Source organism: Rhizobium sp. TBD182, from assembly GCF_001950375.1.
GTDB classification, from domain to species: domain Bacteria; phylum Pseudomonadota; class Alphaproteobacteria; order Rhizobiales; family Rhizobiaceae; genus Agrobacterium; species Agrobacterium tumefaciens.
This window is the reverse complement of record NZ_BDLN01000014.1, coordinates 2,040-58,698: the sequence shown is the minus strand read 5'-3', so window position 1 is coordinate 58,698 and position 56,659 is coordinate 2,040. Positions and strand designations below refer to the sequence as shown.

At 57.3% G+C, this 56,659-nt stretch carries 58 protein-coding genes and 3 pseudogenes (1 of these 61 running past the window's edge); 42 read left to right on the top strand and 19 right to left on the bottom strand.

From position 1 onward, the window contains the following. A protein-coding gene (locus tag T18_RS25125; RefSeq protein ID WP_003518695.1) for an RNA polymerase sigma factor crosses the window boundary here: on the bottom strand, positions 1-217 show its 5' portion. It extends 299 nt beyond the left edge of the window; 217 of the gene's 516 nt are visible here — the first part of the coding sequence; the start codon lies at positions 215-217; its stop codon lies beyond the left edge, outside the window. A gap of 236 nt (positions 218-453) precedes the next feature. Then, positions 454-657, bottom strand: coding sequence for a hypothetical protein (locus T18_RS25120; RefSeq protein ID WP_139322534.1), 204 nt, complete (start codon positions 655-657; stop codon positions 454-456). 189 nt (positions 658-846) lie between these two features. Here T18_RS25120 and T18_RS25115 point away from each other — a divergent pair, with 189 nt between their 5' ends. Further along, entirely contained in the window at positions 847-2,100 is a 1,254-nt protein-coding gene (locus T18_RS25115) for an ATP-binding protein (protein ID WP_038497444.1), read from the top strand. A gap of 61 nt (positions 2,101-2,161) precedes the next feature. Here the strand turns inward: T18_RS25115 and T18_RS28110 are convergent, their stop codons facing one another. The 4 genes from T18_RS28110 to T18_RS25095 form a co-directional block, all read right to left on the bottom strand. Further along, on the bottom strand, positions 2,162-2,410 hold the full coding sequence (locus tag T18_RS28110) for a hypothetical protein (protein WP_038496529.1): 249 nt from the start codon (positions 2,408-2,410) through the stop codon (positions 2,162-2,164). 57 nt (positions 2,411-2,467) lie between these two features. Continuing rightward, entirely contained in the window at positions 2,468-3,223 is a 756-nt protein-coding gene (locus T18_RS25105; RefSeq protein ID WP_038496532.1) for an SDR family NAD(P)-dependent oxidoreductase, read from the bottom strand. 167 nt (positions 3,224-3,390) lie between these two features. Beyond that, positions 3,391-4,332 carry a LysR family transcriptional regulator gene (locus tag T18_RS25100; RefSeq protein WP_038496535.1) on the bottom strand — a complete coding sequence of 314 codons (942 nt, stop codon included), beginning with the start codon at positions 4,330-4,332 and terminating at the stop codon, positions 3,391-3,393. 232 nt (positions 4,333-4,564) lie between these two features. Continuing rightward, complete coding sequence (locus T18_RS25095; RefSeq protein ID WP_038496538.1) at positions 4,565-5,545, bottom strand: LysR family transcriptional regulator; 981 nt, start codon at positions 5,543-5,545, stop codon at positions 4,565-4,567. 232 nt (positions 5,546-5,777) lie between these two features. Between T18_RS25095 and T18_RS25090 the strand changes: the two genes are divergently transcribed. The 8 genes from T18_RS25090 to T18_RS25055 all read left to right on the top strand — a co-directional run bounded on the left by T18_RS25090 (position 5,778) and on the right by T18_RS25055 (position 14,890). After that, positions 5,778-6,869: an ABC transporter ATP-binding protein gene (locus T18_RS25090; protein WP_038496541.1), complete on the top strand. Its 1,092-nt coding sequence runs from the start codon at positions 5,778-5,780 to the stop codon at positions 6,867-6,869. A 32-nt stretch (positions 6,870-6,901) separates the two neighbouring features. Further along, complete coding sequence (locus T18_RS25085) at positions 6,902-7,633, top strand: HAD-IA family hydrolase (protein ID WP_038496544.1); 732 nt, start codon at positions 6,902-6,904, stop codon at positions 7,631-7,633. 19 nt (positions 7,634-7,652) lie between these two features. Further along, positions 7,653-8,957: an NAD(P)/FAD-dependent oxidoreductase gene (locus tag T18_RS25080; RefSeq protein WP_038496547.1), complete on the top strand. Its 1,305-nt coding sequence runs from the start codon at positions 7,653-7,655 to the stop codon at positions 8,955-8,957. 61 nt (positions 8,958-9,018) lie between these two features. Beyond that, on the top strand, positions 9,019-10,059 hold the full coding sequence (locus T18_RS25075; protein ID WP_038496550.1) for an ABC transporter substrate-binding protein: 1,041 nt from the start codon (positions 9,019-9,021) through the stop codon (positions 10,057-10,059). A 24-nt stretch (positions 10,060-10,083) separates the two neighbouring features. Beyond that, on the top strand, positions 10,084-10,956 hold the full coding sequence (locus T18_RS25070) for an ABC transporter permease (protein WP_038496560.1): 873 nt from the start codon (positions 10,084-10,086) through the stop codon (positions 10,954-10,956). A gap of 3 nt (positions 10,957-10,959) precedes the next feature. Then, positions 10,960-11,757 (top strand): ABC transporter permease, encoded by a 798-nt coding sequence (locus T18_RS25065; RefSeq protein WP_038496563.1) that lies wholly within the window; start codon positions 10,960-10,962, stop codon positions 11,755-11,757. Next, entirely contained in the window at positions 11,754-13,448 is a 1,695-nt protein-coding gene (locus T18_RS25060; protein WP_038496566.1) for a GMC family oxidoreductase, read from the top strand. Before T18_RS25065 ends, T18_RS25060 begins: the two co-directional genes overlap by 4 nt. Positions 13,449-13,465: 17 nt before the next feature. Continuing rightward, on the top strand, positions 13,466-14,890 hold the full coding sequence (locus tag T18_RS25055; protein ID WP_038496569.1) for an aldehyde dehydrogenase family protein: 1,425 nt from the start codon (positions 13,466-13,468) through the stop codon (positions 14,888-14,890). Positions 14,891-14,993: 103 nt separating this feature from the next. On the opposite strand, the gene T18_RS25050 is transcribed toward T18_RS25055, so the two are convergent. Beyond that, the gene (locus T18_RS25050) at positions 14,994-15,740 is read right to left on the bottom strand and encodes an SDR family oxidoreductase (RefSeq protein ID WP_038496572.1); all 747 of its coding nucleotides are present in this window, start codon (positions 15,738-15,740) and stop codon (positions 14,994-14,996) included. A 96-nt stretch (positions 15,741-15,836) separates the two neighbouring features. On the opposite strand from T18_RS25050, the gene T18_RS25045 reads away from it, so the two are divergent. The 3 genes and pseudogenes from T18_RS25045 to T18_RS28105 all read left to right on the top strand — a co-directional run bounded on the left by T18_RS25045 (position 15,837) and on the right by T18_RS28105 (position 17,880). Further along, positions 15,837-16,769, top strand: coding sequence for an AraC family transcriptional regulator (locus T18_RS25045; protein ID WP_038496575.1), 933 nt, complete (start codon positions 15,837-15,839; stop codon positions 16,767-16,769). A 702-nt stretch (positions 16,770-17,471) separates the two neighbouring features. Further along, positions 17,472-17,726 (top strand): annotated as a pseudogene (locus T18_RS25040) (OsmC family protein); the annotation flags it as partial. Between the two features lie 28 nt (positions 17,727-17,754). Then, a complete protein-coding gene (locus T18_RS28105) occupies positions 17,755-17,880 on the top strand; it encodes a hypothetical protein (protein WP_038496577.1) in 126 nt (41 codons plus the stop codon). A 55-nt stretch (positions 17,881-17,935) separates the two neighbouring features. Here the strand turns inward: T18_RS28105 and T18_RS25035 are convergent, their stop codons facing one another. From T18_RS25035 to T18_RS25020, 4 genes are all read right to left on the bottom strand, one after another. Then, positions 17,936-18,295, bottom strand: coding sequence for an EF-hand domain-containing protein (locus T18_RS25035; protein ID WP_038496580.1), 360 nt, complete (start codon positions 18,293-18,295; stop codon positions 17,936-17,938). An 89-nt stretch (positions 18,296-18,384) separates the two neighbouring features. Further along, entirely contained in the window at positions 18,385-19,245 is an 861-nt protein-coding gene (locus T18_RS25030) for a quinone oxidoreductase family protein (RefSeq protein WP_236760467.1), read from the bottom strand. Between the two features lie 68 nt (positions 19,246-19,313). Beyond that, positions 19,314-20,213, bottom strand: a complete 900-nt coding sequence (locus T18_RS25025; protein WP_038496586.1) for a transglutaminase family protein — start codon at positions 20,211-20,213, stop codon at positions 19,314-19,316. 521 nt (positions 20,214-20,734) lie between these two features. Beyond that, positions 20,735-21,160: a GntR family transcriptional regulator gene (locus tag T18_RS25020; protein WP_080863792.1), complete on the bottom strand. Its 426-nt coding sequence runs from the start codon at positions 21,158-21,160 to the stop codon at positions 20,735-20,737. Between T18_RS25020 and T18_RS25015 the strand changes: the two genes are divergently transcribed. From T18_RS25015 to T18_RS28315, 5 genes are all read left to right on the top strand, one after another. Further along, positions 21,088-21,879 (top strand): PfkB family carbohydrate kinase, encoded by a 792-nt coding sequence (locus tag T18_RS25015; RefSeq protein ID WP_080863983.1) that lies wholly within the window; start codon positions 21,088-21,090, stop codon positions 21,877-21,879. The two genes, T18_RS25020 and T18_RS25015, sit on opposite strands and share 73 nt — an antisense overlap. Before the next feature lie 75 nt (positions 21,880-21,954). Further along, a complete protein-coding gene (locus T18_RS25010; RefSeq protein WP_038496589.1) occupies positions 21,955-22,542 on the top strand; it encodes a LysE family translocator in 588 nt (195 codons plus the stop codon). A 203-nt stretch (positions 22,543-22,745) separates the two neighbouring features. Next, on the top strand, positions 22,746-23,657 hold the full coding sequence (locus T18_RS25005; protein WP_038496592.1) for an ABC transporter substrate-binding protein: 912 nt from the start codon (positions 22,746-22,748) through the stop codon (positions 23,655-23,657). 126 nt (positions 23,658-23,783) lie between these two features. Beyond that, the gene (locus tag T18_RS25000) at positions 23,784-25,112 is read left to right on the top strand and encodes an LLM class flavin-dependent oxidoreductase (protein ID WP_075807869.1); all 1,329 of its coding nucleotides are present in this window, start codon (positions 23,784-23,786) and stop codon (positions 25,110-25,112) included. 53 nt (positions 25,113-25,165) lie between these two features. Continuing rightward, positions 25,166-25,291, top strand: a complete 126-nt coding sequence (locus T18_RS28315; RefSeq protein ID WP_373694508.1) for a hypothetical protein — start codon at positions 25,166-25,168, stop codon at positions 25,289-25,291. Here the strand turns inward: T18_RS28315 and T18_RS24990 are convergent. After that, entirely contained in the window at positions 25,283-25,852 is a 570-nt protein-coding gene (locus T18_RS24990; RefSeq protein WP_051489744.1) for a TetR/AcrR family transcriptional regulator, read from the bottom strand. The genes T18_RS28315 and T18_RS24990 overlap by 9 nt on opposite strands. 136 nt (positions 25,853-25,988) lie before the next feature. On the opposite strand from T18_RS24990, the gene T18_RS24985 reads away from it, so the two are divergent. The 7 genes and pseudogenes from T18_RS24985 to T18_RS24955 form a co-directional block, all read left to right on the top strand. Continuing rightward, positions 25,989-26,858, top strand: a complete 870-nt coding sequence (locus T18_RS24985; RefSeq protein WP_038496598.1) for a metallophosphoesterase — start codon at positions 25,989-25,991, stop codon at positions 26,856-26,858. An 11-nt stretch (positions 26,859-26,869) separates the two neighbouring features. Next, the gene (locus T18_RS24980) at positions 26,870-28,186 is read left to right on the top strand and encodes an ABC transporter substrate-binding protein (RefSeq protein WP_046205653.1); all 1,317 of its coding nucleotides are present in this window, start codon (positions 26,870-26,872) and stop codon (positions 28,184-28,186) included. A 55-nt stretch (positions 28,187-28,241) separates the two neighbouring features. Next, entirely contained in the window at positions 28,242-29,174 is a 933-nt protein-coding gene (locus tag T18_RS24975) for a carbohydrate ABC transporter permease (RefSeq protein ID WP_038496601.1), read from the top strand. A gap of 91 nt (positions 29,175-29,265) precedes the next feature. Beyond that, positions 29,266-30,039 carry a carbohydrate ABC transporter permease gene (locus tag T18_RS24970; RefSeq protein ID WP_046205654.1) on the top strand — a complete coding sequence of 258 codons (774 nt, stop codon included), beginning with the start codon at positions 29,266-29,268 and terminating at the stop codon, positions 30,037-30,039. Then, positions 30,039-30,794 (top strand): tyrosine-protein phosphatase, encoded by a 756-nt coding sequence (locus T18_RS24965; protein ID WP_038496604.1) that lies wholly within the window; start codon positions 30,039-30,041, stop codon positions 30,792-30,794. The genes T18_RS24970 and T18_RS24965 overlap by 1 nt, the downstream gene beginning before the upstream one ends. Further along, entirely contained in the window at positions 30,794-31,900 is a 1,107-nt protein-coding gene (locus T18_RS24960) for an ABC transporter ATP-binding protein (RefSeq protein ID WP_038496607.1), read from the top strand. The genes T18_RS24965 and T18_RS24960 overlap by 1 nt, the downstream gene beginning before the upstream one ends. 89 nt (positions 31,901-31,989) lie before the next feature. Next, positions 31,990-32,568: pseudogene (locus tag T18_RS24955) on the top strand (LLM class flavin-dependent oxidoreductase); the annotation flags it as partial. 124 nt (positions 32,569-32,692) lie between these two features. On the opposite strand, the gene T18_RS24950 reads toward T18_RS24955, so the two are convergent. Beyond that, positions 32,693-33,601, bottom strand: a complete 909-nt coding sequence (locus T18_RS24950; RefSeq protein ID WP_038497462.1) for a LysR family transcriptional regulator — start codon at positions 33,599-33,601, stop codon at positions 32,693-32,695. Between the two features lie 285 nt (positions 33,602-33,886). Between T18_RS24950 and T18_RS24945 the strand changes: the two genes are divergently transcribed. The 3 genes from T18_RS24945 to T18_RS24935 are packed head-to-tail and all read left to right on the top strand — an operon-like array spanning position 33,887 to position 37,529. Continuing rightward, on the top strand, positions 33,887-35,302 hold the full coding sequence (locus tag T18_RS24945) for a c-type cytochrome (protein ID WP_046205655.1): 1,416 nt from the start codon (positions 33,887-33,889) through the stop codon (positions 35,300-35,302). Between the two features lie 51 nt (positions 35,303-35,353). Next, a complete protein-coding gene (locus T18_RS24940) occupies positions 35,354-35,902 on the top strand; it encodes a sugar dehydrogenase complex small subunit (RefSeq protein WP_051489746.1) in 549 nt (182 codons plus the stop codon). Continuing rightward, positions 35,895-37,529, top strand: coding sequence for a GMC family oxidoreductase (locus T18_RS24935; RefSeq protein WP_038496610.1), 1,635 nt, complete (start codon positions 35,895-35,897; stop codon positions 37,527-37,529). Before T18_RS24940 ends, T18_RS24935 begins: the two co-directional genes overlap by 8 nt. Before the next feature lie 331 nt (positions 37,530-37,860). Here the strand turns inward: T18_RS24935 and T18_RS24930 are convergent, their stop codons facing one another. From T18_RS24930 to T18_RS24905, 6 genes are all read right to left on the bottom strand, one after another. Continuing rightward, positions 37,861-38,457: a nucleotidyltransferase domain-containing protein gene (locus T18_RS24930; RefSeq protein ID WP_051489747.1), complete on the bottom strand. Its 597-nt coding sequence runs from the start codon at positions 38,455-38,457 to the stop codon at positions 37,861-37,863. A gap of 115 nt (positions 38,458-38,572) precedes the next feature. Then, on the bottom strand, positions 38,573-39,091 hold the full coding sequence (locus tag T18_RS24925; RefSeq protein WP_038497470.1) for a MarR family winged helix-turn-helix transcriptional regulator: 519 nt from the start codon (positions 39,089-39,091) through the stop codon (positions 38,573-38,575). A gap of 16 nt (positions 39,092-39,107) precedes the next feature. After that, on the bottom strand, positions 39,108-39,533 hold the full coding sequence (locus T18_RS24920; RefSeq protein WP_233285009.1) for an antibiotic biosynthesis monooxygenase family protein: 426 nt from the start codon (positions 39,531-39,533) through the stop codon (positions 39,108-39,110). Positions 39,534-39,599: 66 nt separating this feature from the next. Continuing rightward, positions 39,600-40,196: an isochorismatase family cysteine hydrolase gene (locus tag T18_RS24915; RefSeq protein WP_038496616.1), complete on the bottom strand. Its 597-nt coding sequence runs from the start codon at positions 40,194-40,196 to the stop codon at positions 39,600-39,602. A gap of 26 nt (positions 40,197-40,222) precedes the next feature. Then, positions 40,223-40,897 carry a glutathione S-transferase family protein gene (locus T18_RS24910; protein WP_038496618.1) on the bottom strand — a complete coding sequence of 225 codons (675 nt, stop codon included), beginning with the start codon at positions 40,895-40,897 and terminating at the stop codon, positions 40,223-40,225. 29 nt (positions 40,898-40,926) lie between these two features. Then, on the bottom strand, positions 40,927-41,685 hold the full coding sequence (locus T18_RS24905) for an SDR family NAD(P)-dependent oxidoreductase (RefSeq protein ID WP_038496623.1): 759 nt from the start codon (positions 41,683-41,685) through the stop codon (positions 40,927-40,929). 172 nt (positions 41,686-41,857) lie between these two features. Between T18_RS24905 and T18_RS24900 the strand changes: the two genes are divergently transcribed. From T18_RS24900 to T18_RS26865, 15 genes and pseudogenes are all read left to right on the top strand, one after another. Next, the gene (locus tag T18_RS24900; protein WP_038496626.1) at positions 41,858-42,754 is read left to right on the top strand and encodes an AraC family transcriptional regulator; all 897 of its coding nucleotides are present in this window, start codon (positions 41,858-41,860) and stop codon (positions 42,752-42,754) included. A gap of 485 nt (positions 42,755-43,239) precedes the next feature. Beyond that, entirely contained in the window at positions 43,240-43,851 is a 612-nt protein-coding gene (locus T18_RS24890; protein WP_080863795.1) for a TetR/AcrR family transcriptional regulator, read from the top strand. Between the two features lie 547 nt (positions 43,852-44,398). Further along, positions 44,399-45,631, top strand: a complete 1,233-nt coding sequence (locus tag T18_RS24885; RefSeq protein WP_038496635.1) for a metal-dependent hydrolase family protein — start codon at positions 44,399-44,401, stop codon at positions 45,629-45,631. A gap of 5 nt (positions 45,632-45,636) precedes the next feature. Further along, positions 45,637-46,461, top strand: a complete 825-nt coding sequence (locus tag T18_RS24880) for an ABC transporter permease (protein WP_038497473.1) — start codon at positions 45,637-45,639, stop codon at positions 46,459-46,461. Continuing rightward, positions 46,461-47,516 (top strand): ABC transporter ATP-binding protein, encoded by a 1,056-nt coding sequence (locus T18_RS24875; RefSeq protein ID WP_038496638.1) that lies wholly within the window; start codon positions 46,461-46,463, stop codon positions 47,514-47,516. Before T18_RS24880 ends, T18_RS24875 begins: the two co-directional genes overlap by 1 nt. Before the next feature lie 67 nt (positions 47,517-47,583). Continuing rightward, positions 47,584-48,612 carry an ABC transporter substrate-binding protein gene (locus T18_RS24870; protein WP_038496641.1) on the top strand — a complete coding sequence of 343 codons (1,029 nt, stop codon included), beginning with the start codon at positions 47,584-47,586 and terminating at the stop codon, positions 48,610-48,612. A gap of 80 nt (positions 48,613-48,692) precedes the next feature. Further along, on the top strand, positions 48,693-49,535 hold the full coding sequence (locus tag T18_RS24865) for an ABC transporter permease (RefSeq protein ID WP_038496644.1): 843 nt from the start codon (positions 48,693-48,695) through the stop codon (positions 49,533-49,535). Between the two features lie 38 nt (positions 49,536-49,573). After that, a complete protein-coding gene (locus T18_RS24860) occupies positions 49,574-50,329 on the top strand; it encodes an ABC transporter ATP-binding protein (protein ID WP_038496648.1) in 756 nt (251 codons plus the stop codon). After that, positions 50,326-51,033, top strand: coding sequence for an ABC transporter ATP-binding protein (locus T18_RS24855; RefSeq protein ID WP_038496652.1), 708 nt, complete (start codon positions 50,326-50,328; stop codon positions 51,031-51,033). The genes T18_RS24860 and T18_RS24855 overlap by 4 nt, the downstream gene beginning before the upstream one ends. Positions 51,034-51,070: 37 nt before the next feature. Beyond that, on the top strand, positions 51,071-52,258 hold the full coding sequence (locus T18_RS24850) for an ABC transporter substrate-binding protein (RefSeq protein ID WP_038496655.1): 1,188 nt from the start codon (positions 51,071-51,073) through the stop codon (positions 52,256-52,258). 13 nt (positions 52,259-52,271) lie between these two features. Next, positions 52,272-53,132, top strand: coding sequence for a branched-chain amino acid ABC transporter permease (locus tag T18_RS24845; RefSeq protein WP_038496658.1), 861 nt, complete (start codon positions 52,272-52,274; stop codon positions 53,130-53,132). A gap of 2 nt (positions 53,133-53,134) precedes the next feature. Continuing rightward, positions 53,135-54,079, top strand: coding sequence for a branched-chain amino acid ABC transporter permease (locus T18_RS24840; RefSeq protein ID WP_038496661.1), 945 nt, complete (start codon positions 53,135-53,137; stop codon positions 54,077-54,079). Positions 54,080-54,094: 15 nt separating this feature from the next. After that, positions 54,095-54,595 (top strand): GAF domain-containing protein, encoded by a 501-nt coding sequence (locus T18_RS24835; protein ID WP_051489749.1) that lies wholly within the window; start codon positions 54,095-54,097, stop codon positions 54,593-54,595. Between the two features lie 168 nt (positions 54,596-54,763). Next, positions 54,764-55,993, top strand: a complete 1,230-nt coding sequence (locus tag T18_RS24830; RefSeq protein ID WP_038496664.1) for a metal-dependent hydrolase family protein — start codon at positions 54,764-54,766, stop codon at positions 55,991-55,993. A gap of 122 nt (positions 55,994-56,115) precedes the next feature. After that, positions 56,116-56,259 (top strand): annotated as a pseudogene (locus T18_RS26865) (IS6 family transposase); the annotation flags it as partial. Between the last annotated feature and the right edge of the window lie 400 nt (positions 56,260-56,659).

Genomic DNA, 56,659 nt, shown 5'->3' with positions numbered 1-56,659 from the left:
CCTGGTGCCGCTTGTGGTTGATAGCGAGATTGCGGGCCGTTTGATAGAGGAACGCCTCGATGTGCTCGATCGGACCGTTTTCGATCGCCTTTCTGGCGCGGACATATGTCTCCTGCGCTACATCCTCTGCCGTTTGTGGATCGCGAACGATCCGCATGACGCTCCAGATAAGCGATCTGCGTTTGCTCAGAAAGATGTCGGTCAGCCTTGCAGTCACTTCACTGGCCCGTGAACACGAGCCAACGGCAGGATGTCCGCAACTGCAACCACGTAGCCCGGAGAATACGTCGGCGCATCTATTTTGGATGTCTTGCGGCGGTCGTTTCCCAAAGAAGCGCGTCCATTCGGTTGCGGATTAACAATGCTGACAAAAGATCGAATTTGTATAACAGACGAGATTTTAGATGAAACTGCAAGGAATTATAACGAATACGCCGTGCGGACGCCTAATTCTCATGCCGGAACAGATCCTATTAAATCCGGGACATATCCGACAACCTTCTGCGGCCAGATGGCGCCACTCTGCGGTGCGTGATGTGGATTGATGACGCTGATCTTCGACCATTTCATTGCAGAAGCTAAATTCTGACTTTGGCGACCGCCGCTTTGGATTTTTCTGTCACCGGAAATATGGAATGGCGGTTCGATTCCCATCAAGGCGAATACCGCCGCAAATTGTTTCCATTTTCAAGTTGCGGACGTAGCTTGTCGGGAAGTTTCTCGGTTACTGATTTCGGAAAATGAATCGGAAACCTCAGTCTTGAGTTTTGAACTAGACGAACGGTTTATTTAAATCAGACGGAAAAGTCCTTTAAATTGGACGGCAATTGGTTTATGCATTGCCGTATGAAAACTGATGGTGTCACCCGCTTGTATATTGACCGTAAAGCGAAGCCAATCGTTGATACGGCTCTGGCCGATACGCGTGTTGTTTTGATCTCTGGGCCGCGACAAGCAGGTAAAACAACACTTGCGCGACAATTCTCAGACGCAGATCGGCCCTACCTGACGCTAGATGACGCAGGCACATTAAGCGCTGCGCGAGCCGATCCAATAGGGTTCATTCGAGGCATCGACAGGGCTGTCATCGACGAGATACAGCGCGCACCTGAACTGATGCTTGCCATCAAGGAAAGTGTGGATCGGGATGAACGGCCTGGCCGGTTCCTTTTGACTGGGTCAGCCAATCTAGCGACGGTTCCAGCTATAGCTGATTCACTTGCCGGCCGGATGGCGGTCGTACCGCTGCTGCCATTTGCTCAAGCCGAAATCCAATCAACCTCTGGGCAGTTACTCGATCAAATTTTCAATGGCGACGAACCCGCGATCGGAGAGAGGGTCGTGTTCGGCGACGATCTTATGGAGATTGTTCTGAAGGGAGGATATCCGGAGGCATTGCGTCGCCCGACGGCTGCCCGCCGGGCAGCATGGCTTGAAGACTATGTCGCTCTCATTCTTGATCGAGACGTCCGTGATATCGCAAATATCGACCAACTCGATCGGTTGCCAAAATTGCTGAATGTGCTTGGTGAGCATGCAGGCCAGCTCGTGAATCATAGCAGCTTTGGGTCGGCATTGGGATTGTCGAGCGTCACCGCAGGCAAATACGTAGCTATACTGGAGCGCCTTTTCTTGGTGCGCACACTTCCGCCTTGGTCGAACAATCGATTAAGCCGGCTCGTGAAAACACCGAAGCTGCATTTTGTCGACACGGGCCTTCTCGCAAGCTTGCGAGAGGACAGTCTAGATAGTCTTCGACGCGACAAGACACGGTTTGGTGCGCTACTGGAGAGTTTCGTTGTATCTGAACTGTTGAAGCTTGCATCCTGGTCGGGGCGTCGTCTGGCGTTTTCACATTATCGAACAAAAGATCAGGACGAGGTCGATATCGTGATCGAAGACCGCCGTGGTCGCGTGGTTGGGATTGAAGTCAAAGCATCCGCTACGGTCAAATCAGATGATTTTAGAGGTCTTCGCCAACTCGAGCAGGCGGTGGGTGATCGTTTTGTGCGGGGACTGGTTTTACATGACCATGATCGTGTAACGCCGTTTGGGGAGAAGCTGCGCGCTGCGCCGCTTTCTATCCTTTGGACAATGTAGCTGCTGCACTGCAGAACCACCATGTGTTTGGTAGGAGGATCATCCATGGGCCTTGACATCGTCAATACGCGCGATCCTTGGTCGCGCCCTTTTCGCTGAGATAGCGGGGGCCATTCTGACCTGCCGTAATCATACTTCGTCGGCGCGCAATGCTGCGTCCTGCTATGTCGAGAAGGTCGCCGTGGTGGACCGGCCGGAGAAGCACCCGGATCAGCACTTTGTTGTGTTCGGGATGTTTGGGATCTTCGACGTCGACTGCCTGAAGAACGTCCTCAGGCTTGCCATGCTTGAAATAGACTGCGGCACGCATCGCGGGCTCTCCTTGAGAACGAAAGTGGAGCGGCTGTCAGCCGCTCCTGCTGTGGTGTCAAACCTGGGCCTGGCCGCCGTCGGCGAAGAGCTCGGCGCCGTTGACGAAGCTCGCATCGTCGGAGGCGAGGAACAGGGTTGCCTTGGCGATTTCCTCGGATTCGCCGACACGGCCGAGCGGGATCCGCGAGGCGAGATAGTCGAGCAGGCCCTGCTGCTGTTCCTTGTCATCACCGGCAAGCTCAACGAGGCCGGGAGTGCGTGTGGCGCCGGGCGAGACGACGTTGACGCGGATGCCGGTGCCCTTCAGGTCAAGCGCCCAGGAGCGTGCCAGGTTGCGAACGGCGGCCTTGGAGGCAGAGTAGACGGAGAAGGCGGCCGTGCCTTCAGTGCCTGCGGTCGAGCCGGTCAGCACGACCGACGAGCCCTTGGTGAGCAGCGGAAGCGCTTTCTGCACCGTGAAGATGACGGCCTTCACGTTGCGGCCGAAGGTCTCATCTATCTGTTCCTCGGTGATCTGACCGAGCGCAAGCATGCTGCCGCCACCGGCGTTGACGACGAGGGCGTCAAGACGACCCTGTTCAGCTTTAACCTGAGCGAACAGCTTGTCGAGGTCGTCGTTGCTCGAGGAGTCGGCTTGTACGCCTACCGCGCCATGGCCGATCTCAGCCACTGCCTTGTCGAGCGCATCCTTGCGGCGGCCGGTGATGTAAACGCGTGCGCCTTCGGCGGCGAAAAGCTTGGCAGTTGCTAGGCCGATGCCGCTCGTTGCTCCGGTCACGACAGCGATCTTGTTTTCAAGTCTGTTGGTCATTTTACTCTCCTGATGCCGGGCGCGGGAAAGGGTTCAGCCCGAATGCGCGGCCTGTTGAAATCTTGAAACTGTTCGGGAAGTGGCGTTGGCCATTGGCCCTGTCGCCATCCGATGAGGAGAAGTTAGTTCATCAGTTTGTCGGCCAGAAGCCGCTCAGGGTGGAGACATTATCCATGGGGATGGATGGTCTCCGCAGGCACATTGCGTCTGACATCGACGGCTTCGAATATCTTCGCTGCCCATTCCGTAAAGGCACGCAGCCGCGGGTTTGGAAATCGGTCGGCCGGGTAGACGAGGTGCAGTGGATGATTGTCCGGCTTCCACTCAGGCAACAGTTCGACCAGCGCTCCGCTATTGAAATGGGGCCGCGCGAGAAATCCGAAGCTTTGGCCAATTCCCAGTCCCGACAGCAGCGCGTTCAGATGCGCGGTACTCTCGTTGACGGAAACGCCGCCAGAGGCCGGGAGATACTCGCTTCGCTCTTCGCCGTGCTGAAAGCGCAATGGAAATCTCTTGCCAGATGATGCGGAGAAATAACTGACGATCCGATGCTGCTCGATATCCTCCGGTCGCTCCGGCAACTCCAGGCCATTCAGATAAGCGGGTGATGCACAAATCACGTAGTCCAACTCGCACAGCTTGCGCGCCTTCATCGAGGAGTCACTCAGCGCCCCGCCGCGAATGACGCAATCGATCCCTTCACTGATGAGGTCGGCGGGGCGATCGCTGACGCCAAGCATGAGGTCGATATCGGGATACAGGTGCTGAAAATCGGAGAGCGCGGGGATGAGGATCTGATTTGCCAGCACTGACCCGATGTCCACGCGCAGCTTTCCTTTGGGCGCGCTGCGGGAGCCGGCGACAGTGCCATCCATGTCATCGAGATCGGCGAGGAGCTTGAGCGCACGCTCGTGATAGGCGACGCCTTCGGTGGTCATCGTGACGGACCGCGTGGTGCGCTCCACGAGCTTTGTCCCGAGATGTGCCTCAAGATCCTGCACAAGTTTACTGACAGAGGACCGGGGCAGGTTCATCGTATCCGCCGCCTTGGCGAAAGAGCCGGCTTCGGCGACGCGGACAAACGTTCGAATGGCGAGTATCTGATCCACGGTAAGCCTGCAAGATTGGGTTCGTTGAGATGAAATCTATACCCGACGGATGACACCGGCCATGCAAGTTATTGCTCCAGCTGGATGATTTTGCGACATTTATAGGCTAAGCTGGGTTTGAGATCGTATACTGCTTTCGGCTCGGCATGACCGATCCGACGCTTTGCTTATGCGGCAAACCTCAATTTTTAAGACGCTTAGGTTTATGTCGGTGTCGTCGGTTCGGATCCCTTTAAGAGCCTTGTTTTTGATTGATGGTTACGTCGGAACCCACTGAATCGATATTCAAATTCGGATAAAGCGCGCTCACCGCTTCGACGTCTGCCTTTAATTCACCGATCATCCATTCCTTGACCTGCGTGACGATCGGTCGGGCAGGCTTGGTACGCAGCCGGATAAGATGGCAGCGCCGGCCGGTGACCATCAATTGTTCTCTCGCTGGAACCAGTGTCCGTGTCCGCAGCCAATGGGCGACGACGTTAAGCCAGCCAAGCGCCACGCCCTGGCCCAGAAGAGCAGCTTGCACGACGATGGCGTAATCGGAGAAGATCATCGAATTCTGCGGGTCGCTGCCGCTGGCCGGTGTGAACAGCGTCGACCAGTTGGGTTGCGCATCGCTTAGGTTGATCGTCGTATCCGGCACGCGATCAATATCGTTGCCGGAAATGGCATGGCTTTCCCTGTAGCCCGGACTGCATATCGGCAGCAGGATTTCGGGCATGACGAAAGCTGCCTCGTGATGCCTGTCCGGTCCGTCTACGAAGCGCATCCCAAGATCGACGTCGTTGACCGGCCCCGCCAGGGCGCCCATCATGAGCTGAAAACGAAGATCGACATTGGGAAATTCCCTTTTGAATTCGGCCATTCTCGGCATCATCCAGTGCGTGGTGAAGCCGGTCGAGACGGAAAGGGACACGGTTTCGATACCGGTTCGGCGATCCTCGATTTCCCGCAAGGCGCTTTCTATTCCGGCGAAGCCTCTGGCAATCGCATCGAAAAGCAGCTGGCCGGGTTCGGTCAGCATCACGCCACCGGGCTGCCGAAGAAACAATGTCGTATCAAGATGTTCCTCCAGTCGGGACATCATGCGGCTAACAGCCGCCGGCGTTACGTTCAATTCGTCAGCTGCCCTTGAAAAACTGCCGCAGCGCGCAGCGGCCTCGAAAGTGAAGAGGCCGTTCATGGAGGGCAGGGAGCGACGGAGAAATTTCATTACACTATGTAACATCGTATAGATTTTTTTTCAATTGCCTATCCGCCTTTTGTTTGGTCTCTTTGATGTCAACGAAGGCGAGAGACCTTCCGTGAATTGAGGGGAACGCGACAGATTGGTTTCAGGTCGACGCCGGGCGTCACAGGCTGCAAATCTGCTCTTCGTTCTGTAAACACGCGCTGCCATACGTCGGATTACCACCGGATGTACCGGGATTTTTTAGTGGAATCATATGATTGAGCAGCCAAATACAGAGCGGGTAGGCGTTTCCCTCAAAGAGGCGGTCAAGTGCTACGGAACGTTTCGTGCGCTGGACAATGTCAATCTCGATGTCTCTCCCGGCGAATTCGTTTCCATTCTCGGGCCTTCGGGATCAGGCAAGACCACGTTGCTGGGAATTCTCGGTGGCTTTGTCCAGCCGACATCGGGGTCAATTTGGTTAGGCGATCGGGATATTACATTTGAGCCACCGCATAAGCGGGATATCGGTATCGTCTTTCAGAACTATGCGCTCTTTCCGCATATGAGCGTCGGCGAAAACATCACCTTTCCGCTAAGGGCGCGGCGGCTGCCGAAGGCGAGCTGGCCGGTGAAACTCAAGGCCGCGCTCGAGATGGTCGAACTCACCGGTTATGAGAGCAGGCGTATCCACGAATTGTCGGGGGGCCAACGTCAGCGCGTGGCGCTGGCGCGCGCCATGATCTTCGAGCCGGGCCTCATTCTCATGGACGAGCCGCTTTCGGCGCTCGACAAGCAGCTGCGCGAGACCATGCAGATCGAACTCAAACGCCTGCATAAGCGGCTCGGCGCCACGATCGTCTATGTCACGCATGATCAGCGCGAGGCGCTGACGATGAGCGACCGCGTGGCGATCATGCACAGGGGACGTCTGGTGCAGGTCGATACGCCGGAGCGCCTGCATGATCGTCCCGTCAACGCCTTCGTCGCCCGTTTCATTGGCGAGGCGACCCTGCTTGCGGTTCGGCGCGAAAGCGAAACCGCGGTGCGGCTGGGAGACCGGCTGCTGCACACGGCGCATCGCGTGCCGGAAGGCGAAAACCTGCATCTCGTGGTTCATTCGGAAAAACTCGTGGTGGCGGATGGCGCTCAAGCCGATGGCGGCAACAGCCTGACAGGCACTGTCACGGATACGCTTTATCAGGGCGAAAGCATTCGGGTTTTCGTGCGGCTGGACAGTGGCGACGATCTGAGTTTTCGGCTTCCCAGCAACCACACAGGCCGCGCGCTCATGAAATCGCCGGGCGAAGTGATCGCGCTTTCACTCCACCCCGAAGACACGGTGATCGTTCCCGAAGCGGGTTGATACATTCCATGCAGTAAACAAGGATGAAGACTATGCAGCTTACGCAATTCAAGGTCATGACCTTCGATGTGGTCGGCACTTTGATCGATTTCGAAACGGGTGTGCTTAATGCGGTGCGTGCGCTCGGCGGCGAAAAGGCGGCCAGGGCCACCGACGACGAGATTTTCGAACCCTACAAGCGCGGCCGCGACAAGTTCTATGGACGGTCTTCCTTCGCCATGAAAGACGTCTATCTTTCTCTCGCCAACGAACTCGGTTTCAACAATGATGACGCCACAGCGGAAGCCTTCCAGCTTGCCGTGCTGCGCTGGCCTGCTTTCGCGGATTCCGTGGAAGCGCTCGCCCGCCTGCGCAAGAACTTTCGTCTTGTCGCCATGACGAATGCCGACCGTACGGCGTTTTCCGCCTATTCCGATACGCTTGGTAATCCGTTTCACGACAGCGTCACCTGTGATGAGGCCGGATGCGCCAAGCCCAATCCGCAGTTTTTTGCCTTTAACAAGGGGCGTCAGTCGGTTTTCGGTTTCAAGCAGTCAGAAATCCTGCATGTCGCCCAGAGCCAGCATCACGATATCGGCGTGGCCCGCGAACTTGGCTACACGACCTGCTGGATCGAGCGTCGCCAGGGCCAGCAGGGGTTCGGTGGAACCCCGGCTCCGAAGGTGGTGACCAGGCCCGATTTCCACTTCTCCTCGCTCAAGCAACTGGCCGATGCGGTGGACGCGGAGCTTGCTGCCGGCGTCAAGACGGCAACGGCAGCCTGAACGCGAGAGAGCCGTACCGATGGCCGCACACCCCCCTTTTCCTGATATCAACTCCCTCTGGCAGGAGACGGCTTCAAGCCGTCCTGCCTTAGACCGGCTCTCGGGTGATCGTCGGTTTGATGTCGCTATCATCGGCGGTGGCTATACGGGCCTTTCCGCGGCGCGCTATCTGGCCCGCCGCGGCCTGTCTCCGGTGGTGCTGGAGGCAAGCCGGATCGGATGGGGCGCGAGCGGCCGCAATGGTGGCGTGGTGTCGGGGAAGTTCCGGCTTTCCTTCTCCGACATCGCCGCCCGCTACGGGATAGAGACGGCGCGGCGCATGCATGATCTCGGTATCGAGGCCATCGATCATGTCGGCGAACTGGTAGACGATTATGCAATCGCCGCTGCCGATTATCGCCCAACCGGTTCGCTGCGCTGTGCCCACAATCAGCTGTCGCTCGATGGCCTGAAAAAAGAAGTCGAGTGGCTACGTGGATCGCTTGGCGACCACTCCTGCACCATTCTCTCACCGGAGGAAATGGAGGCGGAGACAGGCTCACGCGATTTCGTCGGCGGCATGCTCAATACCCATGGCGGCGTCATTCACCCCTTGAATTTCGTTTTGGGCATGGCGGCCGGATTGAGTGCCGCAGGCATCGCGATCCACGAGAACACGCCGGTGGCGGCATTCGGGCGAGATGGCGCCGGCATCGTTCTTGAAACGCCTGACGGTGTCGTTTCGGCCCGACAGGTGGTGATCGCCAGCAATTCCTATTCCGATCTGACGCCGGCCACGTCGGCGGTCCGCAAATCCATCATTCCCTTCCGCTCCGCAATGATTGCGACCGAGCCGCTGACCGGCAGACGGGATGCTTCCCTCCTGTCGCAGGGACGCAGCTATACCGAGACGCGGCGCATGATGCGCTGGTTCCGCAAGGCCGGAGACCGTGTGATTTATGGCGGGCGCGGCGCCTTCGGCAAGGCGGATTCCCAAAGCGCGTTTGCGGCGCTGCACAAAGCCATGGTGCGGCAGTTTCCAGAACTCGCAGCGGTATCGGTCACCCATCGCTGGTCCGGCCTCGTGGCGATGACGATGGACAGCATTCCGCATCTGGGCCGGCTGGACGACCGGGTCGTCTATGCAGTCGGTTATAATGGAACCGGGGTGGCCATGGCCTCCAACATGGGCCGCTACGTTGCGGCCATGGTTGCCGGGCAAAGTCCCGATCTCGGACTCTTGACCGCGGAGCCGCTCAAACCAGTGCCTTTTTATCCCATCAGGGAGCCAGCCGTCCGGCTCGTCGCCGGCTGGTATCAGTTCCTCGATGCAATCGGGCGCTAAGACCCGACAGTCGCATGCCAACAGGGGCGACAGCGCCTCGCCATAAAGAGGAGAACAACAAATGAAATACAGATTTTCCATGCTCGTGCTTTCCGCATCCGCCGCCGTCTTTTCGGCTGACTTGGCCTCGGCGGAACAGGTCACCTTCGTCTCGCAGGGCGGCGCCTACCAGGAGGCGCAGACCAAGGCGATCCTCGATCCCGTCGCCAAGCTGCTTGGCATCACTGTCAATCAGGACAGCGCGCCGGATGCCTGGCCGGTGATCAAGACGCAGTCCGCATCCGGCAAGATCGTCTGGGACGTCATCGACACGCCGGCGAAGGATTGCATACGCGGCGGGGAACAGGGAATGATCGAGAAACTCGATTTTTCCAAGATACCCAATGCGGAAAAGATGCCGGCCGAATACAAAAGCCCCTATTCGGTCGCCTATGAATTCTACTCGAGCGTGCTTGCCTACAACAAGGACAAGTTCGGCGGCAACCCGCCCAAGAGCTGGTCGGATTTCTGGGATGTAAAGAAATTTCCGGGTACGCGGGCGCTGCGTAACCATCCCCTGGCGACACTTGAGGCCGCTTTGCTCGCCGATGGCGTGCCAGTGGACAAGCTTTATCCGCTCGATGTCGACCGGGCTTTCAAGAAGCTCGAGGAGATCAAACCCTATGTCACGGTGTGGTGGACCTCCGGCGCCCAGTCAGCGCAGCTTCTAGCCGATGGTGAAGTCGACATGGAGATGGCGTGGAACGGCCGCGTTGCTGCGGTGGTGAAGGAAGGCGCGCCGATCGGTTATTCGTTCAACGAAGGTTTCCTTCAGTATACGTCGCTCTGCATTCTCAAGGGCGCGCCGAACCTCGAAACGGCGGTCAAGTTCGTCAACGCGGCGCTGACCCCTGAAATCCAGGCGAATTTCCCGGCCTATATCGATTACGGTCCAGGCAATCCTGAAGCGTACAAGACCGGCAAGATTTCGCCGGAACGCGCTGCCGAAATGCCGAGTTCGCCGAACAATGCCGCACTTCAGGTTCTGGTGTCGGATGAGTGGTGGAGTTCACCAGCCGGTGAGGAGGCGCAAAAACGCTGGGCGCAGTTCATCCAGAAATGATGGTCGGCCTGTGGAGGGTCACTGATGGCACAGTCGAAACGAAATCCGTCGGCGCTGCATGAGCAGCGTGAGCAAAGGCTCATGCTGATGCTACTGGCGCCAGCGCTTGCGGTCGTCGTCGTTCTGCTGGTCCTGCCGCTTCTGTGGCTGGGCTGGCAGTCGATCCGCCAGGATGGCGGCTTTACGCTCGTTCACTATCAGCGGTTCCTGACGGATTCCGTCTACTGGATGACCTTCCTTCAGACCTTCCGCATTGCGGCGGTCGTAACGTTGATGACCGTGCTCCTCGGCTATCCCGTCGCCTATGTGGCGGCGGGCCTGCCTCAGCGCCGGAGCGTGCTCGTTCTCGCCATGGTGCTGCTGCCTTTCTGGACATCCGTTCTGGTGCGCGCCTATGCTTGGCTCATCCTGCTGCAGCGCAACGGCATCATCAATTCAGCGTTGACGGGATCTGGCCTGATCGATGCGCCGCTCCGGCTGGTCAACAACGAATTCGGCACGGTCATGGCGACGATCCACATCCTGCTGCCCTTCATGGTGCTGCCGCTTTATGCAACGATGAAGAAAATACCCGCGGAACTGACCATGGCCGGTGCCAGCCTCGGCGGCTCACCCATGCATGTCTTTTGGCGGGTTTTCCTGCCGCTGTCGCTGCCGGGCATGATCGCCGGCATGGTGCTGGTCTTCGTGCTCACCCTTGGTTTTTATATCACGCCGGAACTGCTGGGCGGCGGGCGCACCTACATGGTCTCCATGCTCGTTTCACGCAACATCGAGGTGTATAACGAATGGGGCGCGGCTTCGTCGATCAGCGTCGTCCTGCTTGTCTGCGTTTTTCTGGTTTTCCGGCTGGCGAGCCTCATCATTCCGTTCGAACGCATCATGGGAACGAGGTGACACATGAGCCTGTCGAAAATCCTTCTCTACGGCTTTGTAGCGCTCGTTCTCGCCTGGCTGATGATCCCCATCCTGATCATCCTGCCAATGTCCTTTTCCGGCGCGCGCTTCCTCGCTTTTCCGCCGCCGTCCTGGTCGCTGCGCTGGTACGAGGCCTATCTCGGCAGCGCCGCCTGGATGCAGGCAACGCGTGTAAGCTTGATCGTCGCTGTCTTCAGCGCCGTCATTGCTACCATTTTAGGGACTGCAGCGGCCTATGCTCTCAACCTCACGCAATCGCGGCTGGTACGCAGCCTGCAGGCGCTGCTGCTTCTGCCTCTGATCGTGCCGATCGTCATCACCGCTGTCGGTGTCTTTCTGGTTTACGCGCAGATCGGGCTTCTCGCCTCGCTGACCGGGCTGGTTCTCGCCAACGTCATGCTTGGTCTGCCCTATGTCGTTACCTCCGTCCTCGTTGGGCTGCGCAAGTTCGACCACACGCAGGAGATGGTGTCGCGAAGTCTCGGCATGAACCGCTGGCGGACCTTCTTCATCGTCACCCTGCCGCAAATCCGCCCGAGCGTCATTTCCGGCCTGCTCTTTGCATTCATCTCTGCCATCGATGAAACGGTGGTTTCGCTTTTCATTTCCGGCGGCGAATACCAGACGCTCACCAAGCGCATGTTCACCGCGCTGCGCGACGAGATCGATCCGACCATTGCCTCGATCAGCTCCCTGCTGACGGCGATCTCGTTCATCCTGCTGATGCTGGCAGCGATCAATGCCCGCAACATCGAATATTCGCAGGGGCGAGCGACATGATCGTCGATCACCTGATCCTCGGCGGCGGATCGGCGGGCTGTGTACTGGCCGCACGCCTTTCCGCAGATCCGCGGCGGACGGTCGTTCTGGTTGAGGCCGGGCGTAATATTTCGGCGGACGATATCCCGGATGAGGTGCGCGGCCGTTATCCCGGTCGGGCCTATCTCGATGCGCGCAATATCTGGTCGCACCTCACGGCGTTGATGGGCCATCCCCGTTCCAACACGGCGCCCCGTCCACCGCGTCGCTACGAGCAGGCGCGGCTTTTGGGCGGAGGCTCGGCGATCAATGCGCTGATGGCCAATCGCGGCGCACCTGCCGACTACGCCGAATGGCAGGCGCTTGGCGCGGACGGCTGGGGCTGGTGCGATTGCCTGCCCTATTTCCTGAAGATCGAAGCCGACAGGGATTTCGACGGGCCGCTTCATGGTGCGGACGGACCGCTGACGATCCGGCGCATATCCGACGACAGGATTTCCCCTTTCGTCGACCGAGTCATGAAAACGCTCAACCGCCGCGGCCATCCGATAAAACCTGATCAGAACGGAGCATGGGAAGACGGCGTCTTTCGCGGTGCGATTGCCGTCAGCGATAGTGGGGAGCGCTTGCCGACTTCGGTTGCCTATCTGACGGCGGATGTGCGCAAACGCCCGAATCTAAGGATCATCACCGAAAGCGTCGCGGACCGCATCCTGTTCGATGGCCGTCGAGCCACGGGCGCGAGATTGACAGGTGCGACGGCGGAGACGATCCAAGCGTCGGAAGTGATTGTCTCTGCCGGCGCCATCCACACACCCGCGTTGCTGATGCGCTCCGGTATCGGCCCCGTCGGTGACATTGCCGCCTTGGGGGGCGATGTCGTGGCCAGCCGCAACGGCGTCGGGCGCAATCTGATGGAGCATCCCTCGATCGCCGTCGCTGCCTATCTGCCGCCGCAGATGCGGGTGCGTGACAGGAGCGAACACCACGAACAGGCGATCTGGCGTTTCTCGTCGGGTCTCGACGGCGTGCCGCAGGGTGACATGCATGCCGCCATCCTGTCGCGATCCGGCTGGCATTCCATCGGTTTGCGGCTGGGCAGCCTGTTCTTCTGGGTCAACAAGTCCTATTCGCGCGGCTTCGTGAAGCTTGTTTCGCTTGATCCCCATGTCGAGCCCGAGGTCGACTTCAGAATGCTGAGCGACGAGCGTGATCTGAGGCGGCTCAAGCTTGCGCTGCGTCTGGGAGCGGAGGCCCTGTCCGATCCTTTCATGGCGGGGCACTGCGGCACTGTTTTTCCATCGAGCTATTCGCCCCGGGTGGCGAAGGTCGCTGTACCCGGGACATGGAACGCGTTACAGCGGGGTGTTTTCTCGGGCCTTCTGGATGTTGCGGGTCCGCTGCGCCCCGCATTGGTACATTCGGCGATAACACTCGGAACGACCATGCGGGGGCTGCTTGAAGACGACGATGCGTTGACGGAATTCGTCCGCCGCCATGTGGGCGGCACATGGCATCCTTCGGGAACGTGCCGCATGGGATCGGCTGACGATCCCATGGCGGTGACGTCGTCTACGGGCCGCGTGCACGGCGTGGAAGGATTGAGGGTCTGCGACGCATCGTTGATGCCGTCGATCCCTTGCGCCAATACCAACATTCCCACAATCATGATCGCGGAGCGGGTCGCCGACTTCATCCTGGCCGGCCGCTGAGATCATTGGAGACGGATATGGACAATTATCTCAAATTCTACATCGACGGCGACTGGGTCGATCCGCTTGGCGGCCAGCGTCTACCCGTTGTGGACCCCGCCACCGAAGAGCCTTTCGCGGAGATAGCCATGGGATCGGCGGCGGATGCCGAGCGCGCCATCGCCGCCGCGCGCCGCGCCTTTGCGGCCTTTTCGCAGACCACGCGGGAAGAGCGCCTCGGTCTGCTTGAGCGCATTCTTGAGATACTGAAACGTCGGCAGGACGAGATCGGCGACGTGATCTCGCGCGAGATGGGCGCACCAAGAAAAATGGCGCGGGATGAGCAGGCGGGTATCGGCGTGGCGCATTTCGAGCAGACAATCCGCGCCATAAGCGATTTTCCGTTCGAATACATGCAGGGCACGACCCGCATCGTCCATGAGCCGATCGGTGTTGTCGGCATGATCACGCCGTGGAACTGGCCAATTAACCAGATCGCCTGCAAGGTGGCTCCGGCGCTCGCCACCGGCTGCACCATGGTGCTGAAACCCTCGGAAATCGCGCCGCTCAACGCCATACTTTTCGCCGAAATCCTGCACGAGGCCGGTGTTCCCAAGGGCGCGTTCAATCTTGTCAATGGTGACGGCCCGACCGTGGGTGCGGTACTGGCGAGCCATTCCGATGTCGACATGGTTTCCTTCACCGGCTCGACACGCGCCGGCATTTCGGTAGCGCAGGCGGCGGCCCCGACGGTGAAGCGCGTGCATCAGGAACTGGGCGGCAAATCGCCCAATATCGTGCTCCGCAGTGCTGATCTCGACGCCGCCGTGCCCGCCGGGGTGATCAAGTGCTTTGCCAATTCCGGCCAGTCCTGCAATGCGCCGACCCGTCTTCTCGTCCCAGCGGAGCATATGGATCGGGTGATCGGCATCGCCCGTGCGGCGGCGGAATCGGTCCGTGTCGGTGCACCCGGCGATGCCCAGACGGATATCGGGCCAGTGGCCAGCAAACTGCAATTCGACAAGATCCAGAGCCTTATCCGAAAAGGGGTGGAGGAAGGGGCGGAGCTCGTCGCCGGCGGGCTCGACCGGCCAGCGCATCTGAACAGCGGCTATTATGTGCGGCCGACAGTTTTTGCGCGCGTTACGAACGACATGACGATCGCCCGTGAAGAGATTTTCGGTCCTGTGCTTGCCATCCTTGGTTATGGCAGCGAGGACGAGGCGGTGAATATCGCCAACGACACGCCTTATGGGCTGGCATCCTATATTCAGGGTTCACCGGAAGAGGCGCGTGCCTTCGCACGGCGGCTAAGGACCGGCATAGTACGCCTCAACAGCTCTGCCTGGGATGGCGCTGCCCCCTTCGGCGGCTACAAGCAATCGGGCAACGGTCGGGAATACGGTAAGTTCGGTCTGCACGAGTTCACCGAAATCAAAGGCATGGTCGGCTTCGGAGACTGAGCGTTATGCCCATGCGGCCCAAGCCAACCACTGGGCGGGAGGAGACAGAGAGCAGCAGAAAGCGTGGCAAAACCAGCCCTTGCCGCCCTTGCCGCCATCCTCGTCAGCGCGCCTGAGCAAGCGCGACAGCATCCGCTCCAGCAGGGAAGCGGAGCTGATTCTCGGTACCGTGAACGGCCTGCCAGACTGCTTCTGCAACATCGCTTGCCGTGGTGGTCAGGGCCGGATTCGCGAACGCCTCGAGAATTGGCTGTGCGAAGTCTGCATATCCGCCAGGAAGGAGCTCCGAGACAGGAACAATGGCATTTGCCCCGAACCGGGTGGTTGGTGCATAACCGGGCTCGATGAGCTTCACGCGGACCCCAAAATAGCCGAGCTCATGCGCGAGCGAAGCCGAGAAGCCTTCAATGGCCTGTTTGGTGGCGGTATAGGCTGCCGCGAGTGGGAATTCTCCCAAAGTAACGCTCGACGTGACATTGATGATGGTGCCGGACCGGCGCTCGCGCATCTGCGGGATGACAGCCTGGCACATCGCCATGACGCCAATCGTGTTGGTCTCGACAAGCTGGCGGATGAGGGACATCGGCATCGCCTCGAACGCACCGACACCGCCAATCCCAGCATTATTCACCAGTACGTCAATCGAACCGGCAGAACCGATCAGTTCTGCGATGCTCTCTGGACTGGTGACATCGAGCGGCAGCACGCGCAGCCGGTCGGTTTCGGCAAACCGCGACGGGTCCGGGCGCCGCATGGTTGCGACAACATTCCACCCCCGAGAAAGGAAATGTTCCGCGGTGGCCTTGCCGTAGCCCGATGATGTCCCGGTAATGAGGATGGTCTTGGTCATGTCACGCTCCTTGGATTCGGTCCGGTACCAATAGACAGCCATTCCAATACGATCTATAATTTACAATCCATAAAACATTACGGATCGTACAATTTCATGGATCCTCTCAGCGATATCATCACCCTCTTGCGGCCGAGCGCCGCGATAGCGAAGCCCATCTCTGGGCGCGGTCAATGGGGGGTTCGCTATAGATCGTATGACGCACCCGGCTTCACAGTCGTCCTGACCGGAGAAGCATGGGTCACATTAGGTGGTCGGGAGCCGCTTCGGATTGCCGAAGGCGATTTCCTCCTTTTGCCGACTACGCCGGCGTTCTCGCTATGCAGCAAACCAGGCACACCCTGCATTCCCGCTGAACCTCTGGCTAAAGCTGTCCGCCACGGCGAGCAGGAAGGAGAGCCCGATTTCGCGGCACTGGGCGGAAGCTTCTCGATTGAGAGTGTCAACGCGCCGCTACTGCTCGCGCTGCTTCCTGATCATATCCATATTTCCGCCTCAGCGGGGCGCACGACGCGATTTGGCCGTCTGATCGAACTACTGTCTGAGGAGTGCGTTACCAACCATCCTGGCAAGGAACTGATCATCCAGCGATTGCTGGAGACGCTGCTGGTAGAGGCATTGCGGTGGGACATTATCGGCAACAACGCAGTGTTGGCAGGCTTATTGAGCGGGCTACGCGATCCCGCCATTGCCCGTGTCCTGCGTGCCATACACGAGGACGTGCGGACGAGGTGGACGGTCGCCAATCTTGCAGGAATAGCGGGCATGTCGCGATCGGCCTTCGCCGCGCGGTTCCATGGAATTCTTGGTTGTGCGCCAATCGAATATCTGGCGCGCTGGCGCATTGCACTTGCCAAGGATGCACTCCTGAGCGGCGGGAAGTCGCTCGACCGAATCGCGGAAGAGATTGGTTATGAATCCGCCAGTGCCTTCAGCACAGCGTTTAGCAAAAGGCTTGGCTGCTCCCCGGGCAGGTTTGCCAGAGGGTACGTCACCGGTGTCAGTCTTGGCCTGCTTGCCGTCACATGACGCTATCTGCCGCTGACCGGTCACGCGCGAGCGGCAAATTTCTGGCTGCGCCCTCGGCTCCGCGAACAACCCGCCTTGGGACCGGAGCTGTCGAACGGTTTGTTGCCGCTTGTGGTAACTGAGATCAAGATCCCGTCAGACTGGAATGGCCCAAAACTGGCCTCTCCAGCAGTAATATAAGTTGTTGGCATGCCATAGGGTCCAGGATGCACGAAGTCTCGAATGACTGGGTAGTCGGTTCAAAATTCTTTCAAGGCAATGAATATAGCCCGTGCTTACGCGAGACCGCATGGCGGGCAAGACGACTACTACTGATCCGTGATCACCGGTATGTTGCTGCCGTTGAGGATTATGCCCATCAAGTTCGATTGCCGCTCGTAGACCGGAAGATTCATCAACCCCAGAAAATATCACGATAGACGCATTGGTTGAGGCGCGGCAGCTCAAGAATCTGAATGAGCACTACGAATAATCGCGGCCCGAACTTAGGGCCGCGATTAACGTGTGTTAGCCGTTGTTATCGGACAGACTTGAACGCTGCTCGCGAAGCGCGTTAAGAGCGATACGGCTTGGCTGAGGCCAATCTTGTCCTGTCGATCCAGACGTAATTTTTGGCGAAATGTGTTCCGGCCATGCTAGGCGGCGAGAGTTGTCATGTCCCGGACAGTGCCGGCAGGCTCAGGCAGCAACACCGCTATCTGCGCCTGCTGCCGGCTCGGGGCCTTGGGCCTGGCTGCAGCCAAGCGCAAGATCCGGTTGCCGGCCGAGACCGCCATCGACGCGGAAGTTGATCTCGGCATGACCGGAGACGCCTATCACCTGCAGGCGTGCTTGAACATCAGCCTGCCGGGCCTTGATGCCGATGTTGCGCGCGGGCTGATCGACGAAGCCCACCAGACGTGTCCCTATTCGAAGGCCACGCGTGGCAATATCGCGGTCGAGCTGAAGCTTGCCTGAGCAGTCTGAGAAGTCCATGGAGTGTACGATGAAACGCCTGATCGTTGGCATGCTGGCGCTTGCCGTCTTTGCAGCGCCTTGCATCTATGACGTGTTTTCGCCGGAACCATCCCCTGTGGCGGCGCTCGCCACAGCCGTTGGTCTTCGAAGGTAGATAGACCGGAAATCGGAAAGGGAGCGACTGCGAAAACGGTCGCTCCCATTTACCATCAGGACTCGTCGGCGTTGTCCTTGAGTAGCGCCGCAGCCTCCAGAGCCGAGGGATCGGCGCTGAGAAGAAGGTATTCGAGCATTGATTTCAAGGTTGGATCGCAAAGGGCCGCCGGCATCAGCAGGCCCGTCGTGTTCATCTCATCCTGGCTGACCATTCCATCGCCGTCGTGGTCCATGCGTTCGCTGTAATCGACGGTTGGTTTAACCTGTTCATCAAGGGCGATGCCGGGTTTCAGGATCTCGTTGAATGTCTTGAATTCATCAGAATTGAGTTTTCCGTCTCCGTCCTTGTCGAATTTCGCAAACTCATTGTTGAGCATTTGCGACAGGGGGCGGGCATTGTTGATCGTCGTCACGATTTCGTATCTCCGGTCAGTGGGACTTGGGTGTCGTGGCAGTTTGAAAGAAGACCCGTCCGCGATCGAACAAGCGACGGTAGTTGGCTTCATCCGACTGTCGGACAGGCATTCAGCAGCAGCTTGCCGGTCGTGCGGCGGCTTGCCATGTCAGCATGCGCCCTTGCCGCGTCTGCCAGGGGATAGCTCCCGCCGATGTTGACCTTGAGCGACCCGTCTAGGATCCAATCGAAAAGCTGCTGGGTACGAGCGCGAAGGAGTTCGGGAGTTTGGATGTGGTCTGAAAAGACCGCGTAGCCGATCTTGATGCTTTTCGGCAGGCTCATGATCTCCAGAGATCCGGGCCCTCCGAGCACTGGGCCATACCAGCAGAACGTACCTGACCGGCGAAGAGCGTCGAGCGAACCCTTGAAGGTCCTTGGGCCGGAGCCGTCATAGACCACATCCACGCCTTTGCCCTCAGTCAGGCGCAGCACTTCGTCAGCGAAGTGTCCCTCCGTGTCCACGACAACGGCCTCGGCCCCTGCCTGCTTGGCAATTTCGACCTTGTCGCGGGATGAAACGCGACCAATAACGCGCCCGCCTCTTAACTTGATGATCTGTGTCAGCAACAGGCCGACACCGCCAGCCGCTGCATGGACAAGTGCTGTATCCCCGGCGCGCACGGGATAGAAATCGGTCGCGAAATGGCTGGCGGTCAATCCCTGCATCATGAGCGATGCCGCTGTTTGGTCGTCGATATAATCGGGGATATTCACCAGCGTCGCCGCCGGGATCGATATACGTTCGGCATAGCTTCCCGGAGCGTAGACCCAGGCGACGCGATCCCCAATTGCAAACTCGGTCACGCCTTCACCAAGAGCAAGCACGCGTCCTGCACCTTCGACACCAAGTATTTTCGGGTTTGCGGTTTCCGTCCAAGCCATGCCCTGGCGAACACCAATGTCCATGAAGTTCACGCCCGCCACAGCGATTTCGACGAGGACATGTCCAGGCGTTGCGACTGGCTCAGGATGGTTCACGACCTCGATGACATCGGTATCCCCGATGCCGTTGTGACGTTGACCTGGACTGACATGCCCTCGTAGTCAGCGGCTGTTCCGTCGTAACTTCCCCACAAAGGAACTGCCTGCTTCGGATCCCGCGCCACCCCAACACGGATAAGATCACGGTTGCCCACGATACCGTTGGTTGGGTCGAACTCAGCCCAACCTGCGCCCGGCAAATAGATTTGGCACCACGCATGGGTGGAACCGCCGCCGAGGGTGGTGGATCCGTCTCGGTCTGGAACGTAGATATAGCCGGTGACGAATCTGGCCGCGAACCCAAGTGATCGTGCGGCCTCCATCATAAGTAGCGCGAAGTCGCGGCAGGTTCCCTTGCGAAGCTGCAGCGTCTCGGTCGGCGCTTGCGTTCCATGCTCTTGTCGTCGGGCATAGATGAAACTTTCATGGATGGCGTAGCACAACGTCATCAACAGGTGCCCAGTTTCAGTGGGTTGCCCGATTCGCACGAATTGGCGCGCCCATTTACCGACCTGATCATGTGGATCAGCGTAATGGCGCTGGATGGTTCGTTCCAGATCCAGCGCTTCGTCTGGATCATATGAAAAGGGGTAAGTCAAAGCTTCCTGATCGATTTGCAGATCAATTGCGACATAGGGTGTATGGTCAAGGCGAATGACGGTTTCGAAGCGGAGCTCACGTGAGGGTTGAGCAAAGCCGATCACTGCGACGCAGTTTCCGAACACATCATGGATCCAACGAAGATAGTCCGGTTCCGGGTCGATGAGGAGGTGGGAGCTCAACAGCGTCTGATCGAAACTGTCTCTCGGTCTGAACAAAAGTCTGTGCTCTCCGAACTCAACCGGCCGTTTATAACGATAGGACGTAACGTGTCGGACGGTAAATATTGTCATCGATCACCGGGGGGTACGAGGTCCAAGACGGCTGGCACCGTATCACTCTAAAGAAGCACATGCATTGTTACGTCGTTCCAGCTGGCAAGAGATAATCCGCGCGGGCGATTGCCCCCAACCTATTGGCGACAATCCGGGTGAGGTTGAAAACCGTGATGCAGCCTATCAAATGTCCCGAAGAAGCCCACGCCTAGTCCACCTTGGGCCCGCCCGATGCGTTCGCGAAGTTGAGCTAAAATCACTCTTTGTCCACTTTCAGCCGAAGCGAAAGAGAATTTTTTTAAGACGAAACTTCCGAAGAGTTCGTGATAGCGCAACGGTCTGTCAGGTTAGATTCCTGCTTCTGCAGCGTGGGGGTCAGCGGTTCACCTCTCATCAGGAGCAATATGCCTGTCACCCGTCTCAACGACAGCGGATCTCCCAGGACAAACGAACTTTCGCTCGTCTCGGCCAGAAAGCTGACGTCGGCCACCGTCCGTTGCCGTTTAAGGCATGGCCAAACGCTGGACCGGCGAGCCGCCTTAGCTCGACTGGGCGGCCGTGCTGAGCTTGCGACTTCCTTCAAGCAAATGACGCTGCAAAATTTTACTTGCAGCGTCAATATTCCGATCTCTGCAAGCCTTTAGCAGAGCACGGTGCTCCTCCTGCGATTGCCGCTCATAGTCCAAGCTGGATAGCAATACACGTATGTAGCGGTCGGCTGCATCATGGTGGGTAGCTATAAGGCCGATGAGCCGCTCATTTTGGCACGCGCCGTAAAGTGTCATATGGAACTGCTTATTCAGCGTCCCCCAACGTCCCACATTCTTCTCAGCGTCGATCTGGGCGAGAAGCGTTGCAGCCCTATCCAAGTCGGCTGTCTTCAGCCCAGCATATGACTGGCGCAAGGCTTCGGTCTCGAGTAGCGAGCGAATGGAATAGATCTCCGCAATCTCCTTGGCATTCATTCTTGCCACGAAAGCGCCCTTGGTCGGGTGAATGGGCCCCTATCGCCCTTCAGAATTTGCAAAGCGAGGTCGATATCCGCCGTGTGGTCCGATCGAAGGAGCCTACCGGCTCCGCCGCAATAATCATCGATGCCGATGGCCGCAATATGATCGCAGTCGCAGCAGGCGCCAACCTGATAGCCCAATCCAATGGCGTTGAGGATGAGCTGCTTCGTAACGCAAGTTACGTCCTAATGCAGATGGAGAATGACGTTGTTCAGATTGAAAATCTAATCAGACGGGTTTCTAATCATCCCGCAAAGTCAATTCTCAACCTGGCTCCGGCCTACCGGCTGGATCGCGACCTTCTCTCGCTTGTCGATATCGTAATCGTCAACGAAGACGAGGCCGAAGCTCTGTCCGGTTGGCTTGGTTGCGAGCCGACCGCGAGATCGTTGTCCGAGTCTCTCGACACCGGTGTCCTACGCACCATGGGAGGAAAGGGAGCCGAAGCATTCATCAATGGCGAGAATGTGTGGGTGCCGGCGCTGCGCGTTGATGCCGTGGATACGACTGCAGCTGGTGATTGTTTTGTGGGCGTCCTCGCGTCCGCTCTCGATCGAGGCCTCTCGCTCGACGCGGCGATGCGACGAGCCGCAAAGGCCGCTGCGATTGCCTGCTCGCGTCCGGGAAGCCAGTCGAGCATTCCTCATGGCAACGAGACAGATAGTTGGAGCTGAGAAAAGCCAAGGGCAATCACCTGCGTGAACCCCATCGGAATTGACTGAAGACACTTCCAATACAGGCGACCTGCAATGAGCTATCCAGCATTTATCTCGGCGGTGTTCATTCTGCTACTGAGCCCCGGCCCGACCAATACTTTGATGGGGTTGGCATCGGCACGCAACAGTTTCTGGGTCGTTCCGAGATTACTGCCCGCCGAACTGCTTGGTTATCTCAGCATGATCTTGCCCCTTACGTGGCTTGGCGGAGAGCTGATCGCGCGTTGGCCGGAAACCGCTCTGGTGCTGAAGGCTGCAGCGGGGATTTGGGTTATGTATCTTGCCATAAAGCTTTGGATGGCAGGAAGCAAAGATGTCATGGACCGCAGCGTGACCGCTCGACGCATATTTGTGACGACGACGCTCAACCCCAAGGCCCTCGTGTTCGGACTTGTTCTTCTACCTCCGCCGATCGCACCGGAGTTCCTGCCAAAACTTATCATTTTCGTTGCCTTGGCAAGCATGGTTGCCGTGATTTGGGGTTTGATCGGCAGATTGACGCAGGTCGGTGCGCGAAGCCATTGGCGTCTGATGATACTTCAGCGGGCCGCATCCGTGTGGCTCGCTATCGTGTCGTGCACGGTTGTGGCGGGGCTGTTTAATATTTCGTTTGCCGTCTGAGTCGTTCCTCTGCGCCTATCGACCGCGCTGTGCCAACTGGCTTGAGGGGCCGGATCGGTTTAAAGGAAAACTTATTTCATACGGTGCGTCACTTGGTCGTTTCCATTTCAGAGAATCAATCGCTGCTAGACGGAAGTTGCTGTAATCGCAGGATTTATTTGTATATAAATCTAATCGCTTTAATGTATAAAAGAGGAAAATTTATGAAATTACGCTCTCTAGCGATTGCTGTGGCTGCCATGGTTATGGCCTTCGGCCCGTCGTGCGCATTCGCCCAAAGCGATCCGCTCGGCGGCACGGCCGGGACCTCAGACAAGTCGACGATTATCGTTGGCTCCGCCGATTTTCCGGAGAGCCAGATTCTCGCCACGATCTATGCAAAGGCGCTGGAGGCGAAGGGAATCAAGGTTGAGATTCACCCAAGTATCGGTAGCCGGGAGGTATATTTTCCAGCGTTGAAGGATGGTTCGATTGATCTTATACCGGAGTACGGCGGCGCCGTATTGCGCTACCTCGACAAGGGCTCAACCCAGAATTCAACTGAAGAAGTTCTAGCTGCGTTGAAGAAGGTTTTGCCGGAAGGCGTACAGATACTCTCAGCATCATCGGCCCAGGATACAAACACTGTCGCCGTAACGCAGGCAACAGTCGAAAAATACGGCTTGAAGTCCATCGGCGATCTGAAAGGCTATGCCGAGGATTGGGTTCTGGGTGGACCGCCCGAATGGAAGGTAAGGCCCGACGGCGTCCTCGGGTTCGAAAAAAACTACGGGGTAAAGTTCAAGTCCTACAAGACGCTGGACGTATGCGGGCCGCTGGTGCTGTCGGCTCTTGAAAATGGCCAAATCCAGGTAGGCTGCGGCTTCTCCACGGATCCGGCGCTCAAGTCTCACAAGCTTGTTACTCTGACTGACCCACTCAATCAGTTTCCCTCACAAAACATCCTCCCGCTGATATCTTCCGCGAAAGCCACGAAGGAAATTGCGGCGATCCTTGACGCAGTCTCCGCCGCGCTTACCACCGACGGACTAATCGAATTAAATGCGCGGATCAACGCGCATGAAAGTTACGATACAATCGCGAGCGACTGGCTGAAGGCCAACAAGCTGAACTGATCCAAACTTGGTCGGGCTCGACAATTGACCCGACCAGGATCCTGTTATGCGTAAAATGAACTGCCGCCGACCGAATGAATGCGTCGAAGCTCTAGGAGCGAGATTGGCAGTTTTTAAGGATTTGATATGCCAAGACGCCAGCACATGATTCTCTCTGCGTTTTTCTACAACCCACAGGGAGATCACCGGCTTTCGTGGAGGCATCCGGCCGCCCCTGGCCGTGAAATTTTTGACCTGGACTATTACCGGCAATTGGCGGAGGTCGCAGAGCAGGCAAAGATCGATACGATCTTCATAGCAGACCATCTGGGAATCTGGGACACTTTCGAAAGTGGCGTGGCCCATTATGCCAACGCACGCCTGGAGCCGCTTTCACTTGTTGCCGCGCTATCCGCAGTTACGAAGAACATCGGCTTCATTGTCACGGCATCGACCTCTTACAACGAACCCTACAACATTGCTCGGACATTTGCTTCCCTCGATCATCTTTCAAAGGGACGCGTGGCGTGGAATGTCGTTACATCAGCGCTGGAAGAAGAAGCCAGAAACTTCGGCCTGAGCGCCAATATCGGCCACGCGACCCGGTATCAGCGCGCTGGCGAATTTCTCGATGTCGTCACCAGGCTCTGGGACAGCTGGGAGGACGAAGCTCTCCTGATAGACAAGGAGAGCGGGTATTTCGCGGATCCATCGAAGATACACTACCTCGATCATGCCGGGACCCACTTTAACGTTCGAGGGCCGCTGAATGTCGCGCGTCCGCCACAGGGCCATCCGCTCATTGTGCAGGCGGGCTCTTCTGAGGCCGGCAGGGACCTGGCTACGGATTACGCCGACATTCACTTCGCAGTGTTTCGAAACGAGGAAGAAGGAAAGCAATACCGGGCCGACATCGAGAAGCGTCTAGCACAAAAGGGGAGGGCTCCGGAGAGCTTTTTCCTGCTGCCTGGTGTCCTTCCCGTGGTGTCGGCTTCACGTCAGGAGGCAGAGGATCGGCAGGCCGCTCTAGAAGAGCTTATGATCGATCGCGTCAGTCTCGACCTCCTGTCGAGCTGGTCCGCCATGGATCTTTCCTCTTATCCGCTCGATGGCCCCATGCCTGAACTGCCCGACGAGGCCAAGTTCGACGGATGGCGGACTTGGCTCAACATCGTGAAGAGCGAGACGAATAGCGCAGCGACAATCCGGCAGCTTGCGCGAAAGATAGCGAATACGGGCTCCGTCCCCATGGTGGCTGGAACAGTTGTGGACGTAGCAGATCAGTTAGAGGCGTGGTTTACATCCGGTGTTGCCGATGGCTTCAATCTCATGTTTCCGCTGCTTCCGGATGACTGGGTCAATTTCGCCCGCTCGGTCGTCCCAGAACTCCAGCGTCGGGGCCTTTTCCGCACGGAGTATGAAAAGGGTACATTCCGTGACCGTTTGCAACTGCCGCGGCCAGCACACCGCATTTGATCGCAAACACCCCTTTTACCTTCGACCAACAATTGACCATCCTCGGTGTCCTGATGCTCACGTCAAAGGGTTCAGCGGGCGTAGCGGGTGCCGGGGTTGTAACATTGGCTGCTACGCTAGCGTGGATGCACACCAGCAGGCTTCGGTCTGCTCGTCGAATTATAGTCGCGTCACGTTGAAAGCGCATTCCAACACATACGCACAATACCTGCCCTCTGTTCGCTCGTGAGCGGTTCGCCGGTTAATCGATGTCGTTTTAGAGTGTTGCGGATTGCGCCGCGAACGAACGAGCCCGCAAGTTTTGCCGACAGTCCCCATTCCGGTCCGTTTTCCTGGGCTTCAGAAAATACTGCGATGCTATGTTCCGTGATCTCAGAAAATATGGCCGTGAGCTGCTCTAACTCAATAGAGGGTGAGTTAGTCAGATAGTCGTAAAGGATCGCTCGGTTCGCGTCTGCCCAGATGAACTCAATATAAGCGAGAACGTAGTCCTCAATCCGGGTGCGATACGGGATCGACCGATCAATCGGCCTAACAACTGCTTCCTCCATTATCGCTGCCAGATGCCGACAGACATCGAGGATCAACCCCTCTTTTGAAGGAAAGTAGTTGTAGAGCGAACCGGTTGCGACGTTCGCGGTTTTGGCAATAGTCACCATCGACGCCTGTAGCCCCTGTTCAACGAAGAGTAGGGCCGAGGCTTCGATAATGCGCTGTCGTGGATCTAGTTGCTGGCGCATGAATGAACGTTCATCTCAATGTCATGAAGGATTGGTATCAGGCCGTGTGTGGGTGGGCAAGCAAGTCGCATCCAACTGTTTTCAGTCAGCGTCGTCTCAAGAGGCGAAGCTATACATATGATCAGCGAGTGTGACAATGACGCTTCATCCTACCTTCGTTCACCTGACCGACCTCCACATTGGAGCGCCGGAGCTCTTTGATGACCATCTGCTTTCAGATACGTCGTCAACGCTTGCGGCAATCCTTGAAGATATCAAGAGCATCGTTCCGCAGCCCGACTTTATCGTGGTTAGCGGCGATCTGGTCAATCGCGGCGAGATCATCGACTACGAGGAACTGCAACGGATATTCCATAATGCCCGCCTGACGATGCCGGTCCTATTCGGTTTGGGCAACCACGACGTCCGCAGCAATTTCTATCAGACCGTTCTCGGCAGGACCTCCGAACTTGCCGCGCCTTACGATCACGACCAGGTCGTCAGCGGCATTCACGTCATTGTTCTCGACACTTCGGTACCTGGACGTATCGGTGGCAATTTCGAGCCGGGTCAGTTGGAATGGCTGACGGCTGCGCTCGATCGGCATCCGGAACTGCCGAAACTGATCGCCATGCATCATGGGCCTGCCCTCGACGAAGATGATCTTGTTGGCCAGTGGGAGACACTATCCTGTGTTGACACGATAGCTTTGCGTTCCGTTCTGGAGAACCGAAACGTAATCGGCATCGTCTCCGGCCATGTTCACTTCGACCGGGTCTCCGACTGGTACGGTATTCCACTGATCGTCGGTATTGGTCAGCATGCGGCGACGGATGTCCTGCAACTTCATGAAAACCTGCGGATGGTATCCGGATCGGGTTTTGCTCTCTGCAAGCTGCGTCCCTCCGGCCTGACGATCTCTTTCGTCCCTCAGCCTGCAGATAGGCGTGAACTCCATGTCCTTCCGCTTGCCACAATCGCGGAAATTGACATGCAACGCGCTGCTGCCCTGGCTGCGGCTGAGTAAGGATTCGACCGATGCAGAGAAGATCATTTCTTGCTAGCGCGATCTCCACCATCCTGACGGCTTCATTGCCGCTGAGTGGGGCATTCGCGCAGACTGCGAAGCTGGCAGTCGACAAGCCGGTGACCATCACCTTCTACAACTACAATCTGGCATCCGCCGGTATCGGGGCCGACGCTACCAAGAAGCTCATCGCGGAGTTCATGGCGGCCAATCCTGACATCAAGGTCGAGGGCGTTGCCGTGCCGCCATCGGATATGGCAAGCCGACTTCAGAGCGATATCGCTGCAAACCGTATTCCCGACGTAGCCCAGGTGGTATTCGACGGCCTTTCCTTTGTGGCCGATAATCTCGGTGCCGTCGCGCTCGAGGACGCGATCCCGCAAAAGGAGCTGTCGGCCCATTTCGACGGTATGATCCCGGCTGGCATCAAGCTCGGCCAGTTGAACGGCAAGACCTACGCACTGGCCTACACGTTCTCAACTCCGGTATTGTTCTACAACGCCGATCTCTTCCGTAACGCGGGACTTGATCCCGACCAACCACCCAAGTCATGGGAAGAGGTCAAGCATTCAGCCATCACCATCAAGGAGAAAACAGGCGCACAGGGATTCAACGGTGCGGTAGCCGGCGGCGGCGCAGCCGGCTTTGACTGGGCATTGCAAGGTGTCATCCAGTCGTCTGGTGGAGCTGTTCTGTCGGAGGACCGCAAGACGATAAAATTCGGCGAAGCCGGCGCCATCAAGGCCATTTCTATGCTGCGCGACCTGCATGACACCGGTGCCTACGAGAATATGCCGAGTGATGTGATGATCGAAACCATGAAGTCGGGCCAGCTCGGCATGCTGCTCAATACGTCTGCCGCGCAGAACAGTCTCATCAAGGCATCGTCCGGCAAGTACGAATTGCGCGCCGCCCAGATGCCGGGCTTCGGCGACACGGCATCGACACCGACGAATTCGGGCAGTGGTCTCGTCATCCTCAGCGAAGATCCGCTCAAGCAGCGTGCCGCGTGGGAACTGATGAAGTTTCTCACCTCCAAGCGCGGATATACGGTCATCACCTCGGAAATCGGCTACCTCCCGCTGCGCACGGATATTGTCGATGATCCCGCCTATCTCGGCCAATGGGTGAAAGAGCACCCCATGGTCCGCCCCAACCTTGCGCAGTTCGACCGTATGCGGCCATGGACGGCCTATCCGGGTCAAAACTATCGGCAGATCGCCAAGATCTTTCTCGATGCAACCGAGATGGCGGTATTCGGCGGCGGCGACGTGGCCAAGACCATGAAAGCCGCCCAAGAGCAGGCGCAGGGTCTGATGCCGAACTGATCCGCATTTCCTGTGTCGCCGGATCAGCCGGCGGCAGCATTTGGAGAGGTTCTCGATGACTACCACAACCTTGAGCGGAGTGGTCCCCACAGCGCGCGGCGTTCGCCGCGCGTCACACCGGATTGCGCCCTGGCTCTATATCCTTCCCGCCGCCGTGACGTTCCTGATCTGGATCTACTGGCCGCTTTTCGATGCGTTGCGGCTGAGCTTCTATGAATGGAACATGTTGCCCCGCGCGCACCCCAAATTCGTCGGCTGGTCGAACTACACAAATATTTTCGCGCTACCGAAATTCTGGCAGGCGCTACGCAACACCGGCATTTACGTTGTAGGACTTCTGCCGATGGCGGTGATTGTCCCACTCGCAATCGCTATCTACACGCACGATCTTTCTCCGCGTTCCCGAAACCTCTACAGGGCAGTCATCTTCGTGCCGATGATCATCGCGCCCGTGGTTGCCGCCGCCGTCTGGCGTTGGCTGTTCGATCCCTCCTACGGTTTCGTCAACGGACTTTTGAAAGGCATGGGCCTCGATCCCATTCGCTTTCTGACCGATCCCGCTGTCGCGATCTGGACGATCGTCTTCATCACGGGTTGGAAGCTGATCGGCTTCTCCACGCTGATCCTGTCGGCCGCAAACGCCAATATTAATCCGTCGCTGATCGAAGCCGCAAGGATGGACGGCGCCAGTCGCTGGGAGATCATCCGCGACGTCCGCATGCCGCTTATGTCTTCAACCATCCTTTTCCTCGTCATGATCACCATCCTTCTGGGCGCGCAATGGAGCTTTTCCTACATCGTCGTGCTGACCCAGGGCGGACCGCTCGGATCGACTACCAACATTTTCTACGTCCTTTGGGATTTCGGCTTTTCGAGCATGTCAGTCGGCTGGAGTTCGGCCGCCGCGATCATTCTTTTCCTTGGCTTCGGAGCAATCGCTTATAGCCTCCTTCGACTGGTCGACAGGTATTCATTCTATGACAATTGATGCCACCCAAACACCTGCCAACTCGGCATTCGTCCGTCGAAAAGGTGCCACGGCGAAATTTTCACTGCGCGCACCGGCCGGACATGCAGTGATGGTTCTCCTGTCCCTGGTCTGCCTGTTTCCGGTCTACTGGATGATTCTCAGTTCGTTGCGTCCCGCCAATACACTGCTCGATGGCGGCGTATGGCCGACCGGCCTGTCACTGGAAAACTATGCCTATGCCCTGAAGGCCATACCGATCGGCAGGATGCTGCTGAATACGGTGGTCATCTCCGTCGTGGTCACCGCGTTCCAGCTGATGACGGGCCTGCTCGCGGCCTACGCTTTCGCCTGCTACCGCTTTCCATTCTCTCGAGCGATCTATTCGCTGATGGCGATGACCTGGCTCATCCCGCTTCAGGTGGTGATGATTCCGAACTATCTCCTGGTCGCAAGGCTCGGGCTTCTCGATAGTTTGACGGCTCTGATTTTGCCGCATGTCGCAAGCGCGCTGTCGGTAATGCTGCTTACCCAGTCCATGCGCGCCTTCCCAAAAGAAGTGCTTGAAGCGGCGCGAATGGACGGGGCAGGGGGGTGGCGCATGCTGTGGGACATCATCGTGCCCAGCCTGCGCGGCACGATCGCCAGCCTGACGATCCTGATCTTCATCTCCACTTGGAACGAATATTTCTGGCCGCTGCTTCTGTCGCGAACGCCCGAGAACAGCGTCGTGCAGATCGGCATCCAGATGTTCATGACCGCTGAAGGCACCGAATGGGGGCCGTTGATGGCGGCCTCGACGATGGCAAGCTTGCCCATACTTCTTCTTTACGTCGTCCTGCAAAGGCAGGTCGTACAATCCTTCATGAAATCGGGAATTCGATAATGACGGCAATCTTCGAACGGCACATCCACGTGGATGGTGCCTATAATGTCCGCGACCTCGGCGGCTATGCGTCAGCGTCGGGCCAGACACAGTGGCGCCGCGTGTTGCGCGCCGATGGCCTGCACCGGGTGAGTCAGGCCGGCCTTGACATGCTTGTCGAGACTGGTGTGCGGCTGGTGATCGACCTTCGGCACGATCATGAAATCGCTGCGGCACCCAATCCGTTCGTTGCCGATGGGCGGGTCCGTTATCTCAACGTTCCGCTGTTCTCAGGGCTTGTTCCGCAAGCCTCCCAAAAGAGGACGGGCAGCATTCTTCTAGATCTGTATCTGCAGGCACTTTCCAGCCGAGGTGAGGCGATCCGCATGGTCGTGGAGACGATTGCCCATGCCGGAGAAGGCGGGGTGCTGTTTCACTGCACTGCTGGCAAAGACCGGACTGGCATCATCGCGGCGCTGCTGCTTGCAGCAGCCGGCGTGCCGCGCGAGACGATACTGGTTGACTACGCTCTGACTGGCGAACGCATAACCCCTCTCATCGACGAACTCGTTGCCGACGCCGTTCAGCGCGGACTCGACGCCGGAGAATTCAAGAAGCTTCTGGGCTCGGAGCCGGGCATCATGGCCGCGGCGCTGGATCACCTCGACGGTCAATATGGCAGCGCGGCTGGTTATCTCGCGCATATCGGGTTGAGCAAAGAATGCCTCGGAAAGCTTCAAATGCGCCTGCTGGTCTCGGGAAAGGAGACCGTCTGATGGCAAACCTGAGTTTTGAAGGCGTCAAGAAAACCTATGATGGCAAGCAGGTGGTCCACGGTCTGGACATCGAAATCAAGGATGGGCAGTTCGTCGTCATCGTAGGCCCGTCCGGCTGTGGAAAATCGACGCTTCTACGGATGATTGCCGGGCTTGAGGATATCACGGAGGGACGCCTTGCCATTAACGGAATACAGATGAACGATGTCGAACCGTCCAGACGTGGCTGCGCCATGGTGTTTCAAAACTACGCGCTTTATCCGCACATGACCGTGCGCGAGAACATGGCCTATCCACTGAAGATCGCCCGCATGCCGAAACCTGAGCGGGACCGGCGGGTGGAGAAGACGGCCGAAATCCTCGCTCTTGGCGAGTATCTCGATCGTCGCCCCGCGCAGCTCTCCGGGGGGCAGCGCCAGCGTGTCGCCATGGGGCGTGCGATCGTTCGCGAACCGGGCGTGTTTCTGTTCGACGAGCCGCTCTCCAATCTCGATGCAAAGTTGCGTGTTCAGATGCGCATCGAAATTCGTCGCCTCCACCGGCGCCTCCAGGCAACGTCGATTTTCGTAACACATGACCAGGTCGAAGCCATGACGCTGGCCGACATGCTGATCGTCATGAATGGAGGGCGGATCGAGCAGATGGGCACGCCGTCCGATATCTATCGCCGGCCGGCGTCAGCCTTCGTGGCCGCATTCATGGGCTCTCCAGCGATGAATCTTGCTCCGATAATCCGCATCAGCGATGACCGGTTCTGCTTTGCCTCAGTGCCGGATTTCGCGATTGATATTGCCGATCCCGGGATCGACGAAATGACAATCGGTATCCGGCCGGAAGATGTCGTCGTGTCATTCGAAACCACCGATGGCCTCGCCACATCGATCGATCTTGTCGAGGAACTAGGTGGAACCCGCATTGCCTATTGCCCTGTCGGCACTACGGAATTTGCCGTTGTTCTTCCTGCAGACGCCGAAGACTATCAGGGACGGGCGGTCTTTCTCAAGTTTCCGGAGCCTGCCTTGCATATCTTCGATGCTGTGAGCGGCGCGCGGTTGGCTCAGGGATCCATGCCCAACCCAGCGACACATCCAACTGTCAGAGCGTAAGCCGGGATTGTGAAAAGCGAGCGGTGATGACCGTCTGGTGATCATCAAGGCAGAAGTCGTAGAAGAGCTGCGCCGGAGCTACCTGACATCCCATCATCGCTCAATCCTTCGCAAATCAACCATTGAAACATCAGCGCATCTATCCGCCGATCGCCGAGGGACAGCTTAAGACCTGAATCGGTGTCGGTGGAAGCCCGGAATCGGTCATCCGTGCCGCGCGTTACGACATGAACCTGATGCTTGCCATCATCGGAGGGGATTCTGCCCGTTTCGCGCCTTATGTCGAACTTTACAAAAAGGCATCCGAGCAAGCCGGGCAGACGACAGGCGATATCGGCGTGCACTCGCCAGGATATGTGGCCGAAACCGATGAACAGGCCCGCCGCGACCTCTTCCCGCATTTCAAGACAATTCGGGATCGGCTTGGTAAAGAGCGCGGTTGGCCGCCGATAACGGAAGCGGGTTTTGACAACGAGATCGAACACGGATCGCTCTACGCGGGATCACCCGAGACCGTTGCCCGGAAAATTGAAAACACTGTAAAGGCTCTCGGAATCTCGCGATTTCAGATCAAATATTCCGCTGGCTCGATGGACCATGAAAAGCTCATGCAGAGCATTGACCTCTATGGATCGAAAGTGACCGGCCTTGTGCGCGGCCTGCTCTAGAACGATTGACGCCCGGCATTTCGACGGCGCCACCGCCAACATCTCCGTGGTGGTTGGCACACCGTGATTTCGTACAGTTTCTGCTGGATCAGGCCAAGCGAGGCTTGTCGAGAATGGACGCATACTAAAAAGGTGTCCCGTTATAACCTTCGGCATATTGGAGAAGGTGGTCCAGCAGCTTTGCTGCATATCGGGGCAGATGAAGTTTGTTTCTAACGCACAGATACAGCTCCCGCTCTGCCCACGGCTCGTCGATCTGCACGCTGCGCAAGCTCATGGTGAGACCGTACCGAGATGCGGCCGTTTGTGGCACAATGCCAATGCCTACACCGGTCTCGACCATACGGCTCAGCGACTCGAAATTCTCGCACCGGAGACGAATATTCGGCCGGCGTCCCGATTCGTTGGCTAGGCGACGGAGGAATTGCGATAACGCCACCTTCTCCGGCAAGCCGATCAACGGGCGGTCGAGGATCGAGGAGAAATTGGCGGAGCCCGTCAATGGCGAAGTGGTCGGCACAATTAGCACAAGCCGATCGTGCACAAACCGCCATCGTTCCAGTCCGGTCATGTCTGCTGTCGCGGCAACCACGCCGATATCCGCTTCGCCATTGCGCAAAAGATTAACGACCTCGTGACTGGGCTTGTCCTTCATGGACAAGAATATGTCCGGGTTGTCTCTAAGAAAGGGACCAAGTGCCTGAGGCATGTGCTCCGACAGCATGTTGGTGTTGGACAGCACGCGAACTGTTCCGCTTCGTCCCTCGGCAAATGTTTCAATGTCAATTTCGAGTTTGCGTGCGTTATCAAGTATGGTTCTGGCGTGGCGGGCAAACATATGCCCCGCCAGGGTCGGCCTTATGCCTCGCCCCGTGCGCTCGAAAAGCTCCAGGTTGAAGGCCCGTTCCAGCCGCTTCAGTCGATTGCTCAGGGCTGCAACGACTAGGTTGTTTTCCTCTGCTGCGGCCGAGAGGGTCCCGCGCTCGATTGCTGACACAAAAATCTTGAGGTCTGTAAAATCGAATTTCTGCATGCTTTCATCCATGGTGAAAGCTGCTTTTATGACAAATTGATTTTCAACGCCATCACTTCGGCGCTATGACCCGGGCCAAGTCGTGCCCGCGACACATCGACACGCCAAATGTCCTGTTCCAGGGGCTCTCTAAACAAGCATTTTCAAACAAAAAATTGCTTTAGAAGGAATGGCGCATTTCTGGTGGTTCTACGCGGGATCATGGCCACATGGATCAGCCTTGCTCGTGGGAGGGGAAGCTTGGTCTGGCAGATATCATTCATGCTTGATGAAAGCGCGTTGCCTATGCCTAAGCTTCCTCTCACCTTGCGACCCGTTTTACTCTGTCTGACCACGCTGGTTGCAACGGCTGGCGCCAGCTTCGCGGACGATGCTTCAGATCTCGCGGCGCGTGGTCGCTACCTTGCGACGGCAGCCGACTGTACCGCCTGTCACACCGCGCCGCATGGCGGCACGCCTTTTGCCGGCGGCTACGGTATCGATACTCCGCTCGGAAAGATCTTCTCGACCAACATCACGCCGTCGAAGGATGACGGCATAGGCGATTATAGCGAAGAGGATTTCGCCCGCGCCGTGCGCGAAGGTGTCGCCAAGGATGGCAGCCATCTTTATCCGGCCATGCCTTACACGGCTTACGCCAAGATCACCGATGACGACATGAAGGCGCTTTATGCCTACTTCATGAACGAGGTAAAGCCGGACGATCACAAGCCGCAGAAAACCGAGCTGCCTTTCCCGTTCTCCATCCGGACCTCGATGGCCGTCTGGAACCTGCTGTTCCTCGACAAAACCCGCTTTCACCCCAACTTGGCAAAGTCGGCCGAATGGAACCGGGGTGCCTATCTTGCTGATGCGCTGGAGCACTGTTCGACGTGCCACACGCCACGCAACGCCTTCATGGCTGAAGACGCCAGCAAGCCGCTCGCCGGCGGTGCCGTCGGATCGTGGTATGCACCCAACATCACCTCCGGCAAGGTCGCCGGTATCGGCGGCTGGTCCGACGATGAGCTGATCCGGTATCTGAAGACAGGTAATGTCGCCGGCAAGGCGCAGGCCGCCGGTCCAATGGCGGAAGCGGTCGAAAACAGTCTGCAGTACCTTTCCGACCGCGACCTCAAGGCGATTGTCACCTATCTAAGGGACGTGCCGGCGATCGCATCCGGTGACAAGCCGTCACGCGCTGAGCTTGGCAAGCCTTCATCCGTTATTGAGGCGTCGCTTCGCGGCCTGCCGGGCCAGACGGCGGATGAAAATGGTTATCACGTGTTCAGCGGCAGTTGTGCCGCCTGCCATCAGGTTGAAGGGCAGGGGAATGACCATTACCCGAGGCTGTTCCACAACACGGCGACCGGTGCAGACCGCCCGGACAACCTCGTTTCGACCATTCTCTACGGCCTGCATCGCACCGCTGGCGATCAAGTCGCCTTCATGCCGGCTTTTGGTCCTGACGCATCCTATACGGATCGTCTATCGGACAAGGATATCGCCGACGTCAGTAACTATATACTGGCGAATTACGGCAACCCCGCCGTCAAGGTGAAAGAGGGCGATGTGGTGCGCATCCGTGAGGGCGGAGAGAAGCCGTTGATCGTCAAGCTGGCGCCGCTTGCAGCTCCCGCCGCGATCGCCCTTGCCGTCATCGTGCTTGCCCTGGTCCTGTGGCGGCTGTCGCGTCGTCGCTCGCGAAGGGCGCTCGGCTGAGCCTGTTCGTATCGCTATCCCTTCCGCATTGAACGCTCCCCGGAGATCCTGATGCCTTTTGATCCTTCTTCCCCGGCCATGTTCGGCCATCATGTCTCGCGTCGTAGCCTACTGCGCGGCACGGCCGCCCTCGGCGGTCTGGCAATCGCTGCCAATATGCTCGGTCCGATATCGTCCGCTGCGGCCGACGAAGGCGTTGCTTCTTTCACCCATCTTTCGGAATTCCTCACCGGCCATAAGCTCGACCCGGTGCTAGGTGCCCGGTTTTTCGCGGCGCTGAAGAAGCGCGACGCGGATCTGGACGCAAGCCTCGCTGCTTTGTCGCAGCTGATACAACAGTCAGGCGTGCCGGACATGGACGGTTTCCTGGCTCTGACCGGCACCGATCCGGCATTGATGCTGACTGCTACAAAGGTGGTATCCGCCTGGTATCTCGGTGTCGTTGGTGAGCCTGAAGATGCGGAACTGATCACCTATGCCGACTCGCTGATGTACCGCCCGACCAAGGGCCTCCTTACCGTCCCGTCTTATGGTCCCGGCCCCAATGCCTGGGGACCGAAGCCCGGTAGCAAGATCTCACAGGAAGAAAACAATGGCTGACACATCCTATGATGCGGACCTGATCATTATCGGCTCGGGTGTCATGGGCGGGATCGTTGCCGCCAACCTCGCAAAGGCAGGCAAGAAGGTCATCGTGCTGGAGGCAGGCCCACGCGTCAATCGCCGTGAGATCGTCGAGACCTATCGAAATGCCCCGGTAAAACTATCGCTTGCCAATGCCAAGCTTCAGGGTGCAGGCTCACCGTTCCCCAGCCTTGCGCATGCACCGTCAACCTATGGCGACTACCTGCAATATGAAGGGCCGGTAAAGTACAATACATCCTACCTTCGCGTGGTCGGCGGCACGACTTGGCATTTCGGTTCGGCGCTGTGGCGCATGATACCGAATGACTTCCGGATTCAGTCCCTTTACGGCCGGGGCCGTGACTGGCCGATCGGTTACGACGATCTGGAGCAATATTACAACAAGGCAGAACTCGAACTCGGTGTGACCGGCACTGACGGTCAGGACGAAAGCGGCCAAGGCGGTGGCCCTATGCCGCCGCGTTCTATGCCGTTCCCGATGAAGCAGCTTAACACCAGTTACATGTTCGACATGCTGGCGCAAAAGCTTGCAGTGGGTGGCTTCAATCCGGTGCTGGAGCCGCATGGTCGCGCCTCGCGCCCTTATGGCAACCGTCCGGTCTGTGCTGGCAATAATAACTGTAATCCGGTCTGTCCCATCGGCGCAAAGTATGACGGATCGATGCATATCGATGAAGCCGAACGGCATGGCGCGAAGCTGCTGGATAATTCTCCGGTTTACAGGATCGAGGCCGGAGACGATGGCAAGATCACAGCGATCTGGTACAAGAAGCCCGACAATTCCGAACATCGGCTGACGGCAAAATATTTCGTGCTTGCGGCCTACGGGATCGAATCCGCGAAACTGCTTTTGATATCGACCTCGGAAAAATATCCGAACGGTATTGCCAACTCGTCGGATCAGGTCGGACGCAACCTGATGGACCACACCGGCATCAGCATGAACATGCTGACAAAGGAAGATATGTGGCCGGGCGAAGGGCCGACCGAACTGCTGGTTTATCTCAACCAGCGTGATGGTGAATTCCGCAAGGATTATCCAAGCTACAAGATCAAGGTCCGTAATACTGTGCCGACAGCACAGATGACCGAAGGTTTCATCAAAAAGGGTATTCTCGGATCGAAGCTCGATGAACAAATCCGCAAATATTCCGCTCGCTCACTCAACTGGGCCATCGATTTTGAGCCGCTTCCGCTGGCTGAAAACCGGGTGACGCCGTCGAAGACCAAATTCGATGCACTCGGCATCCCGGTTCCTGTCCTCTATTACAGCGTCACCGAGTACTGGAATGCTGGTCGTGACCGCGGGCTTCAGGATTTGAAAAAGATCGCAGAACTGCTGGATGCGGAAGTGTTGTCCACCGACGTAAAATGGCAGAACCGCCAGCACGTGATGGGTACAACACGCATGGGTGATGACCCGGCGGATTCGGTCGTTGACCGCGATTGCCGCACACATGACCATCCGAACATGTTCATCGCCGGCACCAGCGTCATGCCCTCTGCCTCCTGCATGAACCCGACGCTCACAGGTGCCGCGCTCAGTGTCCGGATTGCAGAGCAGCTGATAAAGGAGATCTGACAACCTACACCGTCGGTACGCAACCTCCTTGCGCACTTTGAAATTCTATCAGTGCGCAGCGGCCTAGCGAGATTAGCAGGCCGCATGTTCTTATCCTTTCAAGGCGTGAAACGGCACGGCAATGAACAAAACGGTTAGCAGCGCGCCTTCCTTCGATCGTTTCGTCGATCGCGAGTCGGGCGCCGGTGATTTCCGGTAGATGGTCGGCGCCGATTTTTCGTTCGGCGAAGATATCCTCAACGATCGAGGTGGCTGCCGCTGCATTTCCCGGAATAGTAGCTGTTCAGTCAAGATTCGCTCTGTGGACGGAGCCTGCGTTTGTAGTGTTCCCTTATAAACGCGCTATCCATTCATGCTCGGGATGCAGGGCCTCTAGCCAGAGGCGCAGATCAAGCTTTTCTTGGAAATTGAGTTTGGGGAGCGCGGCCTCGAAGTCGCGCTCGTCTTTCTCTCTACGGTACTTTGCCTTGAAGAGCAGAACGTTGGCCGGTGCGAGATAGGGGGTACCCAGTTTGTTCCTTCGAACGGCGGTCGCTCTGGGCATTTGGATCGAACGATCACGTTTGTACACCCAGACTTCCGGTGTTCCCCGCTCGACCATCATATCAACACGCCAGAAACCAGCGGCTGTGTCAGCACCCCAAAGCTGCCACAGGTCTGCCGGTGGCCCAGCGTTTGGGGCGAGGTAGGAGAGCTTCCCCTCCCTTACTTCAAAGAAATCCAGCTCGGACAAGATTTTGCGGCAACCATCTATACCGGCAGGTAGAACGGCGAATTCCAGATCTTCATGCGCCCGGGTCTGATGGCCGTGCCACAGGTCCAAAGCCCAGCCACCGACGACATACCACTCTGATCCCCCGTGTCCAATACGTGCATGCAGCTCATTTGGCGACCAGGCATTCCAAGAGTCTTCTGGGAGAGGGTTCATGCGGAGGACCAGACTAGGGTTGGGACGGTTCAGGCGTCTTTTTGGGCCAACGTCCGATCTGACGCAATAGGATCGAGACCATCCGGGTCTTTTGCCCAGTTTACAGGTCCTGACCCTACGACGTTTTCAACCTCAAGCCCCCAAGCAGCTTGATCGACAGCGCATTGAATTGCTGCTGCTCGGCCACCGTTAATCCCGCCAACGCGATGCGCTCGTTTTCGACATGCTGCGCGAGCATCTTATCGATCAACGAGACGCCTATCGGCGTTAGCGCCACCAGTACGCCGCGTCGATCGGTCGGATGGCGCCGCCGCTCCACCAAGCCTTCTCGCTCAAGTCGGTCAATGCGAGCCGTCATTCCTCCGGAGGAGAGCATGGCGGATTCATAAAGGCGGGTAGGAGTAAGTTCGTACGGCGCCCCTGAGCGACGCAGCGTTGCCAGAACGTCAAACTCTCCGCTTTGCAAGCCATGCTCCATAAAAAATGGAGTGAGGCGATCACGCATTATGAGCAGCGCAATTTCACCCAACCGCCCGAGCAATTCCATCGGGAAGGGATCAATGTCGGGACGCTCTTTTCGCCATTGTTCGGCCGCCGCCGATGCGGCGTCCAGATTGTTGATGGGCTGACTCATGTCACGTATCTCGAATTTAAGAAGCCTGGCGGAAACAGTAGCATGGATTAACGTTGTCCTCGTGCAGGTCCCAGACCGATGTCCGTCGGCGACCTGTGCCGAGAGGATGCAGCCGTCGTTGGCACCGTGAAGCTGCAACATGGGCGCCGTGATCGGCAACATCTCGAATATGTGCATGACTGGCGGTGCGGCGAGGAACGGTTCGGTCAACGGTCGATTTGTCACCATGTGCGACGATGTACGATGCGCAGAGAGAGCGGCCTCGTCGCTCGTAGATTTCGATCAGCGTGTAGCTGTCGGCCACAGTGCGCGACTTGAACAGTTCGTACAGACGAGTACGAGGCTCGTTGGCACGCACTGCGGCCGCCTGGACCGCGAAGGCGCGTTCAAATGCGTCGGTGCTACCCGGCGCGACTCTGAGTTCGACCATCATCCCGATCATTATATCACCCTGTATCTACGGCCGAGGAAAGCCCGGCCCCATGACGGAGCCGGGTCCAGCGGTGGATTATGCCTGCGACACGAATTCCTGCGTGGTGATGGCGTTGGCGTAGAAGGGTGCGATCTCCGCCACGAAGTCGTCCTGTTGCTTGCGGGTATATCCGGCTGACGCGTCGTAGATGACGTTGGTGTGGTAGCCGAGGTCATGGGCATTGCGCATCGAAGACTCGACGCACTGGCGCAGCGAGAAGCCGGCGAGGTAGATATCGAAGATGCCATTGTTGCGCAGGTAGCCATCGAGCGTGGTTCCGACGAAGACGCTGCTGCCGCCAGCGCGCTCGCGAACGACATGCTCGCCTTCTGCCGGCTCGAAGCCGGGGAAGAAATCGGCCTGCTCGCCCAGGAACGCGCCATGGTCGCGCGTGATCTTGCGCAGGCCGTACTTGGCCTCGCCCAGCACCTTGAAGGTTGGCTCGAACTTCAGCGCTGCGTGGATCACGTGCATGCCGCGACGGCGGGCCTCTTCGAGGATGATCTTCGAATTGGCGATAGCGGTGTCGACCTGCTCCCGATCCTGAAACACCGGATAAATGCCGCCGGTCGGGGAGAGCCAGTCGTTGACATATTCGATCAGGATCAGCGCGCTCTTGGATGCGTCGGTCATGATATCACTCCTTGGAATTCTGGTTGTTAAGCTGCGATCATCGCGCCTTGCCGGCGCAGGTGGTCGCGAAACAGGTCGGGATAGTTGTCGATCACGGCGTTCTTGACGCTGGATCGCTCGGCAAGTGCCGCGCGCCACGCCGTCACACGTGGCAGGCCAGCAAAGATCGGGTCCGCCACTTGCCGATCGATGATCCCGAAATAGCGGAACAGCGGTGCGTAGGCCGCATCGACGAGACCAAATTCCGCCCCGGCGAAATACGGGCCGTCGCCCAGTTCGGCCTCGATTTTGCTTAGCCGATCACGGAAGGCGGCCCGCCTGGCGTCGGCGGTCGCCATGTCCTTGGCGTGGAGGAACTGCCAGCCCTCCGTAAAGGTCTGGGTGGCGAATTCGATCCAGGCGCGATGCCGTGCACGCAGCAATGCATCGTCGGGGTACATCGCCGCGCCACCCTGCGTCTCGTTCAGATATTCGCAGATAACCACGCTTTCGAAGAGGATCGCCTGCTCACCGTGCGGCTGGCGCACCTTCAGCACCGGCACCTTGCCGGTCGGCGACAAGGCCAGGAACCAGTCGGGCTTGGCCGATAGATCGACGTTGACCCGGTCGAACGCCACTCCCTTTTCGAGAAGGACGATCGCGGCACGTTGGACGAAGGGGCAAAGCGGGTGACTGACGAGAGTGAGGTTTTGCTCGGTCATGATGGTGTCTCGATGTTCAGGAATGGAGATCAGAGCGACTGGCCGCCCGATACGTCGAACGTCGTGCCGTTAGCCCAGCCGAAATCGTCGGACAGGATCGCTGCGACCGCGCCGCCGATGTCGTCGGGCTGACCGACGCGGCCGAGCGCGATCTTGCTCGCGACGAAGGCATGAGCCTGTTCGTTATCGCGGACCCTACCACCGCCGAAATCGGTGGCGATGGCACCGGGCGCGATGGCGTTAACGCGAATCTGCCGCGCGCCGAGTTCCAGCGCCATGAACCGGGTCAGCGTCTCGAGCCCTGCCTTGGCTGCTGCATAAAGACCGAAGGTGGCCATCGACGTGCGCGTGAAGCCCGTAGAGACATTTAGGATGCGTCCGCCATCAGCGATGATCGGTAGCAATGCCTGCGTCAGGAACACCGGTCCGCGAAGGTGCATGTCGATCATCATATCGAACTGTTCCTCGCTTGCGTCAGCGACCTGCACGTGGACGACCGCACCGGCGTTGTTGACCAGATAGTTGAACCGGTCGCTGCCGAAGCGGCTCGCGAGCGTCTCAGCGAAGGATGCGGCGAAGGCCGGGAAGCTTGCTACCTTGGTGACGTCGAGCTCGAGCATCGCCGCCTTTCCGCCCATGGCTTCGATCTCTTCGACCAGCGTCTGGGCTTCCCCGGCGCCCTGGCGATAGGTGCCGACGATGCCGACGCCGCGACGGGCGAGGTGCAACGCCATGCTGCGACCGAGGCCGCGGCTGGCGCCGGTAATGAGTGCGATCTTCTGAGACATGGCTACATTCCTTTAGGTTTTGATTATCGGATGACACGCCGCTTGGGCGCCACATTCGCTGTCAGTCAAATAGGCGATTGCCACGCCCGACGCCCCGCCTAATGCTCTCAATTGCTTGCCTGATTGTCTCAAGGTCTTTGCAGGGGGAAGAAATGGTGTCATAGTCTTTGCCATGATCGACAACCTACAGCCTCTTCGCGATATTGCGCTCCGCCACGGGCGGACCGGAATGACCCTCACGCCGATACCCCGCCTGGAAATCGGCGTAGGACAGGCAACCTCAGGAACCTCGCCGTGTCTCTACCGCTCGATGATCTGCTTTATTCTGCAGGGATCGAAAGAGGTGGTCATCCATGACGACCTGCTGCGCTACGACGCGTCTCAATATCTGGTGAGCGCACTCGATCTGCCTTTGAGCGGGCAGATCCATGATGCTGACGACGGCAGTCCTTATGTGTCGATTTCGTTGGTCCTAGATGCGGCACTTCTCGCCGAGGTCGCATCGACGATGCCGGCGGTGCGCGATGCGGGCACGCCTGACAGCGGTCTCGCGATCAATCCGATGACGCCTCCGCTGCGCGACACGCTGCTGCGACTGCTGGCGTTGCTCGACACGCCTGCGGACATCCCGGGGCTCGCGCCGATGGCGGAATGCGAATTGCTTTATCGTCTCCTGCAGGGCCCGCAGGGGCGACTGTTGCGTCACATCGCCCGCCCGGAAGGCGCAATCGGCGGCATCCGCCGCGCAGTCGAATGGATCCGCGACCATGGCAACAGGCGCCTGCGGATCGAGGCTCTGTGTGAAGCTGCTGGCATGAGCCGCGCAAGCCTGCATCGCCACTTCGTAGCACTGACCGGATTGAGCCCGATCCAGTATCAGAAGCAGCTACGCCTTCAGGAGGCACGCCAGTTGCTCCTCGCCGGTGACCGGAGTGCCTCCGACGTCGCCTATGCGGTGGGCTATGAAAGCGCCTCGCAATTCAGCCGCGAATATCTGCGGCAGTTCGGAGCTCCGCCCGTCCGCGATGTTCGCAGGCTCAGGCAATCAATCGGCACTCCGATGATTTAGAAGGCTGTCAATTCGATGCTGTTGGCTTCGGGCAAGGGGAGGCGCCTGCTGAAGCCCTGCTTTCAGCGGTAGCCACTCGCCGTAGAATCGGGCGATCAGACGAGAGTCAGACTCGATCGCGCATAGCGCGTTCAAGACCAGTTTCTGGATCTTCTTGAAAAACCTAAGAAGCTGATACCAAATGATAAAAGCAAGTCGCTTTGAAGGTTCGGTTCCGCTCAATGCGCCCGTCGCAAACATAAAGTATCGTTACGTCTTCATTTATCTCATGCAATTGGGCATCCACTGCGACTATCCAAAAACTGCGCGGTATCATGACAGAGTTCCGACTGAAATAATTTCTTGACCTTTGCCGAGGAAAGAAGCTCTAAGGCGATGGATATGGGGTGACGAATATTTGCACGTCGTTCATTGAAAGCAGTGGGCAACATAGACCGAAGCGATAAGCGAAACCGGGACCAGTAGACTAGAAGGCGGCCACAAAGATGCGTCGAACCCAGGCCGAGCGATCTGAGGAAACACGTAAAAAGCTCTGTCAAGCGGCGCTCGACGCGATGAATGAGGTGGGTTACGGACGGTTCTCGACTGAGGATGTTGCGCTGCGGGCGAATGTTTCTCGCGGAGCGCTTACCCACCAGTTTCCAAGCCGCAACGCACTGATTATCGCCGCGTTTGATTATCTCATCGTTTCCTGGGAAACCGACTGGCTGGATTTTATCGTAAAGAATGAGCGCCGCCTCTCTCCGGATGAAGTGACAGATTTTCTTTGGGATAGGTTGTTCCAGGCAGGAAACTACATTGCGTCGCTAGAAATAATGCTGGCTTCCCGCAATGATGACGAATTAGGCAATGGCATTCGTGAGATCATGGTCAAGTGGGCATCGAGCAGGGACAACGCTATCGCCACACTGCTTGGCGTCGCTCTCGATCGGCCGGAAACGGATGAGTTCATACAGCTCAGCCTGTGTGTTCTGCGTGGCATAGCCCTTCATAGCAGTTTCAGTTCCAATTCGACCAAAGAGCTTCAGAGAAGCTTGCTTGGAAAATGGAAGGAAATGCTGGTTGCTGTATATGGAAATGATTGGCAAATGCAGTAGTCTTATCTGGTCCGGTTGCGTGACGTTGCGAGCGTCCTGATTACAGTTGCTCTTGCTTCGATTGGGTTGAGCCGGCTCTACCATGTCTTCAACCCCCGCCATATCTGGGACATCGCGGGGGGTACCAGTTAAACCCCTCAAGTAACCTCGCATCCGAGGCTTTTCCCTTACATTTGATCCGAGTGTGGCTGCCGTCGCCTGTTTGCCCCGGCTCTAAGCCGACTTCGCCGCGTCGCGCAATCGCTTCGGGGACGCTTGAAGTCATGCATTTTAATCAGCCAACGTATTTCTCATGTTGCGTGCAGTGCGAACGCTCATCGAAATTTGTCGATAGCAGTATTTATATTCAAATTGTAGAGTTATCAGAAAGATAACAACTTCATTGGGTTGTCGGCAATGGCGCGCCATTGTGCGGCGGCGCTTTTTTATGCCTTCATATTGTGCAGGTGCGAAAATTGCATTGTGCAGGGCACATTTTTGGATTTTTGCTATTTACAAACAGACATGACTGTTCGTAATGTTGAGAAAATACGAAATCGGGGTCCTCATGAACAGTTATATTTTCCACGGTGGCAAGGTACTCGACGTCGATAAGGGCGTGCTGGTCGAGGGTGTCGAAGTACAAGTCGAAGGGGAGCGAATTGTGCGTGTTTCCTCGGACCCAATAGTAGCAGCAGGGGTTACGCGCATTGATCTTGAAGGCCGCACTCTGATGCCTGGCCTTGTCGATGCCCACGTTCACGTCATCGCGACACTTGTTGATCTGGCCAAGAACGCAGAACTGCCCTCGTCTTTGATTGCCTTGCGCTCGCGCAAAATCATGCATGACATGCTGATGCGCGGTTTCACGACAGTTCGAGATCTCGCGGGAGCTGACCTCGGGATGAAAATGGCTGTTGAAGAAGGCATGATCGACGGGCCACGGCTGGTGATCTGCGGCAAGGCTCTCAGCCAGACGGTAGGTCATTGCGATTACCGAAGCCGCCACGACAAACGTGAATTGCACGCAGGCTCTCTCGGTGCATTGGGCCGAATTGCAGATGGCGTCGATCAAGTGCGACGTGCCACGCGTGAAGAAATCAAAGGCGGAGCAGACTTCATCAAGATTATGGCCAATGGCGGCGTTTCCTCACCAAATGACCCGATCCACGTTCTTCAGTATTCCCGTGAGGAAATAGTCGCGATTGTGGAAGAAGCGGAAAACTACGGTATGTATGTGGCCGCTCACACCTACTCGGATGCTTCGATCCGTCGAGCAGTGGAATGTGGTGTCAAATCGCTCGAGCACTGCAATCTGATCACGTCCGACACGGCGAAACTGGCCGCTGAAGCCGGTGCCATCGCTTGCCCGACACTTGTCGCCTATGAAGGGCTCGCTCTCGAAGGTGCGGCGTTTGGCTTGAGCCCAGATTCTCAGGCGAAAATCGATACCGTACGTGTCGCAGGTCTGGAATCCTTACGGATCATGCGCGATGCCGGACTCGAAATGGCCTTCGGATCTGACCTTCTCGGTCAGCTTCATAAGTATCAGTCGATGGAATTCTCGATCCGAGGAAAAGTCTTGTCGCCGCATGAGATCATCCGTTCTGCAAGCCGCGTTGCTGCGAAACTTTGCATGATGGAAAATCAGATTGGTGTCATTGCAGAAGGTGCTTATGCCGATTTCATCGTTGTCGATGGCGATCCGCTTGAGGATATCGACCTCCTGTCGCGGCCCGATGAGAGCCTCGCCATGATTATTCGCGGTGGCCAGTTCTACAAAAACACTCTCGGAAACTGATGCCCATGATCAAAGGAAGCACTCTTCCTGAAAAAACAGGGCGCTGGTTCGTCAGCAGCGTCAATCTCATGGCGTTGGGATTGATGCTGTTACCCCTGATCCTGGTGTGCTGGCTGTCCGTAATTTCAAACGAAATCCTTTCGCTTCCGGTGGAGGGTTATTCGCTTCACTGGTATCAGGAGGCATTCCGCCAACCGCAGTTTCTCGACGGATTCATTCTCAGTTTGGTGGTTGCTGCATTCGCAGCCGCAGCCGGGCTTGCCGTTTCCATCCCCGCCGCGATCATCATCGTCCGGCGGGCGTTTCGCGGCCGCTCAGCGATCCTTCAATTGCTGATGTCACCGTTGACTGTTCCGGCCATTGTGATCGGAGCATCGCTCTACATCACAGTCGTCGAGATCGAAATCGCAACCGGACTACCGCTGTCGGGCTCGGTTGGCGTGTTCGTGATGGGGCATGTTCTTCTGACAATACCCTGGTGCACTCGCCTTCTGGTCGCGTCATTGGAAGGCGCCAATCTTTCTGTCGAGGAAGCGGCTGCAAGCCTTGGTGATACCCCGGCCGGGATTATTTGGCGGATCACGCTCCCTCTTATCCGCCCAGGCATTTTTGCAGCGGCTGTGTTCTCTTTGGTCGTCAGCTTCGGAAACCTCGAGGTTTCGATCTTCCTGGCAAGTCCAGGTCAGGTCACGCTTCCTGTGGCGATGATGCAGTACCTCGAGTGGAAAATCGATCCTACGATCGCCTCCGTCTCCGTGCTTCAGGTCGCTTTCGTGGCAACCGCTCTGATTTTTTCCAACCGTTTCGTCAATATTTCCAGGATTGTGTGATGGCTAACGTCGAGATTACCGGCCTGAGGAAACAATATGGCACGTTCCGCGCCGTGTCGGATATTTCCCTTAAGATAGAACAAGGCGAGTTCCTGATTTTCCTTGGTCCTTCCGGCTGCGGGAAGACCACGACGCTGCGCATGATGGCGGGCTTTATCGAGCCAGATGCAGGGAGAATTGCGATCGGGGCTCGAGACGTGACCCACGAGCCACCGCATCGGCGCAATATCGGTCTGGTGTTCCAAAATTATGCACTTTTCCCCCATCTCTCGATCTTCGAAAACGTTGCCTTCGGTTTGCGGCGTCGAAAGGTGGCTGAAGAGGAAATTCGCAAAAGAGTGGGTGACGCACTCGACCTTGTGAAGCTGTCCCATCTGACTGGACGCTTTCCAAGGCAACTTTCCGGTGGTCAGCAGCAACGCGTGGCCATCGCAAGGGCGCTTGCGATCCGCCCTGATATTCTTCTTCTCGATGAACCATTGTCCAATCTTGACGCCAAGCTACGCCTTCAGGTTCGCGACGAGCTGCGAAACCTCCAGAAATCTCTCGGCATCACCACGATTATGGTCACACATGATCAGGAAGAGGCGATGTCGGTCGGCGACCGCCTCGTCCTCATGCAGGCTGGAGTGATCGAGCAGGTGGGCTCTGCCGGCGACCTTTACAACGCACCCGCCAACCGTTTCGTCGCCGACTTCATCGGGCGCACCAATTTTCTCAAAGGGGCCGCCATGGAAGCCGGTGCTTTCAGGACCGAGAATGGTCTGCTTGTGCAGGCCGCTGTCTATCGGGCCGGGTCTGAGGAAATCCTCATAAGACCTGAAGCCATTCGGTTGACGCGAGAAGCGACGACACAGGAGCCCAATTGCTTCCGCGGCCGCCTTGAGCGCTGCGTCTTCCTGGGCGGCATGGTCGAAGCCGATATCGAACTTGAAAGCGGAACTCGACTGAAGGCAGTAACGTCGCCGCGGGAACTGGACTTTGAAGGCCTCTCGACTGCGGTCAACAGTCCGCTTTTCGTCAGCATCGCAAAGAAAGACATCATTCCGCTTTGACCAGGAACCGGCGTGTCGTCGGTCATATCGAGCAGCGGATTTCAATTAAAAAAAGGGGAACTCAAAAATGCCGAACATCACTCGCCGCGCCTTTGGAGCACTTTCCGCAAGCGCCCTCCTATCGTCAGCGCTACCTGCCCTGGCGCAGGCTCGCGGCCGCGTCATCGTAGGAACGTGGGGAGGCGACTACCAGAGTTTGCAGCAGGCAAACATCGTCGATACCGTTTTGAAGGATAGTGGCCTGCAGGTCGTATTTGATCCGGCGGCAGAAACCGTTCGAAAATCCAAGATACTGGCCGAGCGCCGTCTGCCACGTGGTACCATGGACGTTGCCTGCCTGACGCGTCAGGGCACTTACGAGATGTACGCCAACGGTGCTCTCGAGGAGCTCGACGAGACAAAAATTCCCAATCTTGCAAAGGTTCATCCCTTCCTTCGGACCAAGTATTCCGTGCCTCACATGTATACTGGGCGCGTCATTCTTTACAATCCGAAGGAGGTTAATCCTGCACCAAGTTCCTACGCCGATCTCTGGGATCCGAAGTATGCCGGCCGCGTCGGTGTCATCGATATTCAGTATCAAAACACCATTGAATCAGCGGCAATGATTGCGGGCGGTGGACCTTCGAATGTCGAACCAGGCAAGGAAAAGCTGCTCGAGCTAAAGAAGCAGGGTGTTAAAATATACCCCACCAATGAAGCCATGGCGCAAGCCTTGAAGTCCGGCGAAGTTGTCATGTGCATCATGTGGAATGCGCGCGGCTTTATGTGGAAGAATGCTGGTATCGATGTCGATGTCGCTATTCCGAAGGAAGGGTTGGCACTTTACATTTCCGATGTCGGTGTCCCAAAGAACGCCCCGAACAAGGAAGCGGCTTTTGCCTACCTCCACGCAATGCTCGACGAGCGTCCGCAGGCCGCATTCGCTGAAAAAATGGGATATGCGCCGCCAAACTCGACGGTAACGCTGGACCCCGCTCTGGCAGCAGTCATCGACTACAAGCCTGATCAGCAGTTCGTACAGCCTGACCTCGAATACATGGCTAAAGTCGATGCAAGTCTGCAAAGCTGGTGGGAAAAGGACTTCAAGTCCTGATGACTACAAACTGATTTGCGCTACTCGCGCTTAAGAACGCGAGTAGCTGTCGCCAGTAACACTGATCCGGATGCCGGGTAATGCAGAAAAACAATCTTTCCGCAGCGGGAATGCTTATGCCCGCGACAACTATCGTTCTGGTCTTCATGGCACTGCCATTGTTGTACCTCTTGCGTTACAGCATGAACAGCTATGTGCCGGGTCAGTTCATGGTGAGCGATTTCACGCTTGCTAACTTTTCGGCGTTCTTCTCGGATAGTTATTATCTAAACGGAATGCGGACAACGATCCTCATGTCGTTTGGTGTGACGGTCGTATGCCTGATCGTGGGCCTGCCGTTGGCCAACTGGATATCGCGCAAACACGGAAGTATGAAAACCTTCCTGCTCATGCTGATTATCCTGCCGCTGTTCATTTCGAACGCTGTCAGAGCAGCAGGCTGGATGGTTGCTTTCGGCAAGAGTGGTGTGTTGAACTACGGGCTGCTTTCGCTTGGGCTGATCTCAACGCCGCTTGAAATAATGTATACGCCCTTAGCGGTCTTTGTGGGTATCGTCGCGGTCAATCTTCCCTACGTGGTCTTGACGCTCCAGAGTGTGCTCGAGGGGTTGGACGAGAATGTGGAGTTTGCCGCTGCAAGCCTGGGTGCGACGCCACTGCAAAACTTCCTGCTCGTAAAGCTGCCCCAGATCATACCAGGTCTTCTCGCTGCATTCGTTCTGTCGTTCATTTTGACAATGAATGCCTATGCGACCCCGGTCCTGCTCGGAGGTCCGTCATTTCGCATGATGTCACCAATGATCGTCGGCGAAATTCTCAACAAGGCGAACTGGCCATTCGGCGCTGCCCTGTCCTTTATCCTCCTCTCCGTCACGATCTCGATTACCGTCGTGGCCGGATATTACGTCAAACGGAAATACTGACCTGCCTTTCGCTCGCGGTCGTTTTCATAGAGGTTGGTATGCTCGAAATTAGCGGAGTTAAACGACATTTTGGTGGGGTTCACGCCCTTTCAGGAGTCGATCTGAAAATTGCCCAAGGCGGCATTATCGGGATGATCGGCCCCAACGGCGCCGGCAAGACAACACTGTTCAACTGCATCTCGGGTGTTCTGCCGGTATCCAGTGGAGAAATCCGATTTAAGGGCGAGCGTATCGAGAGGATGCGTCCCGACCAGATTTCAAGCCGCGGGCTCGTGCGTACGTTTCAGATTGCACGCGGGTTTCCGCGTCTGACCGTACTCGAAAGCTTGCTGCTTTACGGGACCAACCAGCCGGGCGAGAGCCTCTTGCAGGCGTTGACGCGCAGCAAGGCCAGCATTCGCCGCGAAGAGGAATTGCTCGGCAAGGCATTGGAAATTGCTGAGCGATTGAAGCTGTCGCATGTTCTGGACAACAAGGCTTCTGACCTCTCCGGCGGCCAGAAAAAGCTGCTCGAAATTGGCCGCGCCATGATGCGAGATCCTGGCATGCTCCTGCTTGATGAACCGATGGCCGGGGTCAATCCATCGCTTGTCAGGGAGATCGGCGAACGCCTCCTGGCCATCTCCAGAGAAGGTGTAACCATCGTGCTCATCGAACATCAGATGGACCTGATTTCCAGGCTTTGCGACCACGTGATCGTCATGGCTGACGGCAGGAAGATGATTGAGGGGACATTCGAGTTCGTGGCGGCCAACAAGGACGTCCAGAGCGCCTATATGGGAAGCCGCCGATGAGTGATTTGACAGTCGAAAATGTAATCGCTGGCTACTCCGCAGGGGATCAGATCCTCAAGGGCGTGAATTTTCATGTATCGCCAAGAGAGATCGTATGCATCGTCGGCCCCAACGGCGCAGGTAAATCCACTCTTCTAAAAACGATCGCAGGCCTGCTTCGTCCCTCGCAGGGGCGCATCGTCTACGGCGATACACCCATCAGCGGTTTAAAACCCCACGACGTATCCCGCCAGGGCATCGCCTTCGTACCCCAGGAGCATAATGTTTTCGGCAACATGACCGTTTACGAGAACCTGGAAATGGGCGGCTACATCGCCGCGAAACATTTTCGGATCCGTGCTGACGATGTCATGAGCCACTTTCCAATTCTTGCGAAAAAGAAAGGCCAACTGGCACGCACGCTTTCCGGCGGCCAGCGGCAACTGCTCGCGGTGGGGATGGCGCTGATGGTGGATCCGGGTCTCATCCTGCTTGACGAGCCCACTGCCGGCCTGTCTCCGGCGGCAGCCGACGAACTCTTCCGCGAAATTCGCAAACTGAGGGATTCCGGCAAGGCCATTGCTTTGGTGGAGCAAAATGCGCGTGAGGCCATGGAGATTTCCGACCGCACCTACATCCTTGTCGATGGAAGGAACAGCATCGAGGGGCCATCGGCAGACCTGCTTGCGAACGAGGACATCAACAGGATGTTCCTCGGGGGTTGATAGACACTACTGCGATTCAAACAAAAAGGGGAATGCCATGAACAGAAGAGAATTCCTTTCCGCATCCGCCATCGTTGCCGGCAGCCTATTTGCACCGGCAATCCTGCGAGCTGAAACCTCCATAAAACTTGGCGTGCTGACGCCGCTTACCGGTGCTGGCGCCCAGGATGGCCCCCGTATGCTGAAGGCGATGCAGGCGGTTGTCGACGAGGTCAACGGAGCCGGTGGTGTCCTGAACCGAACCATCGAACTGATCGTTGAAGATGATCAGACCAATCCCGAGGCCGCCGTCCGCGCGGCTCAAAAACTCGTCGGCGTGGATCGCGTTCCCGTTGTCATGGGAACCTGGGCATCTGCCGTGACCTCAGCCGTCGCACCGGTTTGCTGGGAGAGCAAGACGTGCCTGATGACCGTTTCAGGGGCCGATTCCATCACGCAGCTGCCGCATCAGGGTTACATTTTCCGAACGCAACCAAATACGGCGCTTCAGGCAACCAAGCATGCCGAATATCTTGTGTCCACGGGTGCGAAGAAAGTGTTCTACGTGGCGGTACAAACGCCTTTCGCCGCGACAATGAAAAACCAGATTGCCTCCGTTCTGGCATCAAACGGCGCCGAGCTTGTCGGCGGGCTGATTTACGAACCATCGAAGTCGAGCTATCGCTCGGAAATCGATAGCGCTATCGCCGCCAAACCCGATTTCATCTATCTCAACAGTTACGGACCAGACCTGACCGTCCTCCTGAAAGACCTGTATCGTGCCGGCTATGAAGGGGGACGCATTACCCAGTCATATGCCTACACCACCAAGGTGGCCGAGGGTATTCCATCGGATGTAACCGACGGTCTCGTAACGGCTCAGCCCTCGAGCGACGTCGACAGCGAAGCTTACGCGCTCGCACAGAAACGCCTGAACAACCAATCCGCGGATTCGTATGAAGCGCAGGCGACCGACTGGATCTCGCTTGCCCTTCTCTCGATCCAAAAGGTCGGGAAAGCTGAAGGCACGGGCATTCGGGACGCCGTCCGGCTTATCTCTCAGGGCAACGGCGCGAAAACATACTCGGCAGTCGAGGGTCTGAAGCTTCTCCGGGACGGAAAGGACGTCAATTACGACGGTGCGAGTGGTGCGTGTGACTTCAACGACAAAGGCGACATCGTCGATTGCCGGTTCCGCTACAGCGAAGCCAAAAACGGCAAGATCCAACTGATCAAAATCGTCTGATCGAGGACCAGGAATGAACGTTCTCCAGTTGATCGCAAACGGAATCATGGCGGGAAGTGTTCTCGCCATACCGGCCATCGGATTGACGGCCATGTATTCCGTACTCCGGTTTCCCAACTTTGCAATTGCGTCCCACGCCACAGTGGGCGCTTTTGCCGGCTGGGTCGCGAATGTTGAATTCGGCCTGTCAGTGGTGCCTGCGCTGGTTGTCGCTTTACTCGTCAGCGGGCTTGTTGGCCTGTTCACGGATGAATATATCCTGAAGCCGTTTCGCGCTGCCGGTGTGATCACCACGGCCATTGGCTCTCTCGCCTTGACAATCGGGCTGGAGAATGTCGTCCGCCTCTTTTATGGCAGCGATCTTCGCGGATACGATCTTCCCCTGGCCCGCGACATCACCGTTTTCGGCATCCATCTGGGGCCGCAACAGCTCAAGAACCTGATGGTGTCCCTGGTCGCAATGGCAATTGTCTTTGGTTTCCTGTCCTTTACCCGCATGGGGAAGGCGATGAGGGCCGTTGCCGACAATCCCAGGCTTGCCGACATCAAGGGGATCGATTCCCGCGTGGTGGCGCGCATTGCTTCATTCATGGGAATGGGGCTTGCAGGCCTGGGTGGTATGCTTCTTGGCCTCGATGCTTCCATCGATCCGATGACGGGCTCCCGTGCTATGCTGCCGATTTTTGCGGCGGCCGTCGTCGGAGGGCTGGGAAGCATTCCAGGGGCTGTGGCGGGTGCCTTGTTCGTAGGCATCGCAGAGGAACTCTCATTGCTGGTTCTGCCGGCCAGCTACAAGTCGGCAATCGCCTTCGTCGCGATTATCCTGATCCTGACGCTACGCCCGCAAGGGCTTCTCGGTCGCGAGGCTCGCTAGTCATGGAAGTTTACATTATCAGCATTTCGGTCGTGGCGGGTATCTATGCCGTTATGGCCCTCGGCCTCAACGTGATGTGGGGCATGGCTGGCCTCGTCAATCTTGGCCTTGTCGGTTCAGCCGCGGTTGGCGCCTATACCAGCGCCATCCTGACCAAGACGCTTGGCCTGCCGATTTGGGGAGGTATGATATTCGCCACAATCGCTGCGGCAATAGTCGGCGCAGGGCTCGCCATGCTAACCCGACGCCTGAAGGATCACTATCTTGCCATCGTGACTCTCGGTTTCGCGGAAACGATCCGCATCGTCGCGTCCAACGAAATATGGTTGACCAACGGCACAGATGGGATTTCGGGCATTCCTGGTCCTTTTCGGGCGGATCTCAGCCTGCTGCAATTCAATCTGGTCTATCTTGGCATAGTGGTCCTGATTTTGGCGGTGCTTTATTTCTGCTGCCAGCGGATTCTCTATTCGCCGTTCGGGCGGGTGCTTCGTGCTGTGCGTGACGATGATGTCGTCGTCAGCGTGGCCGGCAAAAATATGCAGGTCTTCAAGGTGCAGGCATTTGCACTGGGCAGCGGTATCATCGGTCTCGCGGGGGGACTTTATGCTCACTACACATCTTTCATCTCGCCCGATCTGTTTGTTCCACTGCTCACGCTGTACATCAAACTTTCCCTTCTTGTCGGCGGTGTCGGCAACAATCGGGGTGCGGTGCTGGGAGCTGCCATCATCATTGTCATCCTTGAAGGCTCGCGCTTCTTGATCCCCTTCATTCCCTATATCACGCCGCCCCAGGGCGCCGCGATGCGGGAACTCTTTCTCAGCGCGACACTTCTGATTGTCCTCAGGTTCAGGGTAGCCGGCCTCATTCCAGAAGCGCGAGATCATCCAGTCGTATCGCGTCTCCGTGCCAAGCTGCCCAACCTTGCGAAACCTACACCCTGAAAGGAATAGATCGTCATGAAAACCAAGACCCCAGTCCTGGACGATGTTTCACGCCTGGTCGCGGCGACCACAGCCCGGAACGATATCATCGAAAGCGCAGAGGTTCTCGATGACATTATCCAGGACCGTTTTGGCCACAAACTTTTCACCGTTCTGAGGATCGTCGAGGGCGGAGACGCCGTGGAGCGCCTCTATTCCAGTGACAGCGTTACCTATCCCCCGGGAGGACGGAAAGAGAGGGAAGATACCGTCTGGGGTCGTGTCGTGTACGGTGAAGGTCGCGTACTGATTTCGAAGAATGCGGATGATATTCGGGCAAATTTCCCGGACCATCAGATTATTTTCGGACTGGGCATCGGTAGCATGATCAACATCCCTGTCGTTTGGCAGGGAAAGGTAATCGGATCGGCCAATCTCTCGCATCGGGAGGAGGGGTACTACGACGAGCAAGACGGAGATTATCTGAAAACGCTGGTTGGAATTTTGGCTCCTGCCGTTGCCGAAACTTACGTCTGACGGCGCTCCTCGCCTTAGAATATTACCGGTCCAAGCTCTCCCGCAGTGCATGCCAACTGGTACCTGGAACTGGTGACTTTCCTATCAACTATCTTCTTAGACAGCCGTTCGAGGGCGTAAGCCCCCCAACGCCATTCCTTTATATGCCTCCGGAGAGACTAGACCGAAATGGCCACACTATTCAAAAACGCTCGCATATTTGATGGTTTCCAAAGAACTTTGATCGATGGCCTCTCCGTTCTGGAGGTAGATGGGACTATTCGCGAAGTCTCTTCGTCGCCAAGCTTGCCGGAGGGAACGATAACCGTTGATTGTCAGGGAAAGACACTCACGCCCGGTCTCATCGACGCTCACGTTCATGTCATTGCCAACAGCGTTGATCTAAGCGCTGCCAAGTTCTTCCCATCGTTCGTCTTCACTCAGGCGCGCTACATCATGGAAGGAATGCTGCAACGCGGTTTCACGACGGTCCGAGATGGTGGTGGTGCTGACGCTGGTCTCGTACAGGCTGTCGAACAGGAACTGATCGCCGGTCCGAGGCTGGTCATTTCAGGTTTGGCACTCAGCCAGACTGGTGGTCACGGCGATATGCGATCTGTCTTGCTCGCTCCGGGCGAAACGACCGCAAACAAGGTCGGCAGTTCGATCGCTCGCATTGCCGACGGCATATCGCAAGTGCGCGAAGCGGCTCGCGATGAGCTTAGAAAAGGAGCGCATTTCATCAAAATAATGGCTTCAGGTGGCGCAGCCTCAGTCACCGACCCCATCGAAAACCTGCAATACTCCGGCGAGGAACTTGAGGCAATCGTAGAGGAAGCGCGCGCCTGGAATACATATGTGATGGCGCATGCCTACACGCCTCGGGCTATTGCTGCTGTCGTCAAGGCTGGTGGTCGAACAATCGAGCATGGCAACCTGATTGATGAGCTGACAGCCAATCTGATGCGAGAGGCGGGTGCTTACCTGGTTCCGACGCTCGTCGCATCCGATATTCTGACCCAGTTTGCCGACAAATACGGATTTTCGAGCAACAGCATGCGAAAAATCGCTCAGGTGAGAGATCAGGGGCTCAAGGGCCTCTCAATCGCCCGCAAATCTGGCGTGAAAATCGGCTTCGGCACGGATCTTCTTGGGATCGAACTGCACGACTATCAAGGGGAGGAATTCACTCTCCGCGCAAAGGTCGAGGACCCAGTCGACACTTTGATATCGGCAACCAGCGTTAATGCCGAGATGATGATGATGGAGGGCCGGATCGGAGTGATCAGAAGGAATGCTGTCGCCGATATTCTTGTCGTGGAAGGCGATCCAACCGTGGATGCTACGGTTTTTACTCATCGAGGCGAAAACATCGACCTGATCATGAAAGGGGGCAAGATCTTAAAGAACAGGCTGTGACCGTGCGCAGCTCGATATCCGGGTTTGTCACCACGGCAGCATCAAGGGTGTTGTCACGTCAACCGGCTTGCGTTGCCTACCTTTTGGGTTGGGCGTAAATTTCGGCGAGGCAGACACCGTTTATCAGTTTCAAGCGTTACCGTTTTGCGCCGCAGATCGTTTGTCACGCGGTCTGGCTTTGCCTGCGGTTCAACCTGAGCCTTCGTAAAGTTGAGGAAATGCTGATCGAGCGTGGGATAGATATTTCATATGAGACGATCCGCCGTTCGATGCACGGAGGATTGCTGCCTGCATCGCTTGAAAAATTTCGAGCCGCTTGCCTTTCTCGGCTTGGGCAACTTAACGTGACAACATCATGTAATTCTTTGGCGATGAAGATGTCTGTACCGGCGGAGCGGAGTGCACAGCCGGGCAATGTCCACTTTTAGGCTGTATGTTTAAAACAGCGGTGGTCGCACCCCACATTTAATGGGCAGCCGAAAGAAAGCAATTGCTGCTGATAAACTGGTCAGCCGTCTCTCAATCCCGAAGAGAACGCATGTCGCGAAGGTTATTCTAAGTTGGCCGATCAATATGCTACCTTCGCTCTTTTGGTAGCACGTCCTTCTTGCACCACCAGGATCAGTCAGAAGCCTGTGGAGCTAGACCAAACGAGACCATCGCCGC

Coding starts and splice junctions, on each gene's coding strand:
- T18_RS25115 (WP_038497444.1), top strand. CDS start 847: ATGAAAACTGATGGTGTCACCCGCTTGTATATTGACCGTAAAGCGAAG.
- T18_RS28110 (WP_038496529.1), bottom strand. CDS start 2,410: ATGCGTGCCGCAGTCTATTTCAAGCATGGCAAGCCTGAGGACGTTCTT.
- T18_RS25105 (WP_038496532.1), bottom strand. CDS start 3,223: ATGACCAACAGACTTGAAAACAAGATCGCTGTCGTGACCGGAGCAACG.
- T18_RS25095 (WP_038496538.1), bottom strand. CDS start 5,545: ATGAAATTTCTCCGTCGCTCCCTGCCCTCCATGAACGGCCTCTTCACT.
- T18_RS25090 (WP_038496541.1), top strand. CDS start 5,778: ATGATTGAGCAGCCAAATACAGAGCGGGTAGGCGTTTCCCTCAAAGAG.
- T18_RS25085 (WP_038496544.1), top strand. CDS start 6,902: ATGCAGCTTACGCAATTCAAGGTCATGACCTTCGATGTGGTCGGCACT.
- T18_RS25080 (WP_038496547.1), top strand. CDS start 7,653: ATGGCCGCACACCCCCCTTTTCCTGATATCAACTCCCTCTGGCAGGAG.
- T18_RS25075 (WP_038496550.1), top strand. CDS start 9,019: ATGAAATACAGATTTTCCATGCTCGTGCTTTCCGCATCCGCCGCCGTC.
- T18_RS25070 (WP_038496560.1), top strand. CDS start 10,084: ATGGCACAGTCGAAACGAAATCCGTCGGCGCTGCATGAGCAGCGTGAG.
- T18_RS25065 (WP_038496563.1), top strand. CDS start 10,960: ATGAGCCTGTCGAAAATCCTTCTCTACGGCTTTGTAGCGCTCGTTCTC.
- T18_RS25060 (WP_038496566.1), top strand. CDS start 11,754: ATGATCGTCGATCACCTGATCCTCGGCGGCGGATCGGCGGGCTGTGTA.
- T18_RS25055 (WP_038496569.1), top strand. CDS start 13,466: ATGGACAATTATCTCAAATTCTACATCGACGGCGACTGGGTCGATCCG.
- T18_RS25050 (WP_038496572.1), bottom strand. CDS start 15,740: ATGACCAAGACCATCCTCATTACCGGGACATCATCGGGCTACGGCAAG.
- T18_RS25045 (WP_038496575.1), top strand. CDS start 15,837: ATGGATCCTCTCAGCGATATCATCACCCTCTTGCGGCCGAGCGCCGCG.
- T18_RS28105 (WP_038496577.1), top strand. CDS start 17,755: ATGAAACGCCTGATCGTTGGCATGCTGGCGCTTGCCGTCTTTGCAGCG.
- T18_RS25030 (WP_236760467.1), bottom strand. CDS start 19,245: ATGGACATTGGTGTTCGCCAGGGCATGGCTTGGACGGAAACCGCAAAC.
- T18_RS25025 (WP_038496586.1), bottom strand. CDS start 20,213: ATGACAATATTTACCGTCCGACACGTTACGTCCTATCGTTATAAACGG.
- T18_RS25015 (WP_080863983.1), top strand. CDS start 21,088: ATGACTGGCGCAAGGCTTCGGTCTCGAGTAGCGAGCGAATGGAATAGA.
- T18_RS25020 (WP_080863792.1), bottom strand. CDS start 21,160: ATGAATGCCAAGGAGATTGCGGAGATCTATTCCATTCGCTCGCTACTC.
- T18_RS25010 (WP_038496589.1), top strand. CDS start 21,955: ATGAGCTATCCAGCATTTATCTCGGCGGTGTTCATTCTGCTACTGAGC.
- T18_RS25005 (WP_038496592.1), top strand. CDS start 22,746: ATGAAATTACGCTCTCTAGCGATTGCTGTGGCTGCCATGGTTATGGCC.
- T18_RS25000 (WP_075807869.1), top strand. CDS start 23,784: ATGCCAAGACGCCAGCACATGATTCTCTCTGCGTTTTTCTACAACCCA.
- T18_RS28315 (WP_373694508.1), top strand. CDS start 25,166: ATGCTCACGTCAAAGGGTTCAGCGGGCGTAGCGGGTGCCGGGGTTGTA.
- T18_RS24990 (WP_051489744.1), bottom strand. CDS start 25,852: ATGCGCCAGCAACTAGATCCACGACAGCGCATTATCGAAGCCTCGGCC.
- T18_RS24985 (WP_038496598.1), top strand. CDS start 25,989: ATGACGCTTCATCCTACCTTCGTTCACCTGACCGACCTCCACATTGGA.
- T18_RS24980 (WP_046205653.1), top strand. CDS start 26,870: ATGCAGAGAAGATCATTTCTTGCTAGCGCGATCTCCACCATCCTGACG.
- T18_RS24975 (WP_038496601.1), top strand. CDS start 28,242: ATGACTACCACAACCTTGAGCGGAGTGGTCCCCACAGCGCGCGGCGTT.
- T18_RS24970 (WP_046205654.1), top strand. CDS start 29,266: ATGGTTCTCCTGTCCCTGGTCTGCCTGTTTCCGGTCTACTGGATGATT.
- T18_RS24965 (WP_038496604.1), top strand. CDS start 30,039: ATGACGGCAATCTTCGAACGGCACATCCACGTGGATGGTGCCTATAAT.
- T18_RS24960 (WP_038496607.1), top strand. CDS start 30,794: ATGGCAAACCTGAGTTTTGAAGGCGTCAAGAAAACCTATGATGGCAAG.
- T18_RS24950 (WP_038497462.1), bottom strand. CDS start 33,601: ATGCAGAAATTCGATTTTACAGACCTCAAGATTTTTGTGTCAGCAATC.
- T18_RS24945 (WP_046205655.1), top strand. CDS start 33,887: ATGCCTAAGCTTCCTCTCACCTTGCGACCCGTTTTACTCTGTCTGACC.
- T18_RS24940 (WP_051489746.1), top strand. CDS start 35,354: ATGCCTTTTGATCCTTCTTCCCCGGCCATGTTCGGCCATCATGTCTCG.
- T18_RS24935 (WP_038496610.1), top strand. CDS start 35,895: ATGGCTGACACATCCTATGATGCGGACCTGATCATTATCGGCTCGGGT.
- T18_RS24930 (WP_051489747.1), bottom strand. CDS start 38,457: ATGAACCCTCTCCCAGAAGACTCTTGGAATGCCTGGTCGCCAAATGAG.
- T18_RS24925 (WP_038497470.1), bottom strand. CDS start 39,091: ATGAGTCAGCCCATCAACAATCTGGACGCCGCATCGGCGGCGGCCGAA.
- T18_RS24920 (WP_233285009.1), bottom strand. CDS start 39,533: ATGATCGGGATGATGGTCGAACTCAGAGTCGCGCCGGGTAGCACCGAC.
- T18_RS24915 (WP_038496616.1), bottom strand. CDS start 40,196: ATGACCGACGCATCCAAGAGCGCGCTGATCCTGATCGAATATGTCAAC.
- T18_RS24910 (WP_038496618.1), bottom strand. CDS start 40,897: ATGACCGAGCAAAACCTCACTCTCGTCAGTCACCCGCTTTGCCCCTTC.
- T18_RS24905 (WP_038496623.1), bottom strand. CDS start 41,685: ATGTCTCAGAAGATCGCACTCATTACCGGCGCCAGCCGCGGCCTCGGT.
- T18_RS24900 (WP_038496626.1), top strand. CDS start 41,858: ATGATCGACAACCTACAGCCTCTTCGCGATATTGCGCTCCGCCACGGG.
- T18_RS24890 (WP_080863795.1), top strand. CDS start 43,240: ATGCGTCGAACCCAGGCCGAGCGATCTGAGGAAACACGTAAAAAGCTC.
- T18_RS24885 (WP_038496635.1), top strand. CDS start 44,399: ATGAACAGTTATATTTTCCACGGTGGCAAGGTACTCGACGTCGATAAG.
- T18_RS24880 (WP_038497473.1), top strand. CDS start 45,637: ATGATCAAAGGAAGCACTCTTCCTGAAAAAACAGGGCGCTGGTTCGTC.
- T18_RS24875 (WP_038496638.1), top strand. CDS start 46,461: ATGGCTAACGTCGAGATTACCGGCCTGAGGAAACAATATGGCACGTTC.
- T18_RS24870 (WP_038496641.1), top strand. CDS start 47,584: ATGCCGAACATCACTCGCCGCGCCTTTGGAGCACTTTCCGCAAGCGCC.
- T18_RS24865 (WP_038496644.1), top strand. CDS start 48,693: ATGCAGAAAAACAATCTTTCCGCAGCGGGAATGCTTATGCCCGCGACA.
- T18_RS24860 (WP_038496648.1), top strand. CDS start 49,574: ATGCTCGAAATTAGCGGAGTTAAACGACATTTTGGTGGGGTTCACGCC.
- T18_RS24855 (WP_038496652.1), top strand. CDS start 50,326: ATGAGTGATTTGACAGTCGAAAATGTAATCGCTGGCTACTCCGCAGGG.
- T18_RS24850 (WP_038496655.1), top strand. CDS start 51,071: ATGAACAGAAGAGAATTCCTTTCCGCATCCGCCATCGTTGCCGGCAGC.
- T18_RS24845 (WP_038496658.1), top strand. CDS start 52,272: ATGAACGTTCTCCAGTTGATCGCAAACGGAATCATGGCGGGAAGTGTT.
- T18_RS24840 (WP_038496661.1), top strand. CDS start 53,135: ATGGAAGTTTACATTATCAGCATTTCGGTCGTGGCGGGTATCTATGCC.
- T18_RS24835 (WP_051489749.1), top strand. CDS start 54,095: ATGAAAACCAAGACCCCAGTCCTGGACGATGTTTCACGCCTGGTCGCG.
- T18_RS24830 (WP_038496664.1), top strand. CDS start 54,764: ATGGCCACACTATTCAAAAACGCTCGCATATTTGATGGTTTCCAAAGA.